The organism is Pseudoponticoccus marisrubri, assembly GCF_001482405.1.
GTDB classification, from domain to species: Bacteria; Pseudomonadota; Alphaproteobacteria; order Rhodobacterales; family Rhodobacteraceae; genus Pseudoponticoccus; species Pseudoponticoccus marisrubri.
Genome location: NZ_LPXO01000006.1, coordinates 1 through 55,287 on the forward strand (window position 1 = coordinate 1; position 55,287 = coordinate 55,287).

Consider the following 55,287-nt stretch of genomic DNA (forward strand, 5'->3'; position numbering starts at 1 on the left):
CCCCAAAACCCACGCCAGACCACCCCTCAAACCCACCATTCCCCGACTCGCCCGAACTTATCCACAAACTCACCCACAGACTCACACCAAAAACCCCGACAAGACAGGCGAGCCAACCGGGACTCAGGCCCGGACAAACCGGCCAAACAGACGACCAAAACGAAGGCGAAGGGACAGCAGGCCCAGAATCGCGGCCAGGTACAGCAAGGGCTCCAGCTGGAAGCCCTTTGACAGCATGAGGTAATGCACGCCCCCCAGCAGCACCGCGCCATAGGTCAGCTTGTGCAATTGCCGCCAGCGCGGCCCCAGCCGGCGCACCGCCCAGTTGTTCGAGGTCAGCGCCAGCGGAATCAGGAGACCGAAACCGGCCATGCCGATGGTGATGTAGGGGCGCTTGAGAATGTCGGCCCAGATCTGCGCCGCGATCTGCACGTCCAGCACCAGCCAGACCAGCAGGTGCAGCGTGACATAGAAGAAGGCCATCAGCCCGATGGCTCGCCGGAACCGCAGCAGGTTCACCCCGAGATGTCGGCGCAGCGGCGTGATGCAGAGTCCCGCGATCAGCAATTGCAGGGCCATCTCCCCCAGCAGATGTTCCAGCGTGCGCACGGGCTCTACCCCCAACGCTCCCGTCATGCCCTGCCAGACATAATAGGGGGCCGGCAGGAAGAGCAGCAGGTAGAGGATCCATGTGGGCACGCGGCGCGCCGCGCCGTTCAGCCGGTCGGTCAGGGTCATGACGTCAGCCGCTCAGAAGTTTTCACGCAGATCCATGCCCTCGTAAAGGCTGGCCACCTCGTCCTCGTAGCCGTTGAACATCAGCGTGGGCTGACGCTCCACCTGCAACCGGCCGAGGAGGCCGCCACCGCCCGAACCGATCACCCGCTCGGTCGCCTGGCTCCAGCGCGGATGGTCCACGTTCGGGTTCACGTTGGAATAGAAGCCGTACTCGCTGGGCTGGCTCTTGTTCCACGAGGTGGGCGGCTGTTCATCGGTCAGGGTGATGCGCACCACCGACTTGATCGACTTGAAGCCGTATTTCCACGGCACCACCAGCCGCAGCGGCGCGCCGTTCTGGTTGGGAATGTCGCGCCCGTAGATGCCGGTGGCCATGATGGTCAGCGGGTGGCGCGCCTCGTCCAGCCGCAGCCCCTCGACATAGGGCCAGTCCAGCACGGGGAAGCGCACGCCCGGCATTTCCTCGGGGCGGTAGGCGGTCTCGAAGGCGACATAGCGCGCCTCGGGCTTGACGCCGGCAAGGTCCAGCAGGTCGGCCAGTTCGAACCCGTTCCACGGCACCACCATCGACCAGGCCTCGACGCAGCGCAGGCGGTAGATGCGCTCCTCGACACTCATCTGGCTCATGATGTCGGCAAAGGCGTAATCGCCGGGCTTGTCGACCATGCCGTCGATCGTCACGGACCACGGCTCGGTCGTCAGCATGTGCGCGTTGCGCTTGGGATCGTCCTTGCGCGTGCCGAACTCGTAGAAATTGTTGTAGGAGGTGATGTCCTCCCAGCTGTTGGGCTCCAGCGCATCCTGCGCCTGCGCGCGGCCGGGAAGCCCGGCGATCCCCAGCCCCGCGGCCCCGATGCCGAGGCCCGCCAGCACCCGGCGGCGGTTCAGAAAGACCGCTTCGGGCGTGGCGTCGGCGCGGGTCAGGTCGTTCTTCCAGCGATAGGCCATGGGATGCTCCTCTTGTCCGGCGTTGACGGAAAGATAAGCGGGCGGCGCGGCGCCTCAAACAAAAGCCTTCTCACGTTGGCGTGGCGGGGCTGAAACAGTTGCCGCCTACTCGGCCGCAGCCTCGGGCGGCGGGGCCAGCTTCACCGACGGGTAGAGCTCGTTCATCTGGACCGAGCTGCCATCGTCGCGCACCAGCCGCACATGGCGCCGCCGCATCAGCCGCGGCTCGGCCACGCCGACGGAATGGGCGATGGTCTCGACCTCGTTGATGATCGAGCGCGCGTAATTGGCGACACGGATGTATTTCTCGTCCGGCACCAGCCCGCGCTGCAGGTGGCGGTCATGGGTGGTCACGCCCGAGGGGCAGGTGTTGCGGTCGCATTTCAGCGCCTGGATGCAGCCCAGGGCGAACATGAAGCCGCGCGCCGAGACGACGAAATCCGCGCCTGCGCAGATCGCCCAGGCCGCGTCCGAGGGGTTCACCAGCTTGGCCGAGGCGATCATGCGGATGCGGTCATGCATGCCGAAGCGGTCGCGCAGGTCGACCATGCGCACCAGCGCCTCGCGCAGGGGCATGCCGACAAGGTCAATCAGCGGCATGGGCGCCGCGCCGGTGCCGCCCTCGCCCCCGTCGATGGTGATGAAGTCGGGCGCGCTTTCGACCCCGCGTTCCTGGATGAGCTCGAAGAAGGCGATCCACGGATCGGAGGAGCCGAGGCAGGTCTTGATGCCCACCGGCTTGCCCGTCACGTCCCGCACGTGGTTGATCAGGTCCAGCAGGTCGCCGAAATCGTCGACCTCGCGGTGGCGGTTGGGCGAGATGCCGTCCTCGCCGGGTTTGAGCCCGCGGATCGCCGCGATCTCGGGCGTGATCTTGGCGGCGGGCAGGATGCCGCCCTTGCCCGGCTTGGCGCCCTGGCTCAGCTTGATCTCGAACATCTTCACCTGTGGATGCGCCGCGACCTCGCGCAGCTTCTCGTCACACAGGTTGCCGGCTGCGTCGCGCACGCCGAACTTGGCAGTGCCGATCTGGTAGACGATGTCGCAGCCGCCCTCGAGGTGATAGGGCGACAGCCCCCCTTCCCCGGTATTCATCCAGATCCCCGCCTCCTTGGCACCACGCGACAGCGCCTGCACCGCGGGTTTCGAGATGGCGCCGTAGGACATGCCCGAGATGTTGAAGATCGACCGCGCGGAAAAGGGGTCGCGCGCATGCGGCCCGATCACCATCGGCTCGGTCGAGGCGTACTGGTCGTCCAGCGGCGGAAAGACCGCGTTCATGAAGATCGGCGTGCCCGGCACGTTCAGGTTCCGGGTCGAGCCGAAGGCCACCGTGTTGCCCTTGCCTTTGGTGGCGCGCGCCACCCAGTTGCGCTGGGCCCGGTTGAACGGCATCTCCTCGCGGTCCATGGCAAAGAAATACTGGCGAAAGAACTCGCCCAGCTCGGTGAACAGGTGGCGGAACCGCCCAATCACCGGGTAGTTGCGCCGGATCGCGTCCGAGGTCTGCGACTTGTCGATGAAGTAGAACGCGATGACCAGCGCTGTCGCGACGCCGATCAGAAAGACGAACAAGAGCGCAAGGTATTGCAGCGCCGCCATTGCATATTCCATATGCCACCCCCCGAATGTGTTGATTTGCCTCAAGGGCAAACCGGCTGTCTTCGCCTACTGTGCCATCATGACGGACCGATGGCAGCCCCCTTGCACGGTCCTCGCGAAGGGAGAGAGGACATGAGACATCCATTGGCCGCCGCCGCGCTGTGCCTTGCCGCGACCGCGGCGAGCGCGGGCGACGTCATCACCTATGACACGGACCAGAGCTTTGACGACGTGATCTTCGGGCTGGAAAGCGCGATCCTCGACGAGGGACTGGTGATCGACAGCGTCAGCCATACCGGCGCCATGCTGGAGCGCACCCGCGCCGATCTCGGCTCGGAGGTGGTGCTGTTCGAGGCGGCCGACATCTACAGCTTCTGTTCGGCCAAGATCTCGCGCGCGGTGATGGAGGCCGACCCGATGAACATCCGGTTCTGCCCCTATGACATCTTCGTCTTCGTCCGCCCTGACACGCCGGACACCACGACGATCGGCTTCCAGGCCTTTCCCGAGGGCCCGATGAAGCAGGTCGAGGCGCTTCTGGACGGAATTGCACGGGCCGCGATCGGCCTGGATTGACGCCGCGGCGCATTTTTCTATCACGAAGTTTTCATTCGAAAAATCCGGGGCGCCGCGCTTAGCGGCGCCCCGGTCCGCGTCAAGCCCGTCTCACGCGGATTCGATGCTGATCCATATCCTCCGAGGGCCCGTAACCCTCGCAACGTTTCAATCGTGAAACGTGTGAAATGGAGGACTATTGATGCTTCGCAGAACCTACCTCGCCCTGACCGCCGCAACGTTCCTCGCGACCCCGGCCCTGGCCGGTGGCCACTCGATGGACATCGTCGACACGGCCGCGAACGCAGGTACGTTCGAGACGCTGCTCGCCGCGGCCACCGCGGCCGGCCTCGTGGACACGCTCAAGAGCGAAGGCCCCTTCACCGTCTTCGCCCCGACCGATGAAGCCTTTGCCGCACTGCCCGAGGGCACCGTCGACACGCTGCTGATGCCCGAGAACAAGGACCAGCTGACCGCCGTGCTGACCTATCACGTGGTCCCGGGCAAGGTGATGTCGTCCGACCTGTCGAACAACATGATGGCGACCACCGTGCAGGGCAGCGACGTGACCATCATGACCGAAGGCGGTGTGACCGTCGACGGTGCGAACGTCGTGCAGGCCGATATCGAGGCCTCGAACGGCGTGATTCACGTGATCGACGGCGTGATCCTGCCGGAATAACGGCAACAATTTCTGACGGAGGCGGGCATTGTCCCGCCTTCGCTTCTAATGAGACGGCGCATTGCGGCAATTCCGACCGGATCAGCCCGCTTTGCGCCGTTTTCTTTGCACATTTCCCACCCGCGGCGTAGTCTTTCATTAACCAACAAAAGACCAAGACGAGGCGGTGATACGGGCGGACGGCCTTTCGGCAATCTGGGTGTTGGGGCGACACCACGAGGATTGAACGAAGGACTCTGCCATGCCGATGCAATTCGGAACTTCCGGGGATGACAGCCTGTACGGCACGCTGACCCGGGACATCATTTCCCTGCTCGGGGGCAATGACTATTATATGGGCGACAACGGCGCCGACTATATCGAGGGCGGCGAAGGAAACGACACGCTGCTGGGCGGCAACGGCAGCGACGAGATATTCGGGAACGGCGGCGACGACGAGCTGATCGGGGCCTGTGGCCATGACAGCCTTTATGGCGGTACCGGGAACGATCTGCTGGACGGTGGCAACGCCGATGACATGCTATTTGGCGGCACCGGCAATGACACGCTCTTCGGCGGCAACAACAATGATTATCTTTATGGCGGCAACGACAACGACCGCCTGAATGGTGGACAGGACAGCGACACACTGGTCGGAAGCACCGGCGACGACACTCTGATCGGCGGCAAGGGCGACGATCTCCAGACCGGCGGGTCGGGAGCGGATGTTTTCGTCATCGATGGCTGGCAAACGGGAAACGACACGATCACCGATTTCGAGGTCGGCACCGATACCATCGACCTGACCACGATCGGGATATGGGACATTGCCAATTTGCAGATCGATGACATAGGCGGGTCGGCACGAATCGCCCTCGGCAATGGCAACACCCTGATATTGGACGACGTCGCGCCCAATGCGCTCTCGAACAGCGACTTTGAGCTGGTTGCGGCACCCGATCCGCTCGACGCGACCGGAGGAGGCGACCGTCTGCACGGAACAGGCGGCGCAGACTTGGTCGAAGCCAAGAGCGGCAGCGATCGCGTCTGGGGCTATGGCGGCGATGACAATATCGCGGGCGGCACCGGGCGGGACACACTTCGTGGGGGGTCGGGGGACGATACCATTTCCGGCGGATCGGGACAGGACAAGATCTACGGCGAGGACGGTAACGACCGCCTTGCGGGGAACGCGGACAACGACCTGATCTTCGGAGGGGCCGGCGATGACGACATCGATGGCGGCAACAAGAACGACCGTCTCTACGGCGAAGACGGCAATGACACGATGTTCGGTGACAATGGCAACGACAAGATCTGCGGCGGCAACGGCGCAGACGAGATGAGCGGCGGCGGCGGCAAGGACACGATGCAGGGGGGAAACGGCGCAGACACAATCGACGGCGGGGGCAATACCGACATCCTGACCGGCGGCGCGGATGCCGACCTGTTCGTCTTTGCCAGCCGCTCCAACCACGACACCATCACCGATTTCACCGATGGCGAGGACCTGATCGACCTGTCGGGCTATGCGTCCGAGGGGATCACCGGGTTCGGCGATCTGACCGTGACCCAGGTGGGCGCGGATGCGGTCGTCGCGCTGGCGGGCGACAACAGCATCACGCTGCAGAACGTCTCGGCCGCGGATATCGACGCGTCCGACTTCCTGTTCTGACGCTGCCCCAATCCGTCGTTAACCATTATGGCACAACGGCCCGCCCCGCAGGCGGGCCGTTTCCTTTGCAGAAACCACCGCCTTGCCATGGCCGCAAACGACCGGGGCCGCGCCCGCCCAAGCCAGAATCTTTCGCAGTATTAACCATTTCCGACCCCCGCCGCGCCATGCCGCGCCGCTAACGCTGGGTCAGGACGGGTACGTTCCGCTGTCCCTCAGGGGCCGCCCGCCGGATACGCAACCTAACGAGCGAAAGCGACCACATGGCAATCATCAACGAAACGAGCGACTCGAATATCAACGCATGGGCGACAGGCTCCTTCAGCATCGGCTTCGATGACACTTTCACCGGCACGATCGGGGGGCTGGACACGCAGGACGGCATCAACCTGCCCGTGCTGGAAGGCGGCAAGACCTACACGATCACGGCAACGGTCGACGACATCTCGGGCTTCCACGCGCTGGTCGTGGTCAACCCGATGAACTTCCACTCTTTCGGGTATCACCTGACCGATGGCGTGCCGCACACCCAGGGCCAGCAGATGCACTACACCGGATTCCTGCAGCTCGAGGATATCCGCGTCGACGGCAACACGATCGAGATGGATTTCACGCCGACCAACACGCAGTGGTTCTCGCTGGCGATCCAGGGGGACGCGCTCCAGCCCAACGAATCCTACTCGATCCAGATCGCCGAGGCCGATCCCTACCAGGTCACCGAAGAGGCCGATGACGTGACCGGCCTGCCCACCGCGGATGACGTGAACCTGCTGGGCGGCGATGACACGATGGTCGCGAATGGCGGCGATGACAGCGTCTTCGGCCAGGCCGGCAATGACGAGATCACCGGCGGGGACGGCAACGACCAGCTGAACGGCGGCGCAGATGACGACCTGCTCTCGGGCGACGCGGGCAATGACACGGTGCTGGGCGGCCAGGGCGACGACTCGCTCTCGGGCGGGGCCGACAATGACAGCGTGAATGGCGGCGACGGGGCCGACACGCTCGAAGGTGGCGATGGCGACGACATGCTGGTCGGCGGCAAGGATGGCGACGTGGTGGATGCCGGCGCAGGCGCTGACACGCTCGAGGGCGGTCTTGGCAATGACACGATGACCGGCGGCAGCGGCGCGGACCTGTTCGTCATCGTGCCCGGCGCCGGGCAGGACCTGATCACCGATTTCCAAAGCGGCACCGACCAGATCGACGTCACCCGGCTAGGCATTTCCTCGCTGTCCGAGATGACGATCACCGATGACGGTACCGACACGGTGGTGGATTTCGGCGGCGGCAACACACTGAAACTGGCCAACACGCTGGCGGCCGATCTGGACGCCGCGGATTTCGGCATGGTGGCCGACCCGATCACCGGCACCGCGGGCAATGACAAGCTGACCGGCACCGGTTCCGACGACGTGATCTCTGCCGGGGACGGGCGCGACAAGGTCGCGGGCGGCGCCGGCAACGACGCGCTCGACGGCGGCGATGACAAGGACACGCTGACCGGCGGCGCGGGCGACGACACGATCCTCGGCGGCCAGGGCAATGACAAGATCAACGGGGATGCGGGCGCCGACAGCCTCGATGGCGGGCACCGCAACGACGTGATCTCGGGCGGCGACGGCGATGACGTGCTGCTGGGCGGCAACGGCAATGACAAGCTCTTTGGCGATGCCGGCGCCGACACGATCGAGGGCGGGCGCGGCCGCGACCTGCTGACCGGCGGCTCAGAGGCCGACAGCTTCGTCTTCGGCACCAAGGCCGGCGACGACACGATCACCGATTTCGAGGATGGCGTGGACGTGATCGACCTGACCGGTCTTGCAGGGGCGGGCATCACCGGCTTCGGCGACCTGACGGTCACGCAGGTCGGCGCGAACGTGGTCATCGACCTCGACGCCAACAATGACCTGACGCTGCTGAACATGTCGGCGGGGGATCTCGACGCCTCGGACTTCCTCTTCTGAGCAACCGACGGCCGATCCGACTGGTGCGCACAGGCCCCCGCGGGAGACCGCGGGGGCCTTGGCATTGACCCGGCCCGGCCAAAACCAAGGCCACGCACAAACCGGCGGCAGGCGACACGATCTCGCGATAAGGGGAACGGGGCGCGCTTCCGATGCATTGCCAGATGCGGTAGCCCGTGCCTGCGGGCGCGCCATCGGGCCCCGCGCGGGTCGACAGTGCAAGGATCAGGACCATGAGCGAGACCACCGAACGGCTGTCCTTCGACACGGACAAGGGCGCATCGCGCTCGACTTGGATCGCCGCCGCGCTGGTGCTGGCCATCACGGCCTGGATGGGCAGCGGCTTCATCCTGCCCTCGGAGGAGGCGCAGACCCCGGGCGAGGGTGGCAACGGCGCCGCACCGGTGGCGGTCACCGTCACGCCCTCGCAGGCCGAGCCGGTGACACTCTGGTTCCAGGCCGAGGGGCAGGCCCTGCCCGACCGCGACACCTCGATCCGGGCCGAGGCCTCGGGCGACGTGGCCGAGGTGCTGGTCTCCAAGGGCGCAGACGTGACCGGTGGCGCGGTGATCGCGCGGCTCTCCGCCCGGCGGGCCGAGGCCGACCTGACCCGCGCGCGCGAAGAGCTGGCCCGGGCGCAGCGCGAGTTCGACAACGCCTCCGAACTGCTCGACCGCGGCGTGGCCACGGCCGACCGCGTCAGCCAGGCCCGCGCCACGCTGGCCGCCGCCGAGGCTTCGGTCGCCGCGGCCGAGGACGCGATCGAATCGCTCGAGGTCACCGCGCCCTTTGCCGGCCGGATCGAGACGCTGACGCTGGATCCCGGCGAATTCGTGCAGGCCGGCGCCGAGGTCGGGCGCATCGTCGACAACCGCCCGCTGACCGTCGCCATCCAGGTGCCGCAGCAGGCGCTGGGGCGGCTGCGGAACGGGCAGACGGCGCGGGTGAGCTTCATCACCGGCGAAGAGCGCGAGGGCACGGTCAGTTTCGTCGGCACCTCGGCCAGCGCCGAGACCCGCACCTTCCTGGCCGAGATCGACGTGCCCAATTCCGACGGCGCCATCCCCGCCGGCATCTCGGCCGAGATCCGCATTCCCACCGGCGAGGCCGAAGCGCATTTCGTCCAGCCCTCGACCGTCTCGCTCAGCCCCGAGGGGCGGCTGGGCATCAAGGCCGTGGATGACGCGGACATGGTCACCTTTCACCCGATCGAGATCGTGCGCGCCGAGATCGGCGGGCTCTGGGTCACCGGGCTGCCCGACATGGCGCGGATCATCACCGTGGGCCAGGGCTTCGTGAACGAGGGCGAGACGGTCGACCCGTCGCAGGCGCCCGACCGCGCCGGCCAGGGGGGCTGAGCCATGAACACGCTGATCGACGCCGCCTTCTCGCGCATGCGCGTGGTCCTGATGGCGCTGCTGACCATCCTGGGCGTCGGCGCCTATGCCTATGTCTCGATCCCGAAAGAGGCCAATCCCGAGGTGCCGCTGCCTTTGGTCTATGTCTCGACCGGGCTGGAGGGGATCAGCCCGGTGGATGCCGAACGGCTGCTGATCGAGCCGATGGAGGCCGAGTTTGCCGCCATCACCGGGCTGGAGAAGATCGAGAGCCACGCCTCGGAGGGCTTTGCCAGCGTGCAGCTGGAATTCACGCCCGGCGGCGATATCGACGAGGCGCTGGACAAGGTGCGCGAGGCCGCCGACCGGGTCGAGGGCGACCTGCCCGAGGATGCCTATGACCTGACCATCACCGAGATCAACACCGCGCTCTTCCCGATCATCACCGCCATCATCTCTGGCCCCGTGCCCGAGCGCACGCTGAACGATCTTGCCGACGAGGCGCAGGAGACCATCGAGGGGCTGGCCGGCGTGCTCGAGGTCGATATCGGCGGCGCGCGCGACGAGTTCCTCGAGGTGCTGATCGACCCCACGGTCTTCCAGACCTACAATCTCAGCTTCGACGAGCTGATCGGCCAGCTGCAGCGCAACAACCGGCTGATCGCGGCCGGCGCGATCGAGACCGGCGGCGGGCGCATCGTGCTGAAGGTGCCCGGGCTGATCGAGGACCTGCAGGACGTGATGGAGATCCCGGTCAAGGTGCGTGGCGACGCGGTGGTCACCTTCGAGGACGTGGCCACGATCCGCCGCACCTTCGACGACCCCACGGGCTTTGCCCGGATCGACGGCCAGCCGGCGCTGGCGCTCGAGGTCAAGAAACGCTCGGGCGCGAACATCATCGACACGGTCGCCGCCACCAAATCCGCGCTGGCGGAAATGCGTGCCGAATGGCCCGACAGCGTGCAGATCACCTACCTGCAGGACCAGTCCGAGCAGGTCGAGACGCTGCTGTCCGATCTCGAGGCGAACGTGATCGCCGCCGTGATCCTCGTGATGATCGTGGTGGTCTTCGCGCTGGGGCTGCGCTCGGCCATCCTGGTCGGTCTGGCGATTCCCGGTGCCTTCCTCGCCGGGGTCACCGCGCTCTGGGCGATGGGCTACACGATGAACATCGTGGTGCTGTTCTCGCTGATCCTCGTGGTGGGGATGCTGGTAGACGGCGCCATCGTCACGACCGAGCTGGCCGACCGCCGCCTGCAGGAGGGCGCCGGCCCCCGCGCCGCCTATGCCGCCGCGGCCAAGCGCATGGCCTGGCCGATCATCGCCTCGACCGCCACCACGCTCAGCGTTTTCTTCCCGCTGCTGTTCTGGACCGGGATGGTGGGCGAGTTCATGAAGTTCCTGCCGATCACCGTGATCCTGACGCTCTTTGCCTCGCTCTTCATGGCGCTGGTCTTCATCCCCGTCCTCGGCGGGCTGATCGGCACGCGCCAGCCTCAGACCGCCGCCGCCAAGCGCGCGCTGCACGATGCCGAACAGGGCGATCCGCGCCGCATCGGCGGGCTGACCGGGCGCTACGTGCGGCTGCTGCAATGGGCGATCCTGCGCCCCGGCGCCACCGTCCTGCTGGCACTGGCGCTGCTGCTGGGGGGCTTTGGCCTCTATGGCCAGTTCGGCAAGGGGCTGAGCTTCTTCCCCTCGGTCGAGCCGGAATTCATGCAGGTGCAGGTCCGCGCGCGCGACAATTTCTCGATCTACGAACGCGACCGGCTGGTGCGCCGGGTGGAGCAGCGCCTGCTGGACTATCCCGAGATCGCCACCGTCTATGCCCGCTCGACCATGAGCGCGGGACAGGGCGACGAGGAGACCATCGGCACGCTGCAGCTGGAGCTGACCGACTGGGACACGCGCCGCCCCGCCGCCGAGATCGGCGCCGAGATCCGCGCCGACGTGGCCGACATCGCCGGCATCGACGTGCAGGTCCAGACCGAAAGCGGCGGGCCCACCAGCGGCAAGCCCGTCAACCTGCAACTGGCCGCGCGCAACCCCGCGGTGCAGGCCGACGCGGTCGAGCAGGTGCTGGCGCTGATGGAACGGATCGGCGGTTTCACCGACGTGACCGACACCCGCCCGCTGCCGGGGGTCGAGGTCTCGATCCTCGTGGACCGCGCCGAGGCCGCGCGCTACGGCGCCGATGTCAGCCTGCTGGGCCAGGCGGTGCAGCTGCTGACCCAGGGCATCGCGGTGGCCGATTACCGCCCCGGCGACGCCGATGGCGAGCTGGACATCCGCGTGCGCTTCCCGGCCGAGGACCGCTCGCTGGCCGAGCTGAGCAGCCTGCGGGTGCCGACCACCTCCGGTCTCGTGCCGATCTCGAACTTCGTCACCTTCGCGCCCTCGGAGCGCACTGGCACGATCACCCGCATCGACGAGAGCCGCGTGGTCACGATCGAGGCCAATGTCGCCCCCGGCCTGCTGGTCAATGACCAGATCACCGCGCTGCAATCCGCGCTGGACGAGGCCGATCTGCCCGAGGGCGTCAGCTACAGCTTTGCCGGCGAGGCCGAGGACCAGGCCGAGACCATGGCCTTCCTGATCGGCGCCTTCGTCGCCGCGATCCTGCTGATGCTGGTGATCCTCGTTCTGCAGTTCAACTCGTTCTACCAGGCCTTCGTGGTGATGAGCGCCATCGTCTTCTCCGTGGCCGGCGTGCTCTTGGGGCTGATCGTGACGGGCCGGCCCTTCGGCGTGGTCATGGGCGGCATCGGGGTGATCGCGCTGGCGGGGATCGTGGTGAACAACAACATCGTTCTGATCGACACGTTCAACGACCTGCGCCGCGGCGGTATGCCTGCCCGCGAGGCCGCCCTGCGCACCGGCGCACAACGCCTGCGGCCGGTGGTGCTGACCTCGGTCACCACGGCGCTGGGGCTGATGCCCATGGTGCTGGGCGCCAACCTGAACTTCTTCACGCGCGAGATCGTCTTCGGCGCGCCCTCGACCCAGTACTGGACCGAACTGTCCAGCGCCATCGTCGGCGGGCTCGTCGTGGCGACGCTGCTGACGCTGGTCCTGACCCCGGCCATGCTGATGCTGGGCGAACGCCTGCCCCGGCGGGCGCGCCGGGACGAGACCGCCGAGGCGCCGGCCTGACAGGAATGACAACCGCGACGGGACAATGAAAAAGGCCCGCCGGGTTCGGCGGGCCTTTCGCGTGTCGGGCGGGGGTCAGTGCACCACAGCATCGTCCGGCTTGGGCCGGTTGGTGGCGCCGACCCGGTCGCCGATGATCAGGCCATCGGCGCCGGCGCTGACCACCACCGTGTCGTCGTCGGTGACGTCCCCAGCCAGCATCATCTCGGCCAGCGGGTTCTGCAGCGCGTTCTGGATCACGCGCTTCAGCGGGCGGGCCCCGAAGACCGGGTCATAGCCCTCGTTGGCCAGCCAGTGCCGCGCATCGGCGTCCAGCTCCAGCCGGATCTTGCGCGCCGCCAGCCGCTTGAGCAGCCGCGCCATCTGGATGTCGACGATGCCGTCCATGTCGCCGCGCTTGAGCCGGTCGAAGATGATCGTCTCGTCCAGCCGGTTCAGGAACTCGGGCCGGAAATGCGCCCGCACCGCGTCCATCACGTCGCGCCGTGCCTGGCTGCTGTCCGCCCCCTCGGGCAGTTGCGACAGCGCCTGCGAGCCGAGGTTAGAGGTCAGCACGATCAGCGTTTGCTTGAAATCGACCGTGCGCCCCTGGCCATCGGTCAGCACCCCGTCATCGAGCACCTGCAACAGCACGTTGAACACGTCCGGATGCGCCTTTTCGACCTCGTCGAACAGCACGACCTGGTAGGGCCGGCGCCGCACCGCCTCGGTCAGGACACCGCCCTCGTCATAGCCGACATAGCCCGGGGGCGCCCCGATCAGCCGCGCGACCGAGTGCTTCTCCATGAATTCCGACATGTCGATGCGCACCATGGCGGCATCGTCGTCGAACAGGAACTCGGCCACGGCCTTGGTCAGCTCGGTCTTGCCGACACCGGTCGGGCCGAGGAAGAGAAACGAGCCCAGCGGCCGGTTCTCGTCGTTCAGCCCGGCACGCGCACGACGCACCGCGTTGGCCACCGCCTTGACGGCCTGGTCCTGGCCGACCACGCGGCGATGCAGGTCATCCTCCATCCGCAGCAGCTTCTCGCGCTCGCCCTCCAGCATCTTGGAGGTCGGAATACCGGTCCAGCGCTCGACCACATGGGCGATCTGTTCCGGGCGGACGGCCTCTTCGACCATCAGCTCGTCATCCGCCTCTTCAGCCGCGGCCAGCTGCTTTTCCAGCCCCGGGATGATGCCGTAGGACAGCTCGCCCGCGCGGGCGAGATTGCCCTCGCGCTTGGCATGGTCCAGCTCCACCCGGGCGCGGTCCAGCTGCTCCTTCAGCTCGCGGGCCGAAGCCAGCTTGTCACGCTCCGCTTGCCATTGCGCGGTCATCTGCGAGGATTGCTCCTGCAGGTCGGCAAGGTCCTTCTCCAGCTTGGCGAGCCGGTCCTTCGAGGCCTGGTCATCCTCCAGCCGCAGCGCCTCGACCTCGATCTGCTTCTGCAGGATGTCGCGGTCCAGCGCGTCCAGCTCCTCGGGCTTGCTGTCCACCTCCATGCGCAGGCGGCTGGCCGCCTCGTCCATCAGGTCGATCGCCTTGTCCGGCAGGAACCGGTCGGTGATGTAGCGGTGCGACAGCGTCGCCGCCGAGACCAGCGCCGAGTCCGAGATCCGCACGCCGTGGTGCAGCTCGTATTTCTCCTTGATCCCACGCAGGATGCTGATCGTGTCCTCGACCGTCGGCTCCTCGACCATGACCGGCTGAAAGCGCCGCGCCAGCGCCGCGTCCTTCTCGACATGCTTGCGGTATTCGTCCAGCGTGGTCGCACCGACGCAGTGCAGCTCGCCCCGGGCCAGCGCCGGTTTCAGCAGGTTCGAGGCGTCCATCGCCCCGTCCGCCTTGCCCGCGCCCACCAGCGTGTGCATCTCGTCGATGAACAGGATGATCTCGCCGGCCGCGGCCTCGATCTCCTTCAGGATGGCCTTCAGCCGCTCCTCGAACTCGCCGCGATATTTGGCGCCGGCAATCAGCGCGCCCATGTCGAGCGCCATCAGCCGCTTGTTGCGCAGGCTTTCCGGCACGTCGCCATCGACGATGCGCAGCGCCAGCCCCTCGGCGATGGCCGTCTTGCCGACGCCGGGTTCGCCGATCAGCACCGGGTTGTTCTTGGTCCGGCGCGACAGCACCTGCATGGCGCGGCGGATCTCCTCGTCACGGCCGATGATCGGGTCGATCTTGCCCTGCTCGGCGCGCTCGGTCAGGTCCAGCGCGTATTTCTTCAGCGCGTCATAACCCTCCTCGGCATTCGCCGTGTCGGCGGTGCGGCCCTTGCGGATGTCGTTGATCGCCTCGTTCAGCGCCTGCGGCGTGACGCGACCGGCCTCCAGAGCCTCTTTCGCGGGGCTCTTGACCATGGCCAGCGCCATCAGCATGCGCTCGACCGGGACAAAGCTGTCCCCCGCCTTGGTGGCGATCTTCTCGGCCTCGTCCAGTACCTTGCCGGTGGCCGAATCCAGGTAGACCTGCCCGGCATCGCCCGAGACCTTGGGGATCTTGGCCAGCTTGGTGTCCAGCACCTGCACGACGCGCGCAGCATCGGCGCCGGCCGCCCCGATCAGGTTCGAGGCCAGCCCCTGGTCGTCGTCCATCAACGCCTTGAGCAGGTGTTCGGGGGCCAGTTTCTGGTGGCTCTCGCGCATCGCGATGGTCTGGGCCGCCTGAATGAAGCCGCGCGACCGTTCGGTGAACTTCTCCAAGTTCATCACTTTCTCCTTCCGTTCAAGCGCCCCGCTGTCCTGTCCGCGCCTGCTGGTGCAGCACGCGACGCCTCGGGGCCTCGCGATCAAGATGGCGGCGCGCCCGGCCCGGTTCAAGACCCGGGCGTTGCAAATTCGCAACATGCATCTCCATCGAATCTTAAGCCCCGGCTGCAAGGGTCCGGCGCGGATGGAGGGCCAGGCCATGTATGTCAGGAAGATCGAGATCGCGGGGTTCGAGGGCGGGGCGCGCGCCGGGGCGGTCACGCTGGTCGCGGGACGGCTGCGGGTGCAAATCCCGCTGACGCTACCGCGCCAGGTCGAGATCGTCGAGACACGCCACCGCCTCATGGTGCTGGCCCAGGCCCTGCGCCAGGCCCGGCGGGTGCCAGATCTCGGCGGCGGGGGTCGGCTGCGCTTTGCCCCGGGCGTTCTGCCGGCCGAGCTGCGCAAGCCCCCGCCGCGCCGGGCACCCCCTGTCACGTCGGCGCGTCCATGACTGGGCGCCCGGACCGTTGGCGCCTATCCTGCCCGCATGACCCCGCTCTACCGACTGCTCACCGTCACCGGACACGCGCCGTTCGGGCCGCCCGGGACACTGGCGCTGTTTCCCGACTTCCCCGAACGGCTGTGGCCGAGGCATGGCCATGGCGGCCGGGCCTTTCCTTGCGTTCTGGTCCGGCCGGACGGCGCACGGCAGGACGCGCGGTTCCGCCTGCACGGGATGGAGTTCATGATCGGCCCGGGGCAGGACGTGGACCTTGGCGCGCGGCTCTTCGTGGCGCTGCAAGGGCAAGGCGCGGCGGACGCCCCGCTCGGCACGCATCTGTTGAGTCCGGACGAGGACTGCGCCCTGCGCCTTGCGCCGTCGCTGGAGCCGTGGCGCGGCTGAGCTTGCGTGCGCGGGGCGGACGTCCTAAGCAGCCACAACCGCGCAAGAGGAGCCCGCCCATGTCCGATGACCGCCTGATCGTCGCCCTCGATGTTCCCGATGTGCTCAGCGGGCTGGACCTTGTCGGACGGCTGGGGGACGAGGTGTCGTTCTACAAGATCGGGCTGGGCATGCTGACCGGCGGCGGGCTGGCGCTGGCAAACGAGCTCAAGGGCGAATACGGCAAGCGCATCTTCCTCGACATGAAGCTGTTCGACATCGGCGCCACGGTCGAGGCCGCGGTGCGCGGGCTGGCCCAGTTCGATCTCGACTTCCTGACCGTGCATGGCGATCCGCACGTGGTGCGCGCGGCCAAGCAGGGCGCGGCGGGCAGCGATGTCAAGATTCTCGCGGTGACCATCCTGACCTCGCTGGACCGCGACGACCTCGACGCCGCGATGATCGAGGCGGGCGACATTCCCGACCTGGTCGCGACCCGCGCCGGCCGCGCCTTCGAGGCCGGCGCCGACGGCGTGATCGCCTCGCCCAACGAGGCGGCGCTGATCCGCGCCCTGCCCGAGGCGGAGGGCCGGCTGATCGTCACCCCCGGCGTGCGCCCGGTGGGCGCCGAGACCGGCGACCAGAAACGCATCGCGACCCCGGCGCAGGCGATCCGTGACGGCGCCGACCACGTCGTCGTGGGCCGCCCGATCCACCGTGCCGCCGATCCGCGCGCCGCGGCACAGGGCATCCTTGCCGAACTGGCCTCGCCGCAGGCGCGCCAGGCCAACCGGACCGCGTGACCGCGCCGGGCCTTGGGCGGAAATGCGCGCAAGGTCGGGTTTTTCCCCGTCGACAGATCGCGCCTGCCTCTCGACACTGCGGAACTCTGACACCATCTGGCAGTTATCCACAGGATGACCCAAGTGGACCGCTCTTCAGGAGGCATGAGCATGGCGCACAACACGCCGCAGATCGGAACGATCACCTACAACGCCGCCGAGGCCTGCTTCGAGGCCCTCGTCACCCTGCACACCGCCACCGGGCTGCAGCGTATCGCCGCCAGCTGCGACGCACCGCTGACCGCCAGCGAGGACCGGATCGAGAACGCGCTCTGGGCCGATGCGCTGGCACGGGCCGACGACCCCGCGGTGCTGCGCTCGCAAATCGAGACCGTGGAGCTGCCGCAGGCGGCCTGACCACCGCACGCGGGCCTAGAGCGTCTTCGCCAGCCCGCGCAGCTCGAATTTCTGGATCTTGCCCGTCGAGGTCTTGGGCAATTCCCGGAACACCACGGTCTTGGGAGTCTTGAACCCGGCCAGCCGCTCACGCGCATAGGCGATCAGCTCCGCCTCGGTCGCGTCATGACCGTCCTTCAGCTCGACGAAGGCGCAGGGCACCTCACCCCACTTCTCGTCCGGCTTGGCCACCACGGCGCAAAGCAGCACCGCGTCATGGCCCATCAGGCAGCTTTCGACCTCGACCGACGAGATGTTCTCGCCGCCCGAGATGATGATGTCCTTGGCCCGGTCGGCGATCTGCACGTAGCCGTCGGGATGGTGCACGGCGATGTCGCCGGAATGGAAATAACCGCCGGCAAAGGCCTCCTGCGTGGCCTTGGGGTTCTTGAAATACCCTTTCATCACGCCGTTGCCGCGGAACATGATCTCGCCCTTGGCCTCGCCGTCGCGCGGAATGTCGGCCAGCGCCTCGTCCGTGACGCGCACTTCTTCCATGAAGGGCATGGCCACGCCCTGCCGCGCCTTGATCGCGGCGCGGTCGGCGCCCTGCAGCGGCTCCCATTCGGCCTTCCACGTGCATTCCGTGGCAGGCCCGTAGACTTCGGTCAGCCCGTAGACCTGCGTGACGTTGAAGCCCATCGGCTCGATCTTGGCCAGGGTCGCCGGCGCGGGCGGCGCGCCGGCGGTGAAGACCTCGACCACGTGATCGAAGTTGCGGCGCTGCTCGGCCGGCGCGTTGACCAGCATGTTCAGCACGATGGGCGCTCCGCCGAAATGGGTCACCCCCTCGTCGGCAATGGCGTCGAAGATGGCCGGCGCGGTGATGTCGCGGCAGCAGACCACGGTCCCGCCCAGCGCCGGCATCATCCAGGTGTGGCACCAGCCGTTGCAGTGGAACAGCGGCACGATGGTCAGGTAGACCGGGTTCAGCGTCATCCGCCAGCTGAGCACCTGCCCCATGGCGTTCAGGTAGGCGCCGCGATGGTGATAGACCACGCCCTTGGGCCGCCCCGTCGTGCCCGAGGTATAGTTGAGCGCAAGGCTCTCCCACTCATCCTGCGGCATGTGCCAGACAAACTCCGGATCGCCGCCAGCCAGGAAATCCTCGTATTGCGGATAGTCCGAATGGCGATGCACGCCGGCAAAATCGTCGGGCACCTCGATCACCTGCGGCGCCGCGGACTCCATCCGCTCGATCGCCTCGGCCAGAGTGGGCAGGAACTGCGTGTCGCAGAGCACCAGCCTGGCCTCGCCGTGATCGAGGATATAGGCCACCGTGTCGGGATCCAGCCGCGTGTTGATCGCGTTCAGCACCGCGCCGCAGGCCGGCACGCCGAAATGCGCCTCGGCCTGGGCGGGGATGTTGGGCAGGATCGTCGCCACCACGTCGCCCGGGGCCACGCCCGCGCCCGCCAGCGCCGAGGCCAGCCGCGTGACCCGCTCGACATATTCGGCATAGCTCTTGCGATGTGGCCCGTAAAGCACCGCCGGGTGGTCGGGCCAGATCTGCACCGCGCGTTTCAGGAAGGACAGCGGCGTCAGCGGCGTGTAATTCGCCTCGGTCCTGTCCAGACCGGTTTCATCCCTCAACCATCCCATCTCGCGCGCTCCCCTGCCCGGCACATCCCGAGGATAATGGACAAGCCGGGCCCTCGTGAAAAGGGGGGCCGTGCCGCGCGCTCACCCCTTGCGCAGCAGCTCGGGGTTGATGACGTGGATCGGCGCGCCCGCGGCATAGGCCGCCACTTCCTCGAAGATGTCCGAGAACTGGTTATCGAACTCGTCCTCGGTGACAAAGCCGATATGCGGGGTGCAGATCAGGTTGGGATGCGACAACAGCGGGTCAGACGGGTCGGTCTGCGGCTCGGTGTCGAACACGTCCACCGCCGCCATACCCGGGCGCCCGGCCTCCAGCGCCGCCAGCAGCGCGCCGGGTTGCACCAGCCCCGCGCGCGAGGTGTTCACGAAGACCGCCCCGGGCGCCATCCGGCCCAGGTCCTCGGCCGTGACGATGCCGCGCGTCTCGGGCGTCAGCCGCACGTGGATCGAGACGATGTCGCTGCGGGCGAAGAAATCGGCGCGGCTCTCGGCCACGCTCTCGCCCTCGGCCTGCGCACGCACCCGCCCGGCCTCGGAGCCCCACCATATCACGTCCATCCCGAAGGCGCGGGCATAGCCGGCCACAGCCCGCGCGATGCGCCCGACCCCGTAGAGCCCCAGCACCCGGCCGCGCAGCGTCTTGCCGACACCCATCTGCCACTGCCCCGCCTTGGCCGAGGCCATCTGCTGCGGGATCTGCCGCATCGCCGCCAGCATCAGCGCAAAGGTCAGCTCGGCCGCGGCGTAATTCGCCCCGTCCTGCGGCTTTTTCGAACAGAACAGCACCTCGTGATCGGTGCAGGCGGCCACGTCCACATGCGGATAGGCGCCCCGCTGGGCGATCAATTGCAGCTTCGGCAGGCGCTCCAGCAGGCTGCGGGTGATCGCCGTGCGCTCACGGAAGAGCACCAGCGCCTCGGCCTCGGCCAGCCGCGCGGCCAGCGTGTCCTCATCCGGCGCGGCATCGGTCCAGACGGTCACGTCATGCCCGTCGAGCAACCGGAAACAGGGCAGCCCCCGCAACGTGTCGAACCAGTCGTCGAGAATATGAACCTTCATGCGCGCCCCCTCACCCGGGCCCAGCGCCCATGGTCACCAAACCACCCCGCGCCGACGGCATCAAGGTGGTGGCCCGTTCTTCATCGTGCACCGTAGGGGGCGCGCAGGACCATGATGCCAAGCCACAGGCTGGTTTTAACTTGACTGTTTCAATCAGCATTGGAATAGTTGATGGAAATGATCGGAAACAGTCCCACGCCACCCGAGAGGCAGCCGGCGACGCAGTTGCAGACGAGGCCCGCATGCGCGACAGACCCGACCTTTTCGCACCTGAACAGGCGTATCGCCAAGGGGAGCAAGCCTGCTGGCGCGATGCGCTCAAGCAGGCGGTGGACCTGGTGGCGCCGCCCGACTTTCCGCTCGAATCGCTGATCGACCGTATCGAGGCGCGGCCATGAGCCATATGGACCGCACCCCGCCCGAGGCGCAGCGCCGCGACCCCGTGGACCGGCTGCCCGTGCATGATGCTCGCGCGCTTGTCGGGGGCGAGGGGCTGGCCCGGATCATCCTCGACGATGCGGTCTACACGCTGCGCATCACCCATGCAGGCAAGCTGATCCTGACCAAGTGACAGCGCGCACGGGGAATGTCCTCTCCCGCACGCGCCGCGCCTGACCGGTGTCGCCACGGGCGGCCGGCTGCGCTAGGGTGCCGAAAAGAGAGGACATCATGGCGCACTGGCTCAAGAACCCCCATCGCGGCACGCCGATCCCCGGGCTGGAGCCGCTGCCCTCCACCGACGCGCAGGCGGTGGCCGACAGCCTCGCCGCCTGCCCGGCCCACGCCCCCACGCCACTGACAGAGGCCCCCGGGATTGCGGCCGCGGCCGGGGTCGCCTCGGTCCATGTCAAGGACGAGCGGGGGCGCATGGGGCTGGGCAGTTTCAAGGCGCTCGGCGCCGCCTATGTCATCGCGCATGCGGCGCAGGAGGCGGCCCCCGCGGGGCCGGACGGCACCACGCTGGCCGGGCACACCTATGTCACGGCCAGCGCGGGCAATCACGGCATGTCGGTCGCGGCCGGGGCGGGGATCTTCGGTGCGCGGGCGGTGATCTACCTGTCCGAGACCGTGCCCGAGAGCTTTGCCGCCCGGCTGCGGGACAAGGGGGCAGAGGTCGTGCGCGAGGGCGCCACCTACGAGGACAGCATGGCCGCCGCCGAGCGCGCCGCCGAAGACAAGGGCTGGACCCTGCTCTCGGACAGTTCATGGCCCGGCTATACAGACCTGCCGCACCGGTTGATGGAAGGCTACCTGCAGCTTGCCGCCGAGGCCGCCGAACAGATCGGCACGCCGCCCACCCATGTCCTGCTGCAGGCCGGGGTGGGCGGGCTGGCCGCTGCGGTGGCCGCCCATGCGCGGCAGGTCTGGGGCGACGCGCCCACCATCCTCGTGGTGGAACCCGAGGCTGCGCCCGCGCTGATGGAAAGCCTGCGCGCGGGCCGGGTCTGCGACACGGCGGGGCCGGTCTCGACCATGGGGCGGCTGGATTGCAAGACGCCCTCGATGATCGCGCTGGCCGGGCTGTCACGGGATGCGGACCTGGCCGTCACGGTGACGGATGACGCGGTCGCCGCCGCCCTGCCGGCCCTCGCAAGGGACGGGTTCGAAACCACGCCCTCGGGCGGGGCGGGGCTGGCGGCGCTGCTGGACGGGCTTCCCGGTCTCGATGCCGACAGCCGCGTGCTGGCCTTCGTGACCGAGATGCCCGATGGCTGACTGGGCCCCGCCCCTGCCGCCGGCCGCGTTCGAGGCGCGCGCCGCCGCATTGCAGGCGCGCATGGGCCATGACGGGATCGACGCGCTGCTGCTGACCACGCCGGCGGATGTCTTCTATGTCACGGGCTTCCTGACCCGGTTCTGGGAAAGCCCGGCGCGCCCGTGGTTCGTCCTCCTGCCCGCTTCGGGCGGCCCGGTCGCGGTGATCCCGGCCATCGGCGCGCCGCTGATGCGGCGCTGCCACGCGGAGGTGATCCGCACATGGCCCAGCCCGGACCCGGAGGATGACGGGGTGAGCCTGTTGACCGAGACCCTGGCCGGGCTGGTGTCTGAGGGCGGCCGGATCGGCCTGCCCATGGGGCTCGAGACGCATCTGCGCGCCCCGCTCGGCACCTATCACGCGGTGCGGGACGCGCTGGCGCCGCGCCGCTTCGTCGATGCGACGGCCACGGTCCAGCGGGTGCGCGAGATCAAGTCCGAACCTGAGGTCGCCCTGATCCGCGAGGCCTGCGCCATTGCCGGGCGGGCCATCGACCGCGTGCCCGACATTGCCGGGCCCGGCACGCCACTCGATGCCGTCTTCCGCGCCTTCCAGTCGGCCCTGCTGGAGGAAGGCGCCGAATGGGTGTCCTACGTGGCGGGCGGCGCGGGGCCGGAGGGCTACGCAGACGTGATCTCGCCCGCCGATGCGCGCCCCTTGGCCCCGGGCGACGTGCTGATGCTGGACACCGGCGCCGTGCGGCAGGGCTATTTCTGCGATTTCGACCGCAACTGGTCGGTCGGCCCGCCCTCGGACGCGGTGCGCCGGGCGCAGGACGCGCTATATGCCGCGACCGAGGCCGCGCTGGACCAGCTGCGCCCCGGCATGACCGCGCGCGACGCGCATGCGATCCTGTCCGAGACCACGCGCGCCCATGGCGCCACGCCCTGCGAGGGGCGGCTGGGCCACGGGCTGGGCATCACCCTGACCGAGTGGCCCTCCTTCACGCCGCGCGACGACACGCCCCTGCGCGAGAACATGGTGCTGACGCTGGAGCCCTCGGCCGAGACCGTGCCCGGCCGCATCCTCTGCCACGAGGAAAACATCGTGCTGCGCGCGGACGGGCCGGAGCTGCTGTCGCCGCGCGCCCCCGCGACGCTGCCGGAACTGGGGACATGAGCCGGCCCTATACGCTCGTCTCGGTGCCGCAGCCCGTGACGCTGGGCTTGATCGTGCTGCAGGTCGACGAGACGGTCGAGCAGGACATGCGCCACCTGTTCCCGCCGGGCGAGGTGGCGCTGCATGTCACGCGCATCCCCTCGGGCGCGGACCTGACGCCCGAGACCATCGCCGACATGGCGGCCGCCCTGCCCGCCGCGGCGGCGCTGCTGCCGGCGGCCGCCTCTTTCGACGCGATCGCCTATGCCTGCACCTCGGGCACGCGGCTGAGCGGCGCGGCGCGGGTGGGCGAGTTGATCCGCAGCGCCTGCGGCACGCGCGCGGTCACCAACCCGATGACCGGCACGCTGGCCGCGCTGGCGGCGCTGGAGGTGCGCCGAGTCGCCGTCGTCTCGCCCTATATCGCGGCGGTGGCGCAGCCGATCTGCGACGGGCTGGCCGAGGCCGGCCATCTCGTGACCCACGCCATCAGCTTTGGCGAACAGGTCGAGGCGCGGGTGGCGCGGATCGCCCCCGCCTCGATCCTCGAGGCGGTGCTGGAGGCCGGACAGGCACCGGGGACCGAGGCGGTCTTCGTCTCCTGCACCAACCTGCGCGCGCTGGAGATCGTGGCCGAGGCCGAGGCCGCGCTGGGCCTGCCGGTGGTCACCAGCAACCTTGCATTGGGCTGGCACATGGCGCGGCTGTCGGGGCGGCGGCTGCCCGAGGGCGCGCCGGGACGGCTGGCCCGGCTCTGAGGCTCAGACCCGCGCCTCGGCCTGCATCGCCTGCGCCCCGTCGCCCCGCGCGGCCCAGAGATCCATGCCCCCCTCGACCCGCCGGCCCGCGATCGTGAAGGGCGCCATGCCGGCCAGCGGCGCGGTGCCGCGGAAGGAAAAGCGGCGCAAGGGCTGGCCCAGGCTGCGCGTGGCGAGATCGGCCAGCAAGGTCGCCGTCAGCGGCCCGTGAAAGACCAGCCCCTCATAGCCCTCGACCTGCCGGGCATAATCCACGTCGTAGTGGATGCGGTGGCCGTTGAAGGTCAGCGCCGAGTAGCGGAACAGCATGACCTGCGTCGGCTGCACCGTCTCTGTCACCTCGGCCCCCTCGGGCGCACGGGGCGGCACGGGCGCGGGCGCCGCCGGGTCAGGGTCGGCGCGGTAGACGATGTCATGTTCCTCGGTCAGCGCCACCTGCCCGCCCGTCAGGATCTCGTGGCGCACAGTCACGAAACAGAGCGGCCCCGACCGGCCCGATTTCTCGGTCACGTCCAGGATGGTCGAGCGTTTGACCGCCGCCTGCCCCAGCACCAGCGGCGCGGCAAAGTCCAGCCGCCCGCCGGCCCACATGCGCCGCGGCAGGTCCACCGGCGGCAGGAAGCCGCCGCGTTTGGGATGCGCGTCGCGGCCCAGCCCGCTGGCCGGCACCGCCTCGAGGAAATAGAGCCAGTGCCAGAGCGGTGGCAGCGCGTCGCCCTCGGCCAGCGAGGGCGTCCGGTCCAGCGTCGCCTGCATGAAGCGCGCGGGCCGGGGCAGAATCACGTCGTGATGCTCTTCGGTCCGGCCGATCCAGTCCGTCAGCTCCGCCACGGCTCAGCCCTCCATCGGTTCGATCAGCTGCGGCCCGCGGGCGCGGTTGGAGTTGACCTCGACCGGCACGCGATGCCAGCGCAAGCTGCCCTCGGGCGCGGGCTGCATCAGCGTGGCCGCGCCCTTGCCCTCTTCGCCCAGCCACTTGGCCCAGTCGGCGCGCTCCAGCACCACGGGCATGCGGTGATGGATGGCCGACATCTCGTCACTGGCGGCGCAGGTCACGATGGCGCAGGTGCGGTGCTCTTCCTCCTCACGCGACCAGTCCTGCCAGATCCCGGCAAAGACCAGCGGGTCGCCGTCCCGGCGCGTGATGTACCAGGGCAGGCGGTTGTCCTGGCCATCCTTGGTCCATTCGAAAAAGCCGCTGGCCGGGACGAGGCAGCGCCGCTCGCGGCAGGCGGATCTGAAGGCGGGTTTCTCGGCCACCGTCTCGGCACGGGCATTGATCAGCAGCGGGCCGTCATTGGGTTTCTTGTACCAATGCGGGATGAAGCCCCAGCGCATCGCCGCCAGCCGCCGCTGCCCGTCAAGGGTATGGGCCACGTGGATGCGGTTGGTGGGGCAGACATTGTAATTGGGCACCTCGGGCAGGTCGTTGGCCGGCACCGCCTCGAACATCTGCGCCATGGCATCGGGCGGCAGGGTGATGGCGAACCGTCCGCACATGACCGCTCAGCCCTTGCCGAGGCCGGAATAGAGCAGCAGGCCCCAGGACGCCAGCTCGCGCTCGAGCTTCATCCAGTGGCTGCCAAAGGTCAGCGCGTCCATGCCCGCCCCGGCCGCGATCTGGGACAGGCTGCGCACGCCGTCGATCCCGGCGATCAGCGGCGCGGCCTCGCGCGGGAGCCGCAGGCTGGTCTTGATCCCGTGCAGGGTCAGCGGCACGGTGCCGACCTGCGCCACCTCCTGCGCCAGCCGCGCCGCGGGGGCGCCGCGCAGATGCGGGATCAGCGCGCGGTTGGTGGCCGTGGCCGGTTTGCGCATGTCCTCGGACGGTACGGCATAGCCGACATGCAGCTTGATGACGCCGCGCAGCTTCTCGGCCGCGCCCATCGCCTGGGCCTCGCCCAGCCCCTCGGGGCGGATCTTCGTCAGCCGCGACAGGTCATAAAGCGCAGGCGTGCAGAAGCTCTGCAGCCGCCACCCGGTCTCGTCCATGATCGTCAGCAGCTCGGGCGCGGTGAAGGCCCGGTCCTGCCCGTGCAGCAGCAGGTCGTAGAACCCCGCATCGCTGGCCTTGTGATCCACGAGGTTGCTGTTGACGGCAAAGGGATGCCCCTCGGGCAGATCGCGCACCAGCCCGCGCGCGGCCTTCAGCCGCTCCTTGGGCGACAGGCCGGCAAAGAGCGTGTCGAAGGCTTGCTGCAACGGGTATACGCCGGACCGCCCGTAAGGCGCGTAGACCATGAAGCCCAGCCCGCCGCCGGGCGCCAGCGCCGCGCGCAGCGCCCGGAACCCCGCCGCCGGGTCGGGCAGGTGATGCAGCACGCCGCAGCAGTCGATATAGTCGAACTGGCCATACTCGGCCGCATCGAGCAGCGAGCCGGTCTCGAAGCGGATCATGTCCAGCTTGCGCACCTTGGCGCGCGCCTCGGCCACCTTGCGCGAGGCGCCGGACAGGTCGAGATAGGTGATCTCGGCCGGGCGCTTGTGATGCGCCAGCACCGTGGCCAGCTGGATCAGCCCGTCGCCGGTGCCGCCGCCGGCCACCAGCACGCGCAGCGGCTGTGACCAGTCGCGCTGGCCGGCAAACAGGAAATGGTCGATCTCGTGCGGATGCGAGGGCGAGCCGGTGATCAGGCGCTTCTTCTCGTCCTTGGGATCACGTTCGGGATAGGGATAGGCTTCGTATTGTTCCTGGACCGTGACCATCGGGCGCCCTCTTCGATCTTCGGCGCGACAGTGGCACGGCCCCGCGGCAATGTCCAAGCTCAGCCGCGCGATTTCGCAAGGTCGAGCCGCGTTTGCAGCACCGCGATCTCGGACAGGATCTGCGCACGGCGGTCCCGGTCCGCCGTGTCGCGCAGGGTCTCGCGCAGCCGGGCCAGCTCGCGGCTGAGGGTGACCGCCTCGGGCACGGCGCCGTTCTGCTTCAGGATCCGCCCCATGATCGAGCTGTCGGGATCGTCCTCGCGCGGCAGCGGCTTGCCCGCGCCGGGCAGGTTGTCGAAGGCGCCCTCCTTCTCGGCGGCGCGGATCCGTGCGGTGATGAGGTCGATCAACGGATGGTCCATGGCGGCCACGATACGGCGGGTCGGCGCCGTGGGAAAGGCCCCGGGCGCCCGACCGCTTGAAACGCGCCCCTTTTCACGGCAAAGAAGGCCCGTCTTACCCCCTCCCCGTTCGGAACCTTTGATGGCCAAGCTTTACCACGTTCCCCTGTCACCGTTCTGCCGCAAGGTCCGCCTGTCGCTGGCTGAAAAGAAGATCGAGTGCGAGCTGGTCGAGGAGCGCTACTGGGAGAAGGACCCCGATTTCCTGCGCCGCAACCCCGCCGCCAAGGTGCCGGTGCTGCGCATCGACGGCAAGATCATGGCCGAATCCGGGGCGATCTGCGAATGGATCGAGGAGAAGTATCCCGACCCGCCGCTGATGCCGCGCTCGGCCGATGCGCGGTTCGAGGTGCGCCGGCTGGTGTCGTGGTTCGACGACAAGTTCCACCACGAGGTGACGTCGAAACTGCTCTACGAGCGGGTGAACAAGAAGGTGATGAAGGCGGGTTTCCCGGATTCGGGAAACGTGAAATCCGGCGCCAAGGCGATCAAGTACCATCTGGATTACATGGCATGGCTGCTGGATCACCGCCGCTGGCTGGCCGGCGATGCCATGACGCTGGCCGATTTCGCCGCCGCCGCGCACCTGTCGGCGCTGGACTATATCTCGGACGTGGACTGGAACCGCTCCGAAGTGGTCAAGGACTGGTACGCCAAGATCAAGTCGCGCCCGGCCTTCCGCAACATCCTTGCCGACCAGGTGCCGGGCTTTCCGCCACCGGCGCATTATGCCGATCTCGACTTCTGAGACCGCACCGGACCCGCTGTCGCTGAAGTCCCGGCTTCTGGCAGAGGCGCGGCAGGTGGGCTTTGCCGGGGCCCGCCTCTGCCGGCCCGGCGACGTGCCCCAGGTGATGGACCGGCTGCGCGCCTTTCTCGCCCGCGGCTATCACGGGCAGATGGGCTGGCTGGCCGAGCGCGCGCATTGGCGCGGCGATCCGACCGCGCTCTGGCCCGAGGCGCGGTCCGTCCTGATGCTGGCCGAGAATTACGGCCCCGACCATGACCCGCTGGACGTGCTGGGCCAGCGCGACCGCGCCGCGATCTCGGTCTACGCGCAGAACCGCGACTATCACGACGTGGTCAAGAAACGCCTGAAACGGCTGGGCCGCTGGCTGATCGCCGAAGCCGAGGCCAAGACGGGCGAGGCGCCGCAGATCAAGGTCTTTGTCGACACCGCGCCGGTGCCGGAAAAGGCGCTGGCGCAGGCGGCGGGCCTGGGCTGGCAGGGCAAGCACACCAACCTCGTCAGCCGCGAGCTGGGCTCCTGGCTGTTCCTCGGCGCGATCTTCACCACGCTGGAGCTGCCCCCCGACGCGGCCGAGACCGATCACTGCGGATCCTGCCGCAAATGCCTGGATATCTGCCCGACCGACGCCTTCCCGGCGCCCTACCAGCTGGATGCGCGGCGCTGCATTTCCTACCTGACGATCGAGCATCGCGGCCCGGTAGACGCGGCGCTGCGGCCGGGGCTGGGCAACCGGATCTATGGCTGCGACGACTGCCTGGCCGTCTGCCCGTGGAACAAGTTCGCCCGCCGCGCCGAAGAGGTGAAATACCACGCCCGCGACGATCTGCGCGCGCCGGCTTTGGCCGAACTGGCCAAGCTGGACGATGCCGGGTTCCGCGCGCACTTCTCGGGCTCGCCCATCAAGCGGATCGGGCGCGACCGTTTCGTGCGCAACGTCGCCTACGCGATCGGCAATTCCACGGATCCCTCCCTGACCGGGGCGGTGCAGCCGCTTTGCGAAGATGATGATGCGGCGGTGGCCGATGCGGCCCGCTGGGCCGTCGGGCGCCTCAAGGCGCTTTGACGGGCGCTGAGCTGCCATCCCAGCGCCCGGAGCGCCGGCCCGCAATTCCTTGGGAGAAAAAGGGCTGTCACTCACCGGTTACATGGCAGCGCGCACCGATCCGCGCAAGCCCGGCGCAAGGCAACGTGAGGACAGCCGCTGCCGGGTTTGATTTACGCCGCCAAACACCATCTATTATGGCAAGATAGACGCGCCCGCCGGGCGCAGGCGATCGGAGGATGCACATGGCAAAATACGAACGACGGCCGGAGGTTATCGAAAGCCTGACCCCCGAGCAGTTCCACGTCACCCAGCGCTCGGGCACCGAGCGGCCGGGCACCGGCGAATATTTGCACAACAAGGCCGCCGGGATCTACGTGGACGTGGTCTCGGGCGAGCCGCTCTTCGCCTCGGCCGCGAAATACGAATCGGGCTGCGGCTGGCCGAGCTTCGTCAAACCCATCGAACCTGACAATATTGTCGAGCTGCGCGACACCAGCCACGGCATGATCCGCACCGAGGTCCGCTCGGCCCATGGCGACAGCCACCTGGGCCATGTCTTTCCCGACGGGCCGAGCGATCGGGGCGGGCTGCGCTACTGCATCAACTCGGCCGCGCTGCGCTTCATCGCGCGCGAGGACATGGAGGCCGAGGGCTATGGCCAGTATATCGACCAGGTCGAGGACGTGGAATGACATCCGACCGCGCCGGTCTGCGGGCAGAGCTGTTCCGCATGCTGGACGACGAGACGGGCATCCGCTCGACCCGGTCAAGCTGGGGGCGGATCGCCGCCCTCGGTGACCGCGACGACCTGGCGCTGGTGTTCTCGGTCTCCGAGGACAAGGTGTCGGTCTACATGAAGGCCCGGACCGAAGCGGCGTCCCACTGGGTGACCTGCCATGCCGACGCGCTGACCGCGGCGCTTGGCACGGTCATGGGTCAGGGAAGCGGACAGGCGGCCAAGGGCTACCTGTTCAGGAAGGACAATCGGAACGCCTGTCTTGCCCTGCGGCGCACCTGGCCGGAAGCAATCCGCTTCTTCCAGGTCCAGTTCGCAAGGTTCGATCAGGCCATTCGTCAACTGGAGGACGTGACATGACAACCGAACGCGCCGTATTGGCCGGGGGCTGCTTCTGGGGCATGCAGGAATTGATCCGCAAGCTGCCCGGGGTCAAGGACACCCGCGTGGGCTATACCGGCGGGGACGTGAAGAACGCCACCTACCGCAACCACGGCACCCATGCCGAGGGGATCGAGATCCTGTTCGACCCCGAAACGATCAGCTATCGCAAGATCCTCGAGGTCTTTTTTCAGATCCACGACCCCACCACGCTGAACCGGCAGGGCAACGATATCGGCATGTCCTACCGCTCGGCCATCTACTACGTGGACGAGGACCAGCGGCAGGTCGCGCTGGACACGATTGCCGATGTCGAGGCCTCGGGCCACTGGCCAGGCAAGGTCGTGACTGAGGTCGAACCGGTGGGTGATTTCTGGGAGGCCGAGCCCGAGCACCAGGATTACCTGCAGCGCTATCCCGGCGGCTATACCTGCCACTTCCCGCGCGCCGACTGGGTGCTGCCGCGGCGCGACGCGGCCGAGTGACCGCATCCCGGGGGGGTGGCGCCCTCGCCCCCCGGCGATCCATGCAACCGTGCAGAAGCGGTGAACGCCCCTTCGGGATGGGCGCGAAGGGTGGTCTGCCCTATGATCCGGCCATCAGCGGGAACGGAGCTTGACCATGGCCGACGCCACTTTCTGGGACCGGATCGCGGATCGCTATGCCGCGCGGCAGGTCAGCGACCCGCAAGCCTATGCCGACACGCTCGACCGGGTGCGCCACTGGCTGCGCCCGGAATGGGACGTGCTGGAACTGGGCTGCGGCACCGGGACCACGGCGCTGGCGCTCGTTGGCGGGGTGCGGCGCATGACCGCCACCGACCTGTCGCCCGCCATGATCGAGATCGCCCGCGCCAAGCCGGACTGCCCCGCCTCGCTGCGCTTCGAGGTCGCCGGGGCTGCCGACGCGATCCGGCCAGGCACGCATGACGCGATCCTCGCCTTCAACCTGCTGCACCTCGTGACCGACCTGCCCGACCTTCTGGGCACGATCCGGCAGGGGCTGCGGCCGGGCGGGATGTTCCTCTCCAAGACGCCCTGCATTGCCGGCAAGCATCACTACCGTCCGCTCATCGCGGCCTTGCAGCTTTTCGGCAAGGCACCGCGGCCGATCCATTTCCTGTCGACCGCGGGGCTGGAGCAGCAGATCGCCACCGCCGGGTTCGAGATCGTCGAGACCGGCGACTACCCCGCGCGCCCGCCCAGCCGGCTGGTCGTGGCCCGCGTGCCCTGAACCTCAGAGATCCATGCGGAAATAGAGCATGTGGGGACGCAGTTCGGGGAAGGTATTGGCCGTGCTGCTTTCGGGATAGCGGTCGATCTCGCGGAAGCCCAGCGAGCGGTAGAGCGCCTGCATCGCCGCGGTATGCCTCAGCGTATCGACAAGGATCGTCTTCAGCCCCATGGCGCGCGCCTCGTCCAACCGCCGCTCCACCAGCGCACGGCCCAGCCCGGTGCCGCGCGCCTCGGGCCGCACGAAGAGCCGCTTGAGCTCGCCCCGTGCGCCGGGCAGTGCCGAGAGCGTGCCGCAGCCCAGCCAGCGGCCATCCGGCGCGACGCCGATGCAGATGCGCCCGCGCGGCGGCAGGAAGTCGTCGACATGGTCCCAGAAATCCTGCACCGGCACGGCCGGCGGCACATCCGGCCCGCCCAGCGCCACCAGCCCCGCGACGATGTCGACATAGTAGTCATGCAGCAAGGCGGACATGCGCGCATGGTCCGGCCGGGTCTCGGGCATGAGGAGTCGGAACGCCATGACGACAGGATAGCCGCCGGGCGCGGTTGGGGAAGCCTGTTTCGACAGGCGCAACCCGGCCCCCGTGACGCCACGTTTCAAGGTGACAGCGCGGCCGCGGGCGTGTGAGGGTCGGCGCCACGCAAGGGAGGCGCGCGACCATGACCCGATACCCGCATATGCTGGCCCCGCTGGACCTGGGCTTCACGACGCTGAAGAACCGTGTGCTGATGGGCTCGATGCACACCAATCTCGAGGAACGCGGCGACTGGAACCGGGTGGCCGAGTTCTACGCCACGCGCGCCCGCGGCGGTGTCGGGCTGATGGTGACCGGCGGCATGGCCCCCAACCCCGAGGGCGGGGTCTTTCCTGGGGCGGCGGGGCTTTATACCACGCAGGACATCGCCAACCACCGGGTCGTGACCGACCGGGTGCACGCGGCGGATGGCAAGATCGCCATGCAGATCCTGCACGCGGGCCGCTATGCCTATGGCCCCGACTGCGTGGCGCCTTCGCCGGTGAAATCCCCCATCTCGCCCTTCCCGCCCAGGGAACTGGACGAGGCCGGGATCGAGAAGCAGATCGCCGATATCGCGACCGCCGCGGCCCGCGCGCGCGAAGCGGGCTATGACGGGGTCGAGGTGATGGGCTCCGAGGGGTATTTCCTGAACCAATTCCTCGTCACCCACACGAACAAGCGCACCGATCGCTGGGGCGGCTCCTACGAGAACCGGATGCGACTGCCGGTCGAGGTGGTGCGCCGCGTGCGCGAGGCGGTGGGCGACGATTTCATCGTGATCTACCGGCTGTCCATGATCGACCTCGTGCCCAACGGCTCGACCCATGACGAGGTGGTGCAGCTGGCGCAGGCCGTCGAGGCGGCCGGTGCCACGATCCTGAACACCGGGATCGGCTGGCACGAGGCGCGCGTGCCCACCATCGCGACATCGGTGCCGCGCGCGGCCTTTGCCTGGGTGACGAAAAAGCTGATGGGCAAGGTGGGCGTGCCGCTGATCACCTCGAACCGGATCAACACGCCCGAGGTCGCCGAGGAGGTGCTGGCCGAGGGCTGCGCCGACATGGTCAGCCTCGCGCGTCCCTTCCTCGCAGATGCGGAGTTCGTGGCCAAGGCGCAGGCCGGGCGGGCCGAGACGATCGCGCCCTGCATCGCCTGCAACCAGGCCTGTCTCGATCATACCTTCGCCGGCAAGGTGTCCTCCTGCCTCGTGAACCCGCGCGCGGGCTTCGAGACCGAGCTGGTGGTGACCCCGGCCGAGACCGCGCGCCGCATCGCCGTGGTGGGGGCGGGCCCGGCGGGGCTGGCCGCCGCCCTGACCGCGGCCGAGCGCGGCCACGCGGTCACGCTCTACGACAAGGCGGCACGGATCGGCGGGCAGCTCAACATGGCGCGCCGCATTCCCGGCAAGGAGGAGTTCCACGGGCTGGTCGACTGGTTCGAGACCATGCTGGCCGAGCGCGGCGTGACCTGCGCGCTGGAGACAGAGGCCGGGGCCGCCGATCTGGCCGGGTTCGACGCGGTGGTGATCGCCACGGGCGTGCGCCCGCGCGATCCGCAGATCCCCGGGCAGGACGGGCCGAACGTGCTGGGCTATGCCGAGGTGCTGGCCGGCGGCGCGCCGGTCGGGCCCCGCGTGGCGGTGGTGGGCGCCGGCGGGATCGGCTTCGACGTGGCGGAATTCCTTGTCCATGACGGCGAGAGCGCGACCGAGAGCCTGCCAGAGTGGATGCGCGAATGGGGCGTGACCGACCCGGATGCGGCGCGTTCGGGCCTGGCCCCCGAGGGTCCGCAGCCCGGCCCGCCCGCGCGGCAGGTGACGCTCTTGCAGCGCAAGGCCGAGAAGCCCGGCAAGCGGCTGGGCAAGACCACCGGCTGGATCCACCGCGCCGGGCTGCAGATGAAGGGCGTCACCATGAAGGCCGGCGTAAATTACGAGCGCATCGATGTTCAGGGGCTGCATATTTCCCATGGCGAGGCGCGCGAGCGGCCCGAGCTGATCGCCTGCGACACGGTGGTGCTCTGCGCCGGGCAGGTCCCGGAGCGGGCGCTGGCCGACGCGCTGGAGGCGCAGGGCGTCGCGGTGCATGTCATCGGCGGCGCCGACGTGGCGGCCGAGCTGGATGCAAAGCGCGCCATCGACCAGGGCACGCGGCTGGCCGCCACTCTCTGACCGGCCGCGGGGCTGTTACCGGCCGGTGCGGCCTGCGGCCGCGCAGGATATCTCGCCCTCTGCCTGCGGCAGACGGGGCTCGGGCCGCGCGTGGCCACCGCCTGCGCTTCTTTCGGAACCCAGCGCCCGTGGCGGTGTTGGGACGGCAGAGACGGGCCGCGTGCCCGTGACCCATCGTTTTCGAAAGGAGGCCGACATGCCCAGCATTGCCGAGTCCAAGATCCTCATCATCTCAACCCATGGTTTCGAACAGTCGGAGCTGGAATTCCCGCGTGACCAGCTGCGCGCCAAGGGCGCCGAAGTCCACGTGGCCACGCTGGACGGCAAGGCGATCAAGGGCTGGGAAGGCAGCGACTGGGGCCGTGAGGCTGAGGCCGACCTGAAGGTCGCCGATGCCGATCCCACGCAATACGACGCGCTTGTAATTCCCGGCGGCCAGATCAACCCCGACCTGCTGCGTGTCGAGGACAGCGTGATCGCGCTGGTGCGCGCCTTTGCCAAGGAAGGCAAGGTCATCGCCGCCGTGTGCCACGGACCGTGGGTGCTGATCGAGGCCGACATCGTGGCCGGCCGCGAGATGACGGCCTATCCGTCGATCCGCACCGATCTGAAAAACGCCGGCGCCCGTGTGATGGACGAGCCCGTCATCGCCGACAGCGGCATCGTGACCAGCCGCAACCCGAACGATCTGAAGGATTTCGTCTCGAAGATCGTCGAGGAGGTCGAGGAAGGCCGCCACAACCGCAAGGCGGCGTAACGGCGTCCGCCTATTGAAATAGCATCATTGACAGGCCCCCGGTGGCATCGCCGCCGGGGGCCTTTTTGCTGTGCGATGCGCTCGCTGCGTGCGTCGCCCGCTCCCTGCGTGAGCGAGGGGTTTGGTCGTGCGGGCCGCCGGCCAACGCAAAGAGGCCCAAGACAGCCGGACCCGGCCGATAGCCCAAGCTTAAGCGCGGACCTATTCCACCGTCACGGTGATGTGCTCCGAAGCGATCGGCGGATCATGGGGCACGTGGAAATGATCGCCCATCACCAGCTGCAGCGTATGCGTGCCCGCGGGCAGGTCGAGCGTCACCTCGGTCTGGCCGCCCCCGAAATGCCGGTGGTTGTCATCCGAGGGGATGCCCGTCTCCATCAAGGCCTCGTCGCCCTCGGCCTCGCCCAGTGGCGGGCGGTTGACGAAGACATGGTGATGGCCGGTATTCTCGGCCTCGACCCCGGCCGGGGCCACGCCCATGCCGCTCAGCCCAAACCGCACGGTCACCGGGGCCGAGACGGTGGCGCCATCCTCGAGCCCGATGAAATAGACCGAGGCCTCTTCGGGGGCGGGCGTGCGCTCGGCCAGCGCGGCGGTGGAGACGAGCGCGCCGATGGCCAGCGCGGACAGGAACGGTTTCATGATCGGATCCTCCCAAGCTCGGGGCATCAACCTGCCCCAAGGGAAAGATAGCACGCCACGGCCCCGCAGCCAGCACGCGCCGGCGCCGTTGTTTCGACCTGCCGGACAGCCGCTGCATTTCCCCTTTATTGTCGGCCCCCTGCCAAAGTTGCGCCCCAGTCTGCCGCCATACCGGTCTGCAAAGAAACGACGACACGAGGAGCCGGGAATGGACCGACTGACCGAGATGGAGGCCTTTGCGACCGTGGTGGACCAGGGCGGCTTCACCGATGCGGCCAAGAAGATGGGCATCTCCAAGTCCGCCGTGTCCAAGCATGTCTCGTCGCTCGAGGCACGTCTGGGCGCGCGGCTGCTGAACCGGACCACGCGGCGCGTCTCGCCGACCGAGATCGGGCTGGCCTATTACGACCGCGCCCGGCGCGTGCTCAACGATGCCGGCGAGGCCGACGCGCTGGTCACCTCGATGCAATCGGCGCCGTCCGGGCTCTTGCGGATCAGCGTGGCCACGGATTTCGGCGTGAACCACCTGTCGCCGGTGCTCGGCGATTTCCTGGCCGAGTTCCCCGACATCACGGTGAACATGGTACTGAACAACCGCTACGTGGAGCTGATCTCGGAAGGGTTCGACATGGCGGTGCGCATCGGCGAGCTGGAGGACAGCACGCTGCGCGCCCGCAAGCTGACCGAGACGACCAAGCGGATGATCGCCTCGCCCGCCTATTTCGAACGTTTCGGCCGCCCGCAGCGGATCGACGACCTGAACGAACACAAGCTGCTGCATTATTCCAACCAGTCCTCGGGCAATGTCTGGAAGCTGACCGCCCCCTCGGGCGAGAAGCGGCAGGTGCGCACCGCCGGCTGGCTGACGGTCAATGACGGGCAATCGCTGCTCAATGCCTGCATCGGCGGGCTGGGCATCGCCTACCTGCCCTCCTTCCTGTTCCATGATGCCATGCAGCAGGGGCTGGTCGAGGACGTGATCCCGGACCTGCCCGTCGAGACGCAGGGCATCTATGCCGTCTACCCGCCGGGCCGCTTCACCCAGCCCAAGGTACGCGCCTTCATCGACTTCCTCGTGCATGCCTTTGCCGAGAAGGGCCCGCAGGCCTGGTAGCCCGCCCCCGTTGTTCTTCCCCAGCCTGTCTCCAGGCCACCTCGCCCCGGCTCGCGCCGGGGTTTTCTTTTGCCGATCCGCGGAAACGGTTTCTCAACGCGGCCATGGCAGGCTGCGCGCATCCTGAACCGGGATTTCTTCGAGGTGAGCATGCAGAATGCAGGCCGCGCCGCGCTGGCGCTGATATGTCTTGTCTTCCTGTCCGGGCGCGCCGCGCTGGCCGAGCCGGTCTCGGTCTTCCTCTCGGCCGCCGCCGCGGGGCGCGCGCCGCTGGTCGACCTGTCCGGTGCACCGGCGGCCAGCACGCAGGCCAGCCTGTTCAGCGGGCGGGGCGCGGGTTCGCTCTTTGCACCGGTGCAGCCGCGTGCGCCGGCATCGCAGGGTCTGCGCGCCACGCTGGCGTCCGGGGATCCGGTGGCCCGGCTGCGCAGCCTGATCGCCTCGGCCGAGGCCGGCGCCAAGGGCTATGACGCGGTGCAATACGGCGCCACGCGGCGCCCGGACCGACCGCCGACAGCGATGACCATCGGCGAGATCTATGAATGGATCCGCGAGACCCCGGGTCAGCCCCACGCGATCGGCCGCTACCAGTTCATTCCGCCCACCCTGCGCCGGCTGGTCAGGGCCGAGGGGCTCTCGACCACGGCGCGCTTCTCGCCGGCCGTGCAGGACCGGCTGGCCGACCGCCTGCTGGCAGAGGCCGGAATGGCCGCTTTCCGCGGCGGCACCCTGTCGCGCCACGCCTTCATGCACAACCTGTCCAAGATCTGGGCCGGCCTGCCGACCGCGTCCGGCAAGTCCTACTACCACGGCTATGCCGGCAACAAGGCCACGATGAGCTGGGACCGGTTCGACCGGGAAATGGCGCGCATCTTTCCGGGCTGAACAGCCAGGTCCGGGCGGCAAGCCGCTTCGAAGCGGCTTGGATCAAGCGGCTTCGAAGCCGCTTTCCACGCGATTTTCAAATCGCGTCAGCAAGACCTTTCGAAAGGTCTTGCCGCCACGCACCAAGGTCATGGCAGGCATGCGACCCGCCCGGCAAGCGCGATCCCGTCGGGTGACAGGCGGCAGCCGATACAAAGCGCTTCGACCCCCGCCTCGCGGGCACGTGCGAAGGCCGCGGAATAGGCCGGGTCCAGGTCGGCCGCGACTGCGAAGCGGTCACAATCGGTGCGCTGCAGGACGTAGAGCATCACGGCACGGTGACCCTGTGCCACCATCGCCTCAAGCTCGGCGAGGTGCCGCGCACCGCGTGACGTCACGCTGTCGGGAAACTCGGCCAGCCCCTCCTGACGGGACAGGGTCACCGACTTGACCTCGACATAGGCCGCGCGCCGCATCGGGTCCGTCAGCAGGAAATCGACGCGGCTCCTCTCGCCGAAACGCACTTCGGGCCGGACCTTCTCATACCCCTCCAGCCCCGGCACCGCGCCCGCCGCAAGCGCTCGGCGCAGCAGTCGGTTCGGCACGCCCGTATCGACCCCGACGAAATGACCATCCGGCAATTCCACCAGCCGCCAGGCCCAATCGAGCTTCTTGCGCGGGTCGTCATTCAGCTCCAGCCAGATCCGCTGGCCCGGCTCTGCCAGGCCCAGCATGGATCCGGGGTTCGCCACATGGGCCACGACCTCGCGCCCGTCCTCAAGGCGGCACTCCGAGAGGAAACGCTTGTAGCGGCGCAAAAGGATGGCTGGTATCAGCGGGGTTTGAAAGCGCATCATCGCGGCCCTATACCTGTTCCACGCATGCGAACCAAGGAGATGCCGCCGATGCCGAATCCCACCGCCGCCATGCTGGTGATCGGAGACGAGATCCTTTCGGGCCGGACCCGGGACGCCAACATGCATTACCTGGCCGGCGAGTTCACCAAGCACGGTGTCGATCTGCGCGAGGTGCGCATCGTCAGCGACGACCGCCCAGCCATCGTAGCGGCGCTCAATGCGCTGCGCGACGCGCATGACCTGGTGGTGACCTCGGGCGGGATCGGGCCGACCCATGACGACATCACCGCCGATTGCGTGGCCGAGGCCTTCGGCGTGGGCATCGATGTGCGCGCCGATGCGCGCGCCGTGCTCGAGGCGCATTACGAACGCCAGGGCACGCAGATCAACGAGGCGCGCCTGCGCATGGCCCGCATCCCCGACGGCGCCACGCTGATCGACAACCCGGTCTCGGCCGCGCCCGGCTTTTCGCTGGGCAACGTGCATGTGATGGCCGGGGTGCCGGCGATCTTCCAGGCCATGGTGGCCAGCCTGCTGCCGCATGTCACCGGCGGGCAGCCGCTGCTCAGCCAGAACCTGCGCATCCAGCGCGGCGAGGGCGACATCGCGGGCCCGCTGCGCGTGCTCGCCGAGGAGTTCGACGACCTGCAATTCGGCTCCTACCCGTTCCAGAAGGACGGGGCCTTCGGCGCCAATATCGTGATCCGCGGCACCGATGGCGCCCGGATCGACGCCGCCATGGCCCGGCTTTCCGCCGCCTTCCCCGAATAAGCGGACCCGGTCATGACCGCGCCGGACCTGCCCCGCCTCTTCGCCACGCTGGACGCCACCTGGCCCGCGGCGACGCAGGTCTCGGCCGGGCCCTGGTGCCTGCGCGAGGGGCGCGGCGGCGGCAAGCGCGTCTCGGCCACCACCGCACGCGGGCCGTGGCGCGACGATGATCTGGGCGCGGCCGAGACCGCCATGCGGCTGATGGGCCAGCCGGCGCTCTTCATGATCCGGCCGGGCGACGAGGATCTCGACCGCGCGCTGGACCGCGCCGGCTATGACCTGATCGACCCGGTCAATCTCTGGCTCTGCCCGATCGACCGGCTGACCGACCGGCGCCTGCCGCCGGTCACCGCCTTCACCATCTGGGAGCCGCTGGCGATCATGCGCGAGCTTTGGGAGGCCGGCGGCATCGACGCAGCCCGCCAGAACGTGATGGAGCGTACCGCGCCGCCCAAGACGGGGCTCTTCGGGCGGGTCAGCGACAAGCCCGCCGGGGTGGGCTTCTGCGCGCTGCATGACGGGATCGCCATGGTGCACGCGCTCGAGATTGCGCCGCAGCACCGCGCCAAGGGGCTGGGTGCCTGGATGATGCGCTGCGCCGCGCACTGGGCGCTGCGCAAGGGCGCGCGCTGGATGTCGGTGCAGGCCACCGAGGCAAATGTGGCGGCGAACGGGCTTTATGCCGCCTTGCAGATGGAGAAGGTGGGCGGGTACCACTACCGTATCCTGCAACCCGCCGAAAGCGAGGACACGTGACAGACGATCTGCCCACCGCGCTCAACCTGCCCATGGTGGACCCGCTGCCGCCCGAGACGCAGAAATATTTCGACATCTGCCAGGAGAAGCTGGGCATGGTGCCGAACGTGCTCAAGGCGCATGCCTTCGACATCGACAAGCTGAACGCCTTCACCGCGCTCTACAACGAGCTGATGCTGGCCGAGAGCGGGCTGAGCAAGCTCGAACGCGAGATGATCGCCGTGGTCGTGTCGTCGGTGAACCGCTGCTACTACTGCCTGACGGCGCATGGCGCCGCGGTGCGCGCACTCTCGGGCGATCCCGCCCTGGGCGAGATGCTGGTGATGAACTGGCGCGTGGCCGACCTGACGCATCGCCAGCGCAGCATGCTGTTCTTCGTCGAGAAGATGACCCGCGCCTCCTCCGAGATCGCCGAGTTCGACCGCGAGGCGCTGCGCGACGCGGGGTTCTCCGAGCGCGACATCTGGGACATCGCCAACGTGGCGGGGTTCTTCAACATGACCAACCGCGTGGCCAGCGCCACCGCGATGCGCCCCAACGACGCCTATCACGGGCAGGCGCGCTAGCCCCTTGCCGGCCGGTCGGATCCCGCGCGGGCAAGGCCCTTCGAAGGGCCTTGGTCAACGCGTTTGCAAACGCGTTGGGAAAGCGGTTTCGAAACCGCTTCTGCAAGCCGCTTCGAAGCGGCTTGCCACCGTGGCCACCGCGCTCTGCATATCGACCGGCGCGCCGCTTGCACAGGATCTCGCCCTGCCTGCGGATGCCGAGCGCAGCTTTGCCACCACGCAGGATCCGGGCGTCTACCTGCTGCCCGTCGGCCCGTGGCGCGCGGGCGAGGGCCTGCCGACCCGCCGGATCGAGGGCGCGGTCCGGGTCGAAGCCTGGCGCATCGACGGCACCGGCCTGACACCGTTTCAGCTGGTCCAGCCGCTGCGCGATGCGCTGGTCGCGGCGGGCTATGACATCGTGCTCGACTGCGCGGCCCGGACCTGCGGCGGGTTCGACTTCCGCTTTGCCACCACCGTGCTGCCGGCGCCCGAGATGTTCGTCGACCTCGCGCGCTATCATTTCGTCTCGGCGCTGGCGCCGCAGGGGGCCATCTCGCTGCTCGCCAGCCGCGACTCCGGCAAGGCCTATGTGCAGATCATCCGCGCGGGCGGCGCCGCCTCCGGGGGCGACACAAGCGCCGACGCGCCCCCCGCCCCGCCCGCGCGAAAGGGAGACATCATCGCGGCGCTGGAGAGCGCGGGGCATGTCATCCTCGACGATCTCGTCTTCCAGACAGGCGCCGCGGCACTGGGGGACGACCGGGTCGCCTCGCTGGATGCGCTGGCCGCCTACCTGCAGGACAACCCCGCCCGCCGCGTGCTTTTCGTGGGCCATACCGATGCCGTGGGCTCGCTCGAGGGCAACCAGGCCCTATCACGCCGGCGTGCGCAGGCGGCCGTGGCCTATCTGCGCGACCGCCACGCCATCCCCGACAGCCAGATCGGCGCCGCCGGGGTCGGCTACCTGTCGCCGGTGGCCAGCAACCTGACCGAAGCCGGGCGCGAGGCCAACCGCCGGGTCGAGGCGGTGCTCATCTCGACGGAGTAGCGTGGCGCGCGGTTCCATGGCAGACTGGGCCCGGAGGAGCCCGCATGACCTGGACCGCCCCGGCCACGGTCAAGCTGCTTTCGGGCGGCAACCCGCAGATCCCGAAAGGCACGGGCGAGGCACCGGTGCAGGCCTATATCGCGCATATACCGGGCTGGAAACGCCCGCTGGGCGAGACGCTCGACCGGCTGATCACAGAAACGGTTCCCGAGGTGCAGAAGGCAGTCAAGTGGAACTCGCCCTTCTACGGCTGCAACGGGATCCACTGGTTCCTCTCCTTTCACTGTTTCACCAGGTACGTGAAGGTGACCTTCCTGAACGGGACCGACCTCGCACCCCGCCCGCCCGGGCGCTCGAAACACCCGAAGGTCCGCTATCTCGACATTCACGAGACGCCGGGGCTGGACATGCCGCAATTCGTGGACTGGGTCGGACAGGCCGCCCGGCTGCCCGGAGAGCGGCTCTAGGCCGAGGCCTCCGGCGGGAGTATTTGGAGAAAGATGAAAGGCGCGCGACCCTGCTTTCATCTTTCCGAAAATACTCAGATCCACGATCTCCAAAATCGCAATCGCCCGAGCAAAGGGCGGAGGTCGAAACCTCCGGACCCCGTGCGGGGCACGCGCGGCACTGGAACCGCGCGTGCCGAGGGGCGGGTCACTCCTTCACGGTGATCCGGCCATCGGTATAGGGCTGGTAGGGCGCGTTCTCGGCCAGGTACTCGGCGGTCACGTCGGCGAGGTCGGGGCCGTAATCATAGGCATTCTCGGCGTCACGGAACATGCCGTAGCCGTCACCGCCATTGCGCACGTAGTTGTTGGAGACCACGCCATAGGTCTGCTCGGGGTCGAGCGGCGCGCCACCGATCCTGACATCCGAGATCCGGCTGCCCGGCTCCTGGCCCAGGTCCACTGTGAAGGACATGCCCGCGACCTGCGGGAAGCGGCCGGCGCCGTCGGCGACCTGGCCGACACCGTTTTCCAGCGCCTCGAGCAGCGTGGCGCCGCTGACCTGGAAGGTCGACAGCGTGTTCTGGAAGGGCAGCACGGTGATCACCTCGCCCATGGTGACCTCGCCCGCGTCGATCGAGGCGCGCAGCCCGCCGCCGTTCTGGATCGCGACGTCGATGCCCTGGTCCTTCACCCGGGCCAGCATGGCATCGGCGACGAGGTTGCCCATGGTGCATTCCATCGCCCGGCAGACCGCGCGGTCGCCGTTGATCGCCTCGGCCGCCTCGGCCACGACGCGGGTCTTCATCTCCTCGATGGGACCGGCGAGCTCGGCCACCCGGGCGACGATCTCCTCGTCCTCTTCCACCGAGGCGTCCAGCAGGATGGTGTCGCCCGAGGCCTCGGTCACGTTGCCCGCGTCATCGAAGGTCAGCACGAGATGGCCCACATACTTGGAATAGGCATAGGCCTGCACCACGGGCACGTCGCCCACCATGGTCGGGTAGGCCATGGCCCCCTCTTCGGTGTTCGAGAACAGCGTGTGCGAGTGGCCGCCGACCACGAGGTCGACACCGGCGACCGATTCGGCGATCTCCATGTCCTTGCGCACGCCCACATGGGTCAGCGCGATGATCTTGTCGACGCCCTCGGATTGCAGCGTCTCGACATCGGCGCGCAGGCTCTCGATCTCGTCCTGGAAGATCACCGCCTCGCCGGGCGAGGAGGTCTCGGCCGTGTCGGTGGCCAGCGCCGAGATGATGCCGATGCGCGCGCCGCCCACCTCGATCACCGCGTGGTTGTCCAGCTTGCCCGACAGCACGTTGGACTGGCTGACATCGAGATTGCCCGAGATCACCGGGAAGGAGACACCGTCCAGCAGCTTGACCAGCCCCTCGGGGCCGTCGTCGAATTCGTGGTTGCCCACGGCCATGACGTCGAAGCCGATCTTCTCCATCATCTCGATTTCGACATCGCCCTTGTAGGTCGTGTACATCAGCGAGCCCTGGTACTGGTCGCCGGCATCCAGCACGAGCACGTTCTCGCCGGACAGCTCCTCGCGCAGCTCGGCGATCTTGGTGGCTACGCGGGCGTAGCCGCCAAAGCACTCGCCCGCGGCATTGTCCTCGGCGCCGCAGGTCGAATCATACTTGTTGATCGGCTCGATGCGGCTGTGCAGGTCGTTGATGTGGATGACGTGCAAGGTGTAGTCGGCCTGCGCGGTCCCGGCCATCAGGGCCAGGGCGGCGGTGCCGGTCATCAGGAGACGCGACATGGAAATTCCCTCTCTGTGGATCGACGTTATACCTCAGCAGACCCCGGCGCGCGCCGAGAGTCAAAGCCTGACGTGACCTCTGGCAGGGATTCGTGACGCCACCATGACGGCGGCGGCTTGACCGCGGGCAGAGGGCGCGGCATCACCGCAGCCATGCTGATTTACAAGATCCTGCGCGCCGCGGAATGGCAGGCGCTGCGTGACGCGGGCGAGACCCGCGGCGCGCCGGTCGACATCGCCGATGGCTACATCCACTTCTCGACCGCCGAGCAGGCGCGCGAGACGGCGGCCAAGCATTTCGCCGGCGATGACGGCCTGTTCCTTGCCGCGCTCGAGACCGACCGCATGGGCGATCCCCTGCGCTGGGAGCCCTCGCGCGGGGGCGCGCTCTTCCCGCATCTCTACGGACCTCTGCGGCTGGCGGACGTGGTCTGGTGCCAGCCCCTGCCGCTGGAGGACGGGGCGCATCGCTTTCCCGACGGGTTCGCATGAACCTGTTCGAACGTGCCGGCATGGTGCTTCTGCGCCGGATGGACCCCGAGGCGGCGCATGGGCTGGCGCTGCAGGCGCTGCGCGCCGGGGCCGCCGCGGCGCCCGGGCTGGTCACCTCCGCGCGGCTGCGCACGCAGGTCGCAGGGCTGAACCTGCCCAACCCGGTCGGGCTGGCGGCAGGGTTCGACAAGAACGCCACCGCGCTACAGGGGCTGTCGCGCGCCGGGTTCGGCTTCGTCGAGGTGGGCGCCGCCACGCCGCGGCCGCAGCCGGGCAACCCGCGCCCGCGGCTCTTCCGCCTGACCGAGGACGCCGCCGCGATCAACCGGTTCGGCTTCAACAATGACGGGATGGAGGCGATTGCCGGCCGGCTGGCCACGCGCCCGCGCGACCTTGTGCTGGGGCTGAACCTCGGCGCCAACAAGGACAGCCCCGACCGCGCGGCGGATTTCGCCGCGGTGCTGGCCCGCTGCGGTGCGCTGGTGGAGTTCGCCACGGTCAATGTCAGCTCGCCCAATACCGAGAAGCTGCGCGACCTGCAGGGCAAGGCGGCGCTGTCGGCGCTGCTGGCCGGGGTGATGGCGGAGCGCGACGGGCTGGAGCGGCCGATCCCGGTCTTTCTCAAGATCGCGCCGGATCTCGACACCGCGGCGCTGGAGGACGTGGCCGAGGTCGCGCTGGAAAGCGGCGTCTCGGGGGTGATCGCCACCAACACCACCCTGTCGCGGGTCGGGCTGCGCTCGCGCCATGCCGGCGAGGCGGGCGGGCTCTCCGGCCAGCCGCTCTTCGAGCGCGCGACCCGCGTGCTGGCGCAGCTCTCGACGCTGACCGAGGGGCGCCTGCCGTTGATCGGCGTGGGCGGGGTCGGCTCGGCCGAGCAGGCCTATGAAAAGATCCGCGCCGGGGCCTCGGCGGTGCAGCTCTACACCGCGCTGGTCTATGGCGGGCTGGGGCTGGGCGCCGAGATCGCGCGCGGTCTGGACGAGCTGCTGGCGCGGGACGGTTTTGCCAATGTCGCCGATGCGGTCGGCACGGGGCGCACGGCATGGACCTGATCCTCTGGCACAACCCGCGCTGCTCGAAAAGCCGCGCCGCGCTGGCGCTGCTGGAGGAGGCCGGCGCGCCGCTCACCCTGCGCCGCTACCTCGACGACCCGCCGACCGAGGCCGAGCTGCGGGCGCTGCAGAGCGCGCTGGACCTGCCCGCGATCGCGATGATGCGCCCGAAAGAGGCCGCCTTCCGCGAGATGGGCCTGTCGCGCGACATGGAGGACGCGACGCTGATCGCCGCCATGGCGCGGCAGCCGAAACTGATCGAGCGCCCGGTGCTGATCGCCGGGGAGCGCGCGGTGATCGGGCGGCCGCCCGAGCGCGTTCTGACGTTGCTTTAGGCTAGAGCCGCGGCACGGGCTGCGCGCTGCGGGCGGCCTCGACAAAGGCGCGGATCTTCGCGGCATCCTTGACGCCGCGCGCCGCCTCGACCCCGGAGGAGACGTCGACCTGCCGCGTGCCGGTCATCGCGATGGCCTCGGCCACGTTGTCGGCGGTCAGCCCGCCGGCCAGCATCCACGGCCTGGCAAAGCGCCGCCCGGCCACCAGCCGCCAGTCGAAGGAGAGCCCGTTGCCGCCGGGCAACGCCGCGTCGCGCGGAGGCTTGGCATCCACCAGCAGCTGGTCGGCCACCGCCTCATACTCCGCCAGCTGGCCGAGGTCCGCGGCATCGCGCAGCCCCACCGCCTTCATCACCGGCAGGCCGTGACGGGCGCGGAGCGCGGCCACGCGCTCGGGCGTCTCGGCGCCCTGCAATTGCAGCATGTCCAGCGGCACCGTGTCGACGATCCGGTCCAGCACGCGGTCCTCGGCATCGACCACCAGCGCCACCTTGGCCAGCCCGACCGGCGCCTCCTGCGCCAGCGCGCGGGCCTGCTCCGGGGTCACGTTGCGCGGGCTCTTCTCGAAGAAGACAAAGCCGCAATAGGCCGCGCCGGCCTCGGCCACCGCGACCACGTCCTCGGGCCGCGACAAGCCGCAGATCTTCACCCGGATGTCGCGCATCTGGAGCCTTTCCGAAATAGCGGGGCGCGCGCGCCCCCGGCGGTCAGCTGGACTGGTCGAGGATGGCCAGCACCTCGTCCTTGTCCTTGTCGCGCTCGGCCTGCGTCTTGCGCAGCTCGCGCTCCAGCTGGCGCACCTCGCCCTTGCGCTTCGCTGCCTCGCTGCGGTGCTTGAACTCGCGCAGCCATTCCCAGATGAAACCGATCAGCAGGCCCAGCACGATGCCGGCAAAGATCACGATGAAGAGCGGCAGCTCGACCGAGATCGCCAGCCATTCGATGCCCGGGAAGCTGGCCAGCCCCGAGGGCAGCGTGTTCAGCGTCACCGCGCCGCGATTGGCCAGGGCCAGCGTCACAAGGATCACGGCCAGCGCCGCCAGGAACGCATAACGAATGTAGCGCATCAGTTCATTTCCCGTTCAGTCGGTCCCGCAGCAGCTTGCCGGTCTTGAAGAAGGGCACGTGCTTTTCCTCGACCGCCACCGATTCCCCCGTACGGGGATTCCGGCCGATCCGCGCGTCCCGCTTCTTGACCGAAAACGCCCCGAAGCCCCGCAACTCGACCCGGTCGCCCCGGGCCATGGCATTGGTGATCTCTTCGAAGATCGTGTTCACGATCCTCTCCACGTCACGCTGATACAGATGCGGGTTCTCGTCCGCAATCTTCTGGATCAGTTCCGATCTGATCATGACACGCTATCCCCCGATGCCGCGATACCCGGTCCTTGTCGGACTATACGCGCAGAGAGGTGTTTCGGAAACAGTGCTTCTCGGGGAAAACGTATAGTTTGCAGCGCTTTGCATCCGCGAATCGCGCAAACGCCCTTTGCGGCCGCATCCGGCGCGCCGATCCCGCCCCCTGCCAGCAGGCCGGCAAGGCACGATTCGGCCCCCTGCCGCGGCGCGGCGCCGCGGTCCGAGGAGGCATGTCGCAGGACATGGGGGCGGCCCCGGGCGGGGCTACTGGCAGACGGCCACGAACTCCGTCCGGCCGCGCCGGTCGGTGTCGCGGGGCTGGAAATAGACCAGCCCCATGCCGCCCTCGACACAGGCCTGCGCGGCGCGTTCGCGCACCTCGTTGGCGCTCCAGGCGTCGCCGAACCGGCCCCGCAACTGGCTCTGGCCCTGCACGGTCACGGCCCGCATCTCCAGCGACAGCCCACCGGGCGAGGGCGCGCTTGGCGCCTGCGCCAGCCCCGCGACGGGCAGGACGACAAGGCCCGCCCCCAGCATCACGGCACGGAAGGTCTTCATCTGCATCAACTCCAGCTTTTCCCATGGCTGGACGAGCTAAGCAAAATCCCGGCCGCCGGGCGAGCGGATTCTGCCCCGCCCCGCATCACGATCGCCTCACCACACGGCCACGAAAAAGGGGCCCCGCCTGCGCGGGACCCCCTTGATCTGTCAGTGCCTTGACGGCGGGCGGGCTCAGTTGTCGCCCTTGAGCGCCGCGCCAAGGATGTCGCCCAGCGACGCACCCGAATCGGAGGAGCCATACTGCTGCACGGCTTCCTTTTCCTCGGCGATCTCGCGCGCCTTGATCGACAGGCCCAGGCGGCGGGTCTTCATGTCGATATTGGTGACGCGGACATCCACCTTGTCGCCGACCGAGAAACGCTCGGGGCGCTGCTCGGAGCGGTCACGCGACAGGTCGGAGCGGCGGATGAAGGACTTCATGCCCTCGTATTCCACCTCGATGCCGCCATCCTCGATCGCGGTGACCTCGACGGTCACGATCGAGCCACGGCGCACGCCGCCGGTCGCCTCGGCGAACTTGTCGCCGCCCAGCGCCTTGATCGACAGCGAGATGCGCTCCTTCTCGGTATCCACCTCGGAGACCACCGCCTGCACGATGTCGCCCTTGCGGTATTCCTGGATCGCTTCCTCGCCGCGCTGGTCCCAGCTCAGGTCGGACAGGTGCACCATGCCGTCGATATCGCCTTCGAGACCGATGAACAGGCCGAACTCGGTGATGTTCTTGACCTCGCCCTCGACCTGCGTGCCCTCGGGATGGGTCTCGGAGAAGACTTCCCACGGGTTGCGCATGGTCTGCTTGAGACCCAGCGACACGCGGCGCTTGGCCGGGTCGATCTCGAGCACCATGACGTCGACTTCCTGGCTGGTCGAGACGATCTTGCCGGGATGCACGTTCTTCTTGGTCCAGGACATTTCCGAGACGTGGACCAGGCCCTCGACACCGGGTTCCAGCTCCACGAAGGCGCCGTAATCGGTGATGTTGGTCACGCGGCCCTTGTGGACCGAGGCCAGCGGGTACTTGACGCCCACCAGGTCCCACGGATCTTCCTGCAGCTGCTTCATGCCCAGGCTGATGCGGTGGGTTTCCTTGTTGATCTTGATGACCTGGACCTTGACGGTCTCGCCGATCGACAGGATCTCGGACGGGTGGTTGACCCGGCGCCACGCCATGTCGGTGACGTGCAGCAGGCCGTCGACACCGCCGAGATCGACGAAGGCGCCGTATTCGGTGATGTTCTTGACCACGCCGTCAACGGCATCGCCTTCCTGCAGCTTCGCGATGACCTCGGCGCGCTGCTCGGCACGGCTCTCTTCCAGGATGGCGCGGCGCGACACGACGATATTGCCGCGGCGGCGATCCATCTTGAGGATCTGGAAGGGCTGCTTGAGACCCATCAGCGGGCCGGCGTCGCGCACCGGGCGCACATCGACCTGGCTGCCCGGCAGGAAGGCCACGGCACCGCCCAGATCGACGGTGAAGCCACCCTTGACCCGGCCGAAGATCGCACCCTCGACGCGGGCGTCGTCGGCATAGGCCTTCTCGAGACGGTCCCACGCGGCTTCGCGGCGGGCCATCTCGCGGCTGATGACGGCTTCGCCACGGGCGTTCTCGGCGGCGCGAAGATAGACCTCGACCTCGTCGCCGACGCCGACATCGGGCGCTTCACCGGGTTCTGCGAATTCCTTGAGTTCGACGCGGCCTTCCATCTTGTAGCCGACATCGATGATGGCCTGGCCCGCTTCGATCGCGATGACCTTGCCCTTGACGACAGTGCCCTCGTCGGGCGTGTCCATTTCGAGGCTTTCATTCAGGAGGGCCTCGAACTCCTCCATGCTTGCGTTTGCCATATGGCTGTTCGGTTCCTTTTCAAACATTATGCTGGCCGGGCGGTTGTCTCCGCCGGTCTGGGGTGCCGTCCGCGCGCGGGCGCGCGATCCGTTTGGTCACGTGGCCTGCCGCAAAACAAAGAGGGCCGGTGAATTCCCGACCCTGCTCGCTCCTCGTTCGCGGCCTCTGGTGCCTTGTCGACAGCGCGCTCTTTAACGCCTGAGAGGGCGCATGGCAAGCCCCCAAGGCCCTTCGGACCGCGCCCGGAGCGCGTCATGGACGCATTCGGCGCGCCCTGCCCTGCCCTCTGCCCGGCCCTGCGGCAAGTCGGGTTTTCCCGCCCGCGCCCCCGGGCGCGGGTCGGGAATGCCGCCATACCGGGCAGGCCGCGCACGTGCCAGGGTGGCGCCATTACGAAGGACCCTTTTCAGGAGATGCAGAGAGATGATGACCGTCGAGGACGATTTCCGCTTCAACCCCGTGCCGATGGCCGAGCTGGAGGATCCGATGGACAGCGGCACGGCGTATTACGATCCCGACACCCTTTACGGCGGCTCGGGGCATGACACGATGGTCTGGCCTTCCGACATCGTGGAGGCGCCCGCGGAAGAATACGTGCTGGCCGAGGAGCACCGGCCGACCGACGATCATCTCTATCTCGAGATGGGCTGAGCCGACCGGGCCGGGGCGCGCGTGGCGGCGTCGCGGTCGAGTATTTTTGGAAAGATGAAAGGGCGGGGCTACTGGAAACAGTCGGCGCGGCCATCCGCGGCAATGGTCGCGGCCCCGTCCATGATGGCGCGGGCGCGGCGCTGGACGAAGCTCGAGGGTTGCGAGGCGCTGCGCCGCTTGGGGCTGGGCAGCACCGCGGCGAGCAGCGCGGCCTGCCGGGGCGAGAGCGCCTCGGGGGAGGTGCCGAAATGGTGGCGCGCCGCGGCCTTCACGCCGAATACGCCCTCGTCGAACTCGGCCACGTTGAGATAGACCTCGAGGATGCGGCGCTTGGACCAGACCGCCTCGACCGCCGGGGTGATCAGCGCCTCGAGCGCCTTGCGCACATAGCTGCGCGCCTGCCAGAGATAGACGTTCTTGACCACCTGCTGGCTGATCGTGCTGCCGCCGCGGGCGGCGCCCTCCTCGATGGCGGCGCGGATCGCGTCCATGTCGAAGCCCCAATGGGTGCAGAAATTCGCATCCTCGGCCGCGACCACCGCGCGCAGCATCACCGGCGCCACGTCCTCCACCGCGACCCAGTCCTGCGCCACCGCGCCAAGCCGCCGTTCCTCGGACCAGATCGTGTGGGTGGTGGGCGGGTCGACCAGCTTGAACAGCAGCACCGCCGACAGCATCAGCATCCCGGCCACCAGCGCCAGCCGCAGCCCCTGCCGCAGCAACCAGCGGCCCGGGCGGAAGCGCCGGGGGGAGGGCCGGGCGGCCCTGGACTTGCCGGCCGGCTTGCGCCGGGATTTCGAAGCGGTCTTTGTTGCCATGCCATCTCATACACCGCGGGCGGGCTGCCGCAAAGCAGGCGGGCCGGGCAGCGCGACAAGGGCGCCTGCCCGGTCCCGTGCAAACACGACACTCGGAACCTGACCATGGTCACTGACGGGGTACAGCCGTCAACCATCTACGGACGTCCTTATCCTGCCATGGCGATCGGGCGGCAATGCGGGCGGATCGTGGCGGGATCCGGGCATTTGCCGCCGCGTCACTCGCGCGCGTCCAGGTCATGATGCACGGTCAGGCAATTGCCGCAGAGATCGGCCTGGGTGAACTGGCGCAGCCCCCAGGGCATGTCCCGTGGCGGGCCGTCGGGCGCGGCGCCGCGCGCCTCCCAGTCGCGCCAGACCGCGTCCACGTCCTCGGCGAAGATCCAGGCCGCGCCGCCGGGCCGGGCGGATTGGCGCAGGAAGAGGATGCACTCGCCCAGCGTCACGGCGCCGATCCGGCCGGCATGGTTATGCCAGCCGATCTGAAAGCCCAGTCGTTTGTGATACCAGAGCTGCGCGCGGAACACGTCGCGCACCGGCAGCTCGGGCACCGCGGCCGAGAGGCGCAGGGGCCGGCCCCCGGATGGCCAAGGGCCCGGGACAACGCCCGGGCCCTCGGGAGTGTCCTGCGACACCGGCCTATTCCGCCGGCACCGCCAGGTCATCCTCGATGCCCAGCGGGTGCGGGATCTTGTCCAGCATCTCGCGCGGGCAGACCTGCAGGAAGTTGTCCTTCTCGATGTCCCAGTTCTGCAGGATGTCCTCGGCCTTGCGGCTCTTGGTCTCGGCGAAATGGCGTTCGATCAGGCCCTTGAGCTCGGCCTCCCATTCAGGCGTGGTCACCTTGCAGGTCACGAGGCTTTCCATGTTCATCATGTCCGGCGCCTGCCCCTCGGGATCGTAGAGATAGGCCATGCCCCCGGTCATGCCGGCGCCGAAATTGGCCCCGATCCGGCCGAGGATCACCGCCACGCCGCCGGTCATGTATTCGCACCCGTTCGAGCCGCAGCCCTCGACCACCACGCGCGCGCCCGAGTTGCGCACGGCAAAGCGCTCACCCGCCTTGCCGGCGGCAAAGAGGTGGCCGTCCGTGGCGCCGTAGAGCACGGTGTTGCCGATGATCGTGTTCTCGGACGCGGCCAGCGGGCTGACCAGCGGCGGGCGCACGACGATCAGACCGCCCGACAGGCCCTTGCCCACGTAGTCATTGGCATCGCCCGACACTTCGAGCTTGAGCCCCGGGGCCGCGAAGGCCCCCAGCGACTGGCCGGCGCTGCCGGTCAGCTTGACATGCAGGTGGTCGGGCTGCAGCGCGTTGCGCATGCCGAACTTGCGCACGATATGGCTCGAGACGCGAGTGCCCACGGTGCGGTGCGTGTTCATCACCGCGTAGGAGAGCTGCATCTTCTCGCCATCTTGCAGGAAGCGGGCGGCATCGCGCACGATCTCGGCATCCAGCGTGTCGCGCACCGGGTTGCGCGGCCGGTCGCGGTTGTACTCGATCTCGTCCGAGCCGTCGACGCGGATCAGCAGCGGGTTGAGGTCCAGATCGTCGAGATGCTCGGCCCCGCGGCTGACCTGGCTGAGCAGGTCGGCCCGGCCGATCACCTCGTCCAACGAGCGGGCGCCGATCTCGGCCAGGATCTCGCGCACCTCCTGGGCGTAGAAGGTGATCAGGTTGACCACCTTGTCGGCATTGCCGGTGAACTTGGCGCGCAGCGCCTCGTCCTGCGTGCAGACACCGACCGGGCAGGTGTTGGACTGGCACTGGCGCACCATGATGCAGCCCATGGCGATCAGCGCGGCGGTGCCGATGCCGTATTCCTCGGCCCCCAGCATCGCGGCCATGACGATGTCGCGCCCGGTGCGCAGCCCGCCATCGGTGCGCAGCACCACGCGGTCGCGCAGGTTGTTCATCGCCAGCACCTGGTGCGCCTCGGTCAGGCCCATCTCCCAGGGCAGGCCGGCATATTTGATGCTGGTCGCCGGGCTGGCGCCGGTGCCGCCATTATGGCCCGAGATCAGGATCACGTCGGCCTCGGCCTTGGCCACACCCGCGGCAATGGTGCCCACGCCCGACGAGGCCACCAGCTTGACCGTCACCTTCACGGTCGGGTTGATCTGCTTGAGATCGTAGATCAGCTGGGCAAGGTCCTCGATCGAGTAGATGTCATGGTGCGGCGGAGGCGAGATCAGCGTCACGCCCTTGGTCGAATGCCGCAGACGCGCGATCAGGTCTGTGACCTTCATCCCCGGCAGCTGGCCGCCCTCGCCCGGCTTGGCGCCCTGGGCGACCTTGATCTCAAGCTCTTCGCAGTGGTTGAGATACTCGGCGGTCACGCCGAAGCGGCCCGAGGCCACCTGCTTGATCTTGGCCGAGGGGTTGTCGCCATTGGGCTCGGGCACGAAATGCGCCGGATCCTCGCCGCCCTCACCCGAATCGGACTTGGCGCCGATGCGGTTCATGGCGACGTTCAGCGTCTTGTGCGCTTCGGGGCTGAGCGCGCCCAGCGACATGCCGGGCGTGACGAAACGCTTGCGGATCGAGGTGATGCTCTCGACCTCCTCGATGGGGATCGACTTGCCCAGGGGCTTGATCGCCAGCAGGTCGCGCAGGTGGATCGGCGGGTTGGCCTGCATCGCGTTGGAATACTGCTTCCACATCTCGAAGCTGGCACGGTCGCAGGCCGCCTGCATCAGGTGCATGACCTGCGCGCCCCAGGCATGGGTCTCGCCCGATTTGCGCATCTTGTAGAAGCCGCCGATCGGCAGCACGTCGCGCCCGCCGCGGAAGCCCAGCGCGTGGATCTCTTCGGCCTTCTTCTGGATGCCGCTGACGCCGATGCCCGAGATCCGGCTGATCATGCCGGGGAAATACTCGGCGCACATGGCGCGGCTCAGGCCCACCGCCTCGAAGTTCAGCCCGCCGCGATAGGACGAGATCACGCTGATGCCCATCTTGGACATGATCTTGAGCAGGCCCTGGTCGATCGCCTCGCGGTAGCGTGCCATGGCGGTGGTCAGGTCCATCTCCAGCAGGCCGCGCCCGATCCGGTCGGCCAGGCTGTCCTCGGCCAGGTAGGGGTTCACGATGGTCGCGCCCGCGCCGATCAGCACGGCGAAGTAATGCGGGTCGATGCATTCCGCCGCCCGCACGTTGAGCGAGCAGAAGGTCCGCAGCCCCTTGCGCGTCAGGTGGCTGTGCACCGCGCTGGTGGCCAGGATCATCGGCATCGCCACCCGGTCGGGGCCGCAATGCTCGTCGGTCAGGATGATGTGGCCGGCGCCCGAGCGCACGGCATCCTCGGCCTCCGAGCGGATCCGCTCCAGCCCCAGCCGCAGCGCGCCCTCGCCGGGGGCGAAGGTGCAGTCGATCTCGGTGCAGGGCGCGTTGAAATGCTCCTTCAGCGCCTCGAACTGGGCATTGCCCACGAAGGGCGTGTCCAGCACCAGGATCTCGGTCTGGGCGCTGCTTTCATCCAGCACGTTCTTGAGATTGCCGAAACGCGTCTTGAGCGACATGACGCGGAATTCGCGCAGGCTGTCGATCGGCGGGTTGGTCACCTGGCTGAAGTTCTGGCGGAAATAATGCGACAGCGGGCGATAGCGCTTGGACAGCACGGCCGAGGGCGTGTCGTCGCCCATCGAGGCCACGACCTCCTTGGCATCCTCCACCATGGGCGACAGGACGCTTTCCAGCTCCTCGATCGTGTAGCCGGCGGCGATCTGGCGGCGGCGCAGCTCGGCCCCGTCGAAGAGCGGCGTCTCGGTCAGCGCGGCCAGCGGCTCGTCCAGCTCGGTGATCTTGCCGACCCATTCGCCGAAAGGCAGCGCAGAGGCCAGTCGGTCCTTGATCTCGACATCGTGGTAGAGCTTGCCCTCCTTCATGTCGACGGCGATCATCTGGCCCGGGCCCAGCGCGCCCTTCTCGCGCACCGTGGCCTCGTCCGTCGGCACCATGCCCACCTCGGAGCCCGCGATCAGCATGCCGTCGCCGGTCACGACGTAGCGCATCGGCCGCAGCCCGTTGCGGTCCAGCCCGCCGCAGACCCAGCGCCCGTCGGTCATGGCCAGCGCCGCGGGGCCGTCCCAGGGCTCCATCACCGAGTTGCAGTAGGAATACATGTCGCGCCAGGATTGCGGCAGCTCGACCGCCTGCTTGGACCAGGATTCCGGCACCAGCATGGTCTTGGCCATGGGCGCGTTGCGGCCCGCGCGCACCAGCACCTCGAACACCGAATCGAGCGCGGCCGAGTCGGAGGACCCGTTGGCGATGATCGGCTTGATGTCCTCGGCCATGTCACCGAAGGCCGCGTGGGCCATGCGGATCTCGTGGCTCTTCATCCAGTTGGTGTTGCCCTTCAGCGTGTTGATCTCGCCGTTATGGGCCAGCATCCGGAAGGGCTGTGCCAGCCACCATTGCGGAAAGGTATTGGTGGAATAGCGCTGGTGGTAGATCGCGAAGGAGGACTCGAACCGTTCGTCCTGCAGGTCGGGATAGAATTCCGACACCTGCTCGGCCAGCATCATGCCCTTGTAGATGATCGACCGGCAGGACAGCGAGGCGATATAGAGCCCGGTGATCCCGGCCGCGCCGGCGGCCTTCTCGATCCGGCGGCGAATGACGTACAGCTCGCGCTCGAAGGTTTCCTCGTCCACGCCCTTGGCGTTCGAGATCAGGATCTGCTCGATCTCGGGCCGCGTGGCATTGGCCTTCTCGCCCAGGCAGTCGACATTCACCGGCACGTGGCGCCAGCCATAGATGTAGTGGCCCATGCGCAGCACTTCGGTCTCGACGATGGTCCGGCAGGCCTCCTGCGCGCCGAAATCGGTGCGCGGCAGAAAGACCTGCCCCACCGCGATCAGCTCGTCCTTGCGCGGGTCGTGGCCGGTGCGCTGGATCTGGTCGTAGAAGAAGGGCACCGGGATCTGCACATGTATGCC

General features: G+C 68.4%; 56 protein-coding genes (1 of these 56 only partly in view). 34 read left to right on the forward strand and 22 right to left on the reverse strand.

The features are described from left to right. Window positions 1–123: 123 nt before the first annotated feature. From msrQ to AVJ23_RS11110, 3 genes are all read right to left on the reverse strand, one after another. Window positions 124–738 carry a protein-methionine-sulfoxide reductase heme-binding subunit MsrQ gene (msrQ, locus tag AVJ23_RS11100; protein WP_058862270.1) on the reverse strand — a complete coding sequence of 205 codons (615 nt, stop codon included), beginning with the start codon at window positions 736–738 and terminating at the stop codon, window positions 124–126. A gap of 12 nt (window positions 739–750) precedes the next feature. After that, window positions 751–1,686, reverse strand: coding sequence for a protein-methionine-sulfoxide reductase catalytic subunit MsrP (gene msrP, locus AVJ23_RS11105; protein WP_058862271.1), 936 nt, complete (start codon window positions 1,684–1,686; stop codon window positions 751–753). A gap of 105 nt (window positions 1,687–1,791) precedes the next feature. Beyond that, a complete protein-coding gene (locus AVJ23_RS11110) occupies window positions 1,792–3,300 on the reverse strand; it encodes an FMN-binding glutamate synthase family protein (protein WP_058862272.1) in 1,509 nt (502 codons plus the stop codon). 120 nt (window positions 3,301–3,420) lie between these two features. Here AVJ23_RS11110 and AVJ23_RS11115 point away from each other — a divergent pair, with 120 nt between their 5' ends. The 6 genes from AVJ23_RS11115 to AVJ23_RS11140 all read left to right on the forward strand — a co-directional run bounded on the left by AVJ23_RS11115 (window position 3,421) and on the right by AVJ23_RS11140 (window position 12,636). Continuing rightward, window positions 3,421–3,864 (forward strand): DUF302 domain-containing protein, encoded by a 444-nt coding sequence (locus AVJ23_RS11115; protein ID WP_058862273.1) that lies wholly within the window; start codon window positions 3,421–3,423, stop codon window positions 3,862–3,864. Window positions 3,865–4,045: 181 nt separating this feature from the next. Next, window positions 4,046–4,525: a fasciclin domain-containing protein gene (locus AVJ23_RS11120; protein ID WP_058862274.1), complete on the forward strand. Its 480-nt coding sequence runs from the start codon at window positions 4,046–4,048 to the stop codon at window positions 4,523–4,525. A gap of 241 nt (window positions 4,526–4,766) precedes the next feature. Continuing rightward, a complete protein-coding gene (locus tag AVJ23_RS11125; RefSeq protein ID WP_058862275.1) occupies window positions 4,767–6,179 on the forward strand; it encodes a calcium-binding protein in 1,413 nt (470 codons plus the stop codon). A gap of 263 nt (window positions 6,180–6,442) precedes the next feature. Next, a complete protein-coding gene (locus AVJ23_RS11130) occupies window positions 6,443–8,146 on the forward strand; it encodes a calcium-binding protein (RefSeq protein WP_058862276.1) in 1,704 nt (567 codons plus the stop codon). Window positions 8,147–8,379: 233 nt separating this feature from the next. Then, the gene (locus AVJ23_RS11135; RefSeq protein WP_058862277.1) at window positions 8,380–9,504 is read left to right on the forward strand and encodes an efflux RND transporter periplasmic adaptor subunit; all 1,125 of its coding nucleotides are present in this window, start codon (window positions 8,380–8,382) and stop codon (window positions 9,502–9,504) included. A 3-nt stretch (window positions 9,505–9,507) separates the two neighbouring features. Further along, a complete protein-coding gene (locus tag AVJ23_RS11140; protein ID WP_058862278.1) occupies window positions 9,508–12,636 on the forward strand; it encodes an efflux RND transporter permease subunit in 3,129 nt (1,042 codons plus the stop codon). 75 nt (window positions 12,637–12,711) lie between these two features. On the opposite strand, the gene clpB is transcribed toward AVJ23_RS11140, so the two are convergent. After that, window positions 12,712–15,327 carry an ATP-dependent chaperone ClpB gene (clpB, locus tag AVJ23_RS11145; protein ID WP_058862279.1) on the reverse strand — a complete coding sequence of 872 codons (2,616 nt, stop codon included), beginning with the start codon at window positions 15,325–15,327 and terminating at the stop codon, window positions 12,712–12,714. Between clpB and AVJ23_RS11150 the strand changes: the two genes are divergently transcribed. The 4 genes from AVJ23_RS11150 to AVJ23_RS11165 all read left to right on the forward strand — a co-directional run bounded on the left by AVJ23_RS11150 (window position 15,287) and on the right by AVJ23_RS11165 (window position 17,391). Beyond that, window positions 15,287–15,820 carry a hypothetical protein gene (locus AVJ23_RS11150; RefSeq protein WP_157772663.1) on the forward strand — a complete coding sequence of 178 codons (534 nt, stop codon included), beginning with the start codon at window positions 15,287–15,289 and terminating at the stop codon, window positions 15,818–15,820. The two genes, clpB and AVJ23_RS11150, sit on opposite strands and share 41 nt — an antisense overlap. A gap of 36 nt (window positions 15,821–15,856) precedes the next feature. Continuing rightward, complete coding sequence (locus tag AVJ23_RS22825) at window positions 15,857–16,213, forward strand: hypothetical protein (protein WP_058862281.1); 357 nt, start codon at window positions 15,857–15,859, stop codon at window positions 16,211–16,213. Between the two features lie 59 nt (window positions 16,214–16,272). Continuing rightward, the gene (gene pyrF, locus AVJ23_RS22830) at window positions 16,273–16,995 is read left to right on the forward strand and encodes an orotidine-5'-phosphate decarboxylase (protein WP_058862282.1); all 723 of its coding nucleotides are present in this window, start codon (window positions 16,273–16,275) and stop codon (window positions 16,993–16,995) included. A 150-nt stretch (window positions 16,996–17,145) separates the two neighbouring features. After that, complete coding sequence (locus tag AVJ23_RS11165) at window positions 17,146–17,391, forward strand: hypothetical protein (RefSeq protein WP_157772664.1); 246 nt, start codon at window positions 17,146–17,148, stop codon at window positions 17,389–17,391. Window positions 17,392–17,406: 15 nt separating this feature from the next. Here the strand turns inward: AVJ23_RS11165 and AVJ23_RS11170 are convergent, their stop codons facing one another. Together AVJ23_RS11170 and AVJ23_RS11175 are read right to left on the reverse strand one after the other, a co-directional pair. Next, a complete protein-coding gene (locus tag AVJ23_RS11170; RefSeq protein ID WP_058862283.1) occupies window positions 17,407–19,032 on the reverse strand; it encodes an AMP-binding protein in 1,626 nt (541 codons plus the stop codon). Window positions 19,033–19,113: 81 nt separating this feature from the next. Further along, window positions 19,114–20,091, reverse strand: coding sequence for a D-2-hydroxyacid dehydrogenase family protein (locus tag AVJ23_RS11175; RefSeq protein WP_058862284.1), 978 nt, complete (start codon window positions 20,089–20,091; stop codon window positions 19,114–19,116). A gap of 29 nt (window positions 20,092–20,120) precedes the next feature. Here AVJ23_RS11175 and AVJ23_RS22835 point away from each other — a divergent pair, with 29 nt between their 5' ends. From AVJ23_RS22835 to AVJ23_RS11190, 5 genes are all read left to right on the forward strand, one after another. Next, window positions 20,121–20,489: a hypothetical protein gene (locus AVJ23_RS22835; RefSeq protein ID WP_157772665.1), complete on the forward strand. Its 369-nt coding sequence runs from the start codon at window positions 20,121–20,123 to the stop codon at window positions 20,487–20,489. 5 nt (window positions 20,490–20,494) lie between these two features. Continuing rightward, window positions 20,495–20,662, forward strand: a complete 168-nt coding sequence (gene hemP, locus AVJ23_RS22255) for a hemin uptake protein HemP (protein WP_084794509.1) — start codon at window positions 20,495–20,497, stop codon at window positions 20,660–20,662. A gap of 98 nt (window positions 20,663–20,760) precedes the next feature. Then, window positions 20,761–21,807 (forward strand): pyridoxal-phosphate dependent enzyme, encoded by a 1,047-nt coding sequence (locus tag AVJ23_RS11180; RefSeq protein ID WP_058862285.1) that lies wholly within the window; start codon window positions 20,761–20,763, stop codon window positions 21,805–21,807. Next, window positions 21,800–22,966, forward strand: a complete 1,167-nt coding sequence (locus AVJ23_RS11185) for a M24 family metallopeptidase (RefSeq protein ID WP_058862286.1) — start codon at window positions 21,800–21,802, stop codon at window positions 22,964–22,966. The genes AVJ23_RS11180 and AVJ23_RS11185 overlap by 8 nt, the downstream gene beginning before the upstream one ends. Beyond that, window positions 22,963–23,703: a maleate cis-trans isomerase family protein gene (locus AVJ23_RS11190; protein WP_058862287.1), complete on the forward strand. Its 741-nt coding sequence runs from the start codon at window positions 22,963–22,965 to the stop codon at window positions 23,701–23,703. The genes AVJ23_RS11185 and AVJ23_RS11190 overlap by 4 nt, the downstream gene beginning before the upstream one ends. Before the next feature lie 3 nt (window positions 23,704–23,706). Here AVJ23_RS11190 and AVJ23_RS11195 read toward each other — a convergent pair whose 3' ends face one another. Genes AVJ23_RS11195 through AVJ23_RS11210 form a run of 4 tightly spaced genes read right to left on the reverse strand, consistent with a single transcriptional unit; the run spans window position 23,707 to window position 26,771 of the window. Beyond that, on the reverse strand, window positions 23,707–24,534 hold the full coding sequence (locus tag AVJ23_RS11195; protein WP_058862288.1) for an HTD2 family dehydratase: 828 nt from the start codon (window positions 24,532–24,534) through the stop codon (window positions 23,707–23,709). 3 nt (window positions 24,535–24,537) lie between these two features. Then, window positions 24,538–25,203, reverse strand: a complete 666-nt coding sequence (locus AVJ23_RS11200) for an SOS response-associated peptidase (RefSeq protein ID WP_058862289.1) — start codon at window positions 25,201–25,203, stop codon at window positions 24,538–24,540. A 6-nt stretch (window positions 25,204–25,209) separates the two neighbouring features. Beyond that, window positions 25,210–26,409 carry a class I SAM-dependent methyltransferase gene (locus AVJ23_RS11205; protein ID WP_058862290.1) on the reverse strand — a complete coding sequence of 400 codons (1,200 nt, stop codon included), beginning with the start codon at window positions 26,407–26,409 and terminating at the stop codon, window positions 25,210–25,212. Between the two features lie 59 nt (window positions 26,410–26,468). Continuing rightward, window positions 26,469–26,771 carry a DnaJ family domain-containing protein gene (locus tag AVJ23_RS11210; protein WP_058862291.1) on the reverse strand — a complete coding sequence of 101 codons (303 nt, stop codon included), beginning with the start codon at window positions 26,769–26,771 and terminating at the stop codon, window positions 26,469–26,471. A 121-nt stretch (window positions 26,772–26,892) separates the two neighbouring features. Here AVJ23_RS11210 and fzlA point away from each other — a divergent pair, with 121 nt between their 5' ends. The 6 genes from fzlA (at window position 26,893) to AVJ23_RS11240 (ending at window position 30,956) form a co-directional block, all read left to right on the forward strand. Next, complete coding sequence (gene fzlA / locus AVJ23_RS11215; protein WP_058862526.1) at window positions 26,893–27,558, forward strand: FtsZ-binding protein FzlA; 666 nt, start codon at window positions 26,893–26,895, stop codon at window positions 27,556–27,558. Next, window positions 27,539–28,624, forward strand: coding sequence for a tRNA epoxyqueuosine(34) reductase QueG (gene queG, locus AVJ23_RS11220; RefSeq protein ID WP_058862292.1), 1,086 nt, complete (start codon window positions 27,539–27,541; stop codon window positions 28,622–28,624). The genes fzlA and queG overlap by 20 nt, the downstream gene beginning before the upstream one ends. Before the next feature lie 224 nt (window positions 28,625–28,848). After that, complete coding sequence (gene msrB / locus AVJ23_RS11225) at window positions 28,849–29,298, forward strand: peptide-methionine (R)-S-oxide reductase MsrB (RefSeq protein ID WP_058862293.1); 450 nt, start codon at window positions 28,849–28,851, stop codon at window positions 29,296–29,298. Continuing rightward, window positions 29,295–29,702, forward strand: coding sequence for a hypothetical protein (locus AVJ23_RS11230; RefSeq protein WP_058862294.1), 408 nt, complete (start codon window positions 29,295–29,297; stop codon window positions 29,700–29,702). Before msrB ends, AVJ23_RS11230 begins: the two co-directional genes overlap by 4 nt. Beyond that, window positions 29,699–30,208 (forward strand): peptide-methionine (S)-S-oxide reductase MsrA, encoded by a 510-nt coding sequence (gene msrA, locus AVJ23_RS11235; RefSeq protein ID WP_058862295.1) that lies wholly within the window; start codon window positions 29,699–29,701, stop codon window positions 30,206–30,208. The genes AVJ23_RS11230 and msrA overlap by 4 nt, the downstream gene beginning before the upstream one ends. 136 nt (window positions 30,209–30,344) lie before the next feature. Continuing rightward, window positions 30,345–30,956 (forward strand): class I SAM-dependent DNA methyltransferase, encoded by a 612-nt coding sequence (locus AVJ23_RS11240; RefSeq protein ID WP_058862296.1) that lies wholly within the window; start codon window positions 30,345–30,347, stop codon window positions 30,954–30,956. Between the two features lie 3 nt (window positions 30,957–30,959). Here the strand turns inward: AVJ23_RS11240 and AVJ23_RS11245 are convergent, their stop codons facing one another. Then, entirely contained in the window at window positions 30,960–31,478 is a 519-nt protein-coding gene (locus AVJ23_RS11245; RefSeq protein WP_084794511.1) for a GNAT family N-acetyltransferase, read from the reverse strand. A gap of 140 nt (window positions 31,479–31,618) precedes the next feature. Here AVJ23_RS11245 and AVJ23_RS11250 point away from each other — a divergent pair, with 140 nt between their 5' ends. Continuing rightward, window positions 31,619–33,646, forward strand: a complete 2,028-nt coding sequence (locus tag AVJ23_RS11250; RefSeq protein WP_058862298.1) for an NADPH-dependent 2,4-dienoyl-CoA reductase — start codon at window positions 31,619–31,621, stop codon at window positions 33,644–33,646. Between the two features lie 196 nt (window positions 33,647–33,842). Next, on the forward strand, window positions 33,843–34,403 hold the full coding sequence (locus AVJ23_RS11255) for a type 1 glutamine amidotransferase domain-containing protein (RefSeq protein WP_058862299.1): 561 nt from the start codon (window positions 33,843–33,845) through the stop codon (window positions 34,401–34,403). Window positions 34,404–34,604: 201 nt separating this feature from the next. Here AVJ23_RS11255 and AVJ23_RS11260 read toward each other — a convergent pair whose 3' ends face one another. After that, window positions 34,605–35,045, reverse strand: a complete 441-nt coding sequence (locus AVJ23_RS11260) for a DUF4399 domain-containing protein (protein WP_058862300.1) — start codon at window positions 35,043–35,045, stop codon at window positions 34,605–34,607. A gap of 208 nt (window positions 35,046–35,253) precedes the next feature. On the opposite strand from AVJ23_RS11260, the gene AVJ23_RS11265 reads away from it, so the two are divergent. After that, window positions 35,254–36,159, forward strand: a complete 906-nt coding sequence (locus AVJ23_RS11265) for a LysR family transcriptional regulator (protein ID WP_058862301.1) — start codon at window positions 35,254–35,256, stop codon at window positions 36,157–36,159. Window positions 36,160–36,309: 150 nt separating this feature from the next. After that, complete coding sequence (locus AVJ23_RS11270; protein WP_058862527.1) at window positions 36,310–37,044, forward strand: lysozyme family protein; 735 nt, start codon at window positions 36,310–36,312, stop codon at window positions 37,042–37,044. A gap of 128 nt (window positions 37,045–37,172) precedes the next feature. On the opposite strand, the gene sfsA is transcribed toward AVJ23_RS11270, so the two are convergent. Beyond that, the gene (sfsA, locus tag AVJ23_RS11275; protein WP_058862528.1) at window positions 37,173–37,877 is read right to left on the reverse strand and encodes a DNA/RNA nuclease SfsA; all 705 of its coding nucleotides are present in this window, start codon (window positions 37,875–37,877) and stop codon (window positions 37,173–37,175) included. A 51-nt stretch (window positions 37,878–37,928) separates the two neighbouring features. Between sfsA and AVJ23_RS11280 the strand changes: the two genes are divergently transcribed. From AVJ23_RS11280 to AVJ23_RS11300, 5 genes are all read left to right on the forward strand, one after another. Continuing rightward, entirely contained in the window at window positions 37,929–38,651 is a 723-nt protein-coding gene (locus AVJ23_RS11280) for a competence/damage-inducible protein A (RefSeq protein WP_058862529.1), read from the forward strand. A 12-nt stretch (window positions 38,652–38,663) separates the two neighbouring features. Beyond that, window positions 38,664–39,407 (forward strand): GNAT family N-acetyltransferase, encoded by a 744-nt coding sequence (locus tag AVJ23_RS11285; RefSeq protein ID WP_058862302.1) that lies wholly within the window; start codon window positions 38,664–38,666, stop codon window positions 39,405–39,407. Beyond that, window positions 39,404–39,973, forward strand: coding sequence for a peroxidase-related enzyme (locus tag AVJ23_RS11290; protein ID WP_058862303.1), 570 nt, complete (start codon window positions 39,404–39,406; stop codon window positions 39,971–39,973). Before AVJ23_RS11285 ends, AVJ23_RS11290 begins: the two co-directional genes overlap by 4 nt. Before the next feature lie 130 nt (window positions 39,974–40,103). Beyond that, window positions 40,104–41,003, forward strand: a complete 900-nt coding sequence (locus AVJ23_RS11295; protein ID WP_058862304.1) for an OmpA family protein — start codon at window positions 40,104–40,106, stop codon at window positions 41,001–41,003. A 44-nt stretch (window positions 41,004–41,047) separates the two neighbouring features. Then, complete coding sequence (locus AVJ23_RS11300) at window positions 41,048–41,470, forward strand: DUF1801 domain-containing protein (RefSeq protein ID WP_058862305.1); 423 nt, start codon at window positions 41,048–41,050, stop codon at window positions 41,468–41,470. 187 nt (window positions 41,471–41,657) lie between these two features. On the opposite strand, the gene AVJ23_RS11305 is transcribed toward AVJ23_RS11300, so the two are convergent. Beyond that, a complete protein-coding gene (locus AVJ23_RS11305; protein ID WP_058862306.1) occupies window positions 41,658–43,223 on the reverse strand; it encodes a bifunctional metallophosphatase/5'-nucleotidase in 1,566 nt (521 codons plus the stop codon). Between the two features lie 153 nt (window positions 43,224–43,376). Between AVJ23_RS11305 and AVJ23_RS11310 the strand changes: the two genes are divergently transcribed. From AVJ23_RS11310 to arsC, 3 genes are read left to right on the forward strand one after another with little or no spacing between them, the layout of a single operon-like run. Then, a complete protein-coding gene (locus AVJ23_RS11310; protein ID WP_058862307.1) occupies window positions 43,377–43,715 on the forward strand; it encodes a DUF952 domain-containing protein in 339 nt (112 codons plus the stop codon). Beyond that, window positions 43,712–44,770, forward strand: a complete 1,059-nt coding sequence (locus AVJ23_RS11315) for a quinone-dependent dihydroorotate dehydrogenase (protein WP_058862308.1) — start codon at window positions 43,712–43,714, stop codon at window positions 44,768–44,770. Before AVJ23_RS11310 ends, AVJ23_RS11315 begins: the two co-directional genes overlap by 4 nt. Beyond that, entirely contained in the window at window positions 44,761–45,105 is a 345-nt protein-coding gene (gene arsC / locus AVJ23_RS11320) for an arsenate reductase (glutaredoxin) (RefSeq protein WP_058862309.1), read from the forward strand. The genes AVJ23_RS11315 and arsC overlap by 10 nt, the downstream gene beginning before the upstream one ends. Window position 45,106: 1 nt before the next feature. Here the strand turns inward: arsC and AVJ23_RS11325 are convergent, their stop codons facing one another. The 5 genes from AVJ23_RS11325 to rpsA form a co-directional block, all read right to left on the reverse strand. Beyond that, on the reverse strand, window positions 45,107–45,769 hold the full coding sequence (locus AVJ23_RS11325; RefSeq protein ID WP_058862310.1) for a phosphoribosylanthranilate isomerase: 663 nt from the start codon (window positions 45,767–45,769) through the stop codon (window positions 45,107–45,109). A 43-nt stretch (window positions 45,770–45,812) separates the two neighbouring features. Then, complete coding sequence (locus AVJ23_RS11330) at window positions 45,813–46,172, reverse strand: LapA family protein (protein WP_058862311.1); 360 nt, start codon at window positions 46,170–46,172, stop codon at window positions 45,813–45,815. Window positions 46,173–46,176: 4 nt separating this feature from the next. Further along, window positions 46,177–46,458 (reverse strand): integration host factor subunit beta, encoded by a 282-nt coding sequence (gene ihfB / locus AVJ23_RS11335; protein WP_058862312.1) that lies wholly within the window; start codon window positions 46,456–46,458, stop codon window positions 46,177–46,179. A 270-nt stretch (window positions 46,459–46,728) separates the two neighbouring features. After that, window positions 46,729–47,022: a hypothetical protein gene (locus AVJ23_RS11340; RefSeq protein ID WP_157772667.1), complete on the reverse strand. Its 294-nt coding sequence runs from the start codon at window positions 47,020–47,022 to the stop codon at window positions 46,729–46,731. Window positions 47,023–47,196: 174 nt separating this feature from the next. After that, the gene (rpsA, locus tag AVJ23_RS11345) at window positions 47,197–48,873 is read right to left on the reverse strand and encodes a 30S ribosomal protein S1 (RefSeq protein WP_058862314.1); all 1,677 of its coding nucleotides are present in this window, start codon (window positions 48,871–48,873) and stop codon (window positions 47,197–47,199) included. Window positions 48,874–49,297: 424 nt separating this feature from the next. Here rpsA and AVJ23_RS11350 point away from each other — a divergent pair, with 424 nt between their 5' ends. After that, a complete protein-coding gene (locus AVJ23_RS11350; protein WP_058862315.1) occupies window positions 49,298–49,525 on the forward strand; it encodes a hypothetical protein in 228 nt (75 codons plus the stop codon). Between the two features lie 68 nt (window positions 49,526–49,593). Here the strand turns inward: AVJ23_RS11350 and mtgA are convergent, their stop codons facing one another. The 3 genes from mtgA to gltB form a co-directional block, all read right to left on the reverse strand. Further along, window positions 49,594–50,343, reverse strand: coding sequence for a monofunctional biosynthetic peptidoglycan transglycosylase (gene mtgA / locus AVJ23_RS11355; RefSeq protein ID WP_058862316.1), 750 nt, complete (start codon window positions 50,341–50,343; stop codon window positions 49,594–49,596). A 218-nt stretch (window positions 50,344–50,561) separates the two neighbouring features. Next, complete coding sequence (locus tag AVJ23_RS11360) at window positions 50,562–50,894, reverse strand: VOC family protein (protein ID WP_240484621.1); 333 nt, start codon at window positions 50,892–50,894, stop codon at window positions 50,562–50,564. A gap of 88 nt (window positions 50,895–50,982) precedes the next feature. After that, window positions 50,983–55,287, reverse strand: partial view of a glutamate synthase large subunit gene (gene gltB, locus AVJ23_RS11365; RefSeq protein WP_058862317.1) — the 3' portion only. The gene runs 231 nt beyond the window's last position; 4,305 of the gene's 4,536 nt are visible here — the last part of the coding sequence; the start codon falls outside the window, past its right edge — the gene reads right to left on this strand; its stop codon occupies window positions 50,983–50,985.

Bases quoted from the DNA above. Each gene is read 5' to 3' on its own strand.
- msrQ (WP_058862270.1), bottom strand. From the start codon at position 738: ATGACCCTGACCGACCGGCTGAACGGCGCGGCGCGCCGCGTGCCCACA.
- msrP (WP_058862271.1), bottom strand. From the start codon at position 1,686: ATGGCCTATCGCTGGAAGAACGACCTGACCCGCGCCGACGCCACGCCC.
- AVJ23_RS11110 (WP_058862272.1), bottom strand. From the start codon at position 3,300: ATGGAATATGCAATGGCGGCGCTGCAATACCTTGCGCTCTTGTTCGTC.
- AVJ23_RS11115 (WP_058862273.1), top strand. From the start codon at position 3,421: ATGAGACATCCATTGGCCGCCGCCGCGCTGTGCCTTGCCGCGACCGCG.
- AVJ23_RS11120 (WP_058862274.1), top strand. From the start codon at position 4,046: ATGCTTCGCAGAACCTACCTCGCCCTGACCGCCGCAACGTTCCTCGCG.
- AVJ23_RS11125 (WP_058862275.1), top strand. From the start codon at position 4,767: ATGCCGATGCAATTCGGAACTTCCGGGGATGACAGCCTGTACGGCACG.
- AVJ23_RS11130 (WP_058862276.1), top strand. From the start codon at position 6,443: ATGGCAATCATCAACGAAACGAGCGACTCGAATATCAACGCATGGGCG.
- AVJ23_RS11135 (WP_058862277.1), top strand. From the start codon at position 8,380: ATGAGCGAGACCACCGAACGGCTGTCCTTCGACACGGACAAGGGCGCA.
- AVJ23_RS11140 (WP_058862278.1), top strand. From the start codon at position 9,508: ATGAACACGCTGATCGACGCCGCCTTCTCGCGCATGCGCGTGGTCCTG.
- AVJ23_RS11150 (WP_157772663.1), top strand. From the start codon at position 15,287: ATGAAGCCGCGCGACCGTTCGGTGAACTTCTCCAAGTTCATCACTTTC.
- clpB (WP_058862279.1), bottom strand. From the start codon at position 15,327: ATGAACTTGGAGAAGTTCACCGAACGGTCGCGCGGCTTCATTCAGGCG.
- AVJ23_RS22825 (WP_058862281.1), top strand. From the start codon at position 15,857: ATGACCCCGCTCTACCGACTGCTCACCGTCACCGGACACGCGCCGTTC.
- pyrF (WP_058862282.1), top strand. From the start codon at position 16,273: ATGTCCGATGACCGCCTGATCGTCGCCCTCGATGTTCCCGATGTGCTC.
- AVJ23_RS11165 (WP_157772664.1), top strand. From the start codon at position 17,146: ATGGCGCACAACACGCCGCAGATCGGAACGATCACCTACAACGCCGCC.
- AVJ23_RS11170 (WP_058862283.1), bottom strand. From the start codon at position 19,032: ATGGGATGGTTGAGGGATGAAACCGGTCTGGACAGGACCGAGGCGAAT.
- AVJ23_RS11175 (WP_058862284.1), bottom strand. From the start codon at position 20,091: ATGAAGGTTCATATTCTCGACGACTGGTTCGACACGTTGCGGGGGCTG.
- AVJ23_RS22835 (WP_157772665.1), top strand. From the start codon at position 20,121: ATGGTCACCAAACCACCCCGCGCCGACGGCATCAAGGTGGTGGCCCGT.
- hemP (WP_084794509.1), top strand. From the start codon at position 20,495: ATGGACCGCACCCCGCCCGAGGCGCAGCGCCGCGACCCCGTGGACCGG.
- AVJ23_RS11180 (WP_058862285.1), top strand. From the start codon at position 20,761: ATGGCGCACTGGCTCAAGAACCCCCATCGCGGCACGCCGATCCCCGGG.
- AVJ23_RS11185 (WP_058862286.1), top strand. From the start codon at position 21,800: ATGGCTGACTGGGCCCCGCCCCTGCCGCCGGCCGCGTTCGAGGCGCGC.
- AVJ23_RS11190 (WP_058862287.1), top strand. From the start codon at position 22,963: ATGAGCCGGCCCTATACGCTCGTCTCGGTGCCGCAGCCCGTGACGCTG.
- AVJ23_RS11200 (WP_058862289.1), bottom strand. From the start codon at position 25,203: ATGTGCGGACGGTTCGCCATCACCCTGCCGCCCGATGCCATGGCGCAG.
- AVJ23_RS11205 (WP_058862290.1), bottom strand. From the start codon at position 26,409: ATGGTCACGGTCCAGGAACAATACGAAGCCTATCCCTATCCCGAACGT.
- AVJ23_RS11210 (WP_058862291.1), bottom strand. From the start codon at position 26,771: ATGGACCATCCGTTGATCGACCTCATCACCGCACGGATCCGCGCCGCC.
- fzlA (WP_058862526.1), top strand. From the start codon at position 26,893: ATGGCCAAGCTTTACCACGTTCCCCTGTCACCGTTCTGCCGCAAGGTC.
- queG (WP_058862292.1), top strand. From the start codon at position 27,539: ATGCCGATCTCGACTTCTGAGACCGCACCGGACCCGCTGTCGCTGAAG.
- msrB (WP_058862293.1), top strand. From the start codon at position 28,849: ATGGCAAAATACGAACGACGGCCGGAGGTTATCGAAAGCCTGACCCCC.
- AVJ23_RS11230 (WP_058862294.1), top strand. From the start codon at position 29,295: ATGACATCCGACCGCGCCGGTCTGCGGGCAGAGCTGTTCCGCATGCTG.
- msrA (WP_058862295.1), top strand. From the start codon at position 29,699: ATGACAACCGAACGCGCCGTATTGGCCGGGGGCTGCTTCTGGGGCATG.
- AVJ23_RS11240 (WP_058862296.1), top strand. From the start codon at position 30,345: ATGGCCGACGCCACTTTCTGGGACCGGATCGCGGATCGCTATGCCGCG.
- AVJ23_RS11245 (WP_084794511.1), bottom strand. From the start codon at position 31,478: ATGGCGTTCCGACTCCTCATGCCCGAGACCCGGCCGGACCATGCGCGC.
- AVJ23_RS11250 (WP_058862298.1), top strand. From the start codon at position 31,619: ATGACCCGATACCCGCATATGCTGGCCCCGCTGGACCTGGGCTTCACG.
- AVJ23_RS11255 (WP_058862299.1), top strand. From the start codon at position 33,843: ATGCCCAGCATTGCCGAGTCCAAGATCCTCATCATCTCAACCCATGGT.
- AVJ23_RS11260 (WP_058862300.1), bottom strand. From the start codon at position 35,045: ATGAAACCGTTCCTGTCCGCGCTGGCCATCGGCGCGCTCGTCTCCACC.
- AVJ23_RS11265 (WP_058862301.1), top strand. From the start codon at position 35,254: ATGGACCGACTGACCGAGATGGAGGCCTTTGCGACCGTGGTGGACCAG.
- AVJ23_RS11270 (WP_058862527.1), top strand. From the start codon at position 36,310: ATGCAGAATGCAGGCCGCGCCGCGCTGGCGCTGATATGTCTTGTCTTC.
- sfsA (WP_058862528.1), bottom strand. From the start codon at position 37,877: ATGCGCTTTCAAACCCCGCTGATACCAGCCATCCTTTTGCGCCGCTAC.
- AVJ23_RS11280 (WP_058862529.1), top strand. From the start codon at position 37,929: ATGCCGAATCCCACCGCCGCCATGCTGGTGATCGGAGACGAGATCCTT.
- AVJ23_RS11285 (WP_058862302.1), top strand. From the start codon at position 38,664: ATGACCGCGCCGGACCTGCCCCGCCTCTTCGCCACGCTGGACGCCACC.
- AVJ23_RS11300 (WP_058862305.1), top strand. From the start codon at position 41,048: ATGACCTGGACCGCCCCGGCCACGGTCAAGCTGCTTTCGGGCGGCAAC.
- AVJ23_RS11305 (WP_058862306.1), bottom strand. From the start codon at position 43,223: ATGTCGCGTCTCCTGATGACCGGCACCGCCGCCCTGGCCCTGATGGCC.
- AVJ23_RS11310 (WP_058862307.1), top strand. From the start codon at position 43,377: ATGCTGATTTACAAGATCCTGCGCGCCGCGGAATGGCAGGCGCTGCGT.
- AVJ23_RS11315 (WP_058862308.1), top strand. From the start codon at position 43,712: ATGAACCTGTTCGAACGTGCCGGCATGGTGCTTCTGCGCCGGATGGAC.
- arsC (WP_058862309.1), top strand. From the start codon at position 44,761: ATGGACCTGATCCTCTGGCACAACCCGCGCTGCTCGAAAAGCCGCGCC.
- AVJ23_RS11325 (WP_058862310.1), bottom strand. From the start codon at position 45,769: ATGCGCGACATCCGGGTGAAGATCTGCGGCTTGTCGCGGCCCGAGGAC.
- AVJ23_RS11330 (WP_058862311.1), bottom strand. From the start codon at position 46,172: ATGCGCTACATTCGTTATGCGTTCCTGGCGGCGCTGGCCGTGATCCTT.
- ihfB (WP_058862312.1), bottom strand. From the start codon at position 46,458: ATGATCAGATCGGAACTGATCCAGAAGATTGCGGACGAGAACCCGCAT.
- AVJ23_RS11340 (WP_157772667.1), bottom strand. From the start codon at position 47,022: ATGAAGACCTTCCGTGCCGTGATGCTGGGGGCGGGCCTTGTCGTCCTG.
- rpsA (WP_058862314.1), bottom strand. From the start codon at position 48,873: ATGGCAAACGCAAGCATGGAGGAGTTCGAGGCCCTCCTGAATGAAAGC.
- AVJ23_RS11350 (WP_058862315.1), top strand. From the start codon at position 49,298: ATGATGACCGTCGAGGACGATTTCCGCTTCAACCCCGTGCCGATGGCC.
- mtgA (WP_058862316.1), bottom strand. From the start codon at position 50,343: ATGGCAACAAAGACCGCTTCGAAATCCCGGCGCAAGCCGGCCGGCAAG.